Origin of the sequence: Pseudomonas sp. TH10, assembly GCF_016651255.1 — a bacterium.
Classification (GTDB): Bacteria; Pseudomonadota; Gammaproteobacteria; order Pseudomonadales; family Pseudomonadaceae; genus Aquipseudomonas.
Genome location: NZ_JAEKEG010000059.1, coordinates 1 through 41,213, shown reverse-complemented (window position 1 = coordinate 41,213; position 41,213 = coordinate 1). Strand labels below are relative to the sequence as shown.

Annotated in this window: 30 protein-coding genes and 12 pseudogenes; 14 read left to right on the top strand and 28 right to left on the bottom strand. The window is 58.7% G+C overall.

From position 1 onward, the window contains the following. Positions 1 to 14 precede the first annotated feature (14 nt). The gene (locus JFT80_RS09530; RefSeq protein ID WP_201147682.1) at positions 15 to 332 is read right to left on the bottom strand and encodes a hypothetical protein; all 318 of its coding nucleotides are present in this window, start codon (positions 330 to 332) and stop codon (positions 15 to 17) included. 609 nt (positions 333 to 941) lie between these two features. Here JFT80_RS09530 and JFT80_RS09525 point away from each other — a divergent pair. Continuing rightward, positions 942 to 1,222 (top strand): annotated as a pseudogene (locus tag JFT80_RS09525) (DUF3077 domain-containing protein). Positions 1,223 to 1,432: 210 nt separating this feature from the next. On the opposite strand, the pseudogene JFT80_RS09520 reads toward JFT80_RS09525, so the two are convergent. Together JFT80_RS09520 and JFT80_RS09515 are read right to left on the bottom strand one after the other, a co-directional pair. Continuing rightward, positions 1,433 to 1,800, bottom strand: a pseudogene (locus JFT80_RS09520) (PH domain-containing protein). A 53-nt stretch (positions 1,801 to 1,853) separates the two neighbouring features. After that, a pseudogene (locus tag JFT80_RS09515) lies at positions 1,854 to 1,988 on the bottom strand (two pore domain potassium channel family protein); the annotation flags it as partial. Between the two features lie 103 nt (positions 1,989 to 2,091). On the opposite strand from JFT80_RS09515, the gene JFT80_RS09510 reads away from it, so the two are divergent. The 4 genes from JFT80_RS09510 (at position 2,092) to JFT80_RS09495 (ending at position 5,447) form a co-directional block, all read left to right on the top strand. Further along, entirely contained in the window at positions 2,092 to 4,008 is a 1,917-nt protein-coding gene (locus tag JFT80_RS09510) for an alkaline phosphatase D family protein (RefSeq protein WP_201147681.1), read from the top strand. 274 nt (positions 4,009 to 4,282) lie between these two features. After that, positions 4,283 to 4,537: a type II toxin-antitoxin system prevent-host-death family antitoxin gene (locus JFT80_RS09505; RefSeq protein ID WP_082069261.1), complete on the top strand. Its 255-nt coding sequence runs from the start codon at positions 4,283 to 4,285 to the stop codon at positions 4,535 to 4,537. Then, positions 4,534 to 4,788: a Txe/YoeB family addiction module toxin gene (locus tag JFT80_RS09500; protein ID WP_122837611.1), complete on the top strand. Its 255-nt coding sequence runs from the start codon at positions 4,534 to 4,536 to the stop codon at positions 4,786 to 4,788. The genes JFT80_RS09505 and JFT80_RS09500 overlap by 4 nt, the downstream gene beginning before the upstream one ends. A gap of 161 nt (positions 4,789 to 4,949) precedes the next feature. Next, positions 4,950 to 5,447, top strand: coding sequence for an N-acetyltransferase (locus JFT80_RS09495; RefSeq protein ID WP_201147680.1), 498 nt, complete (start codon positions 4,950 to 4,952; stop codon positions 5,445 to 5,447). A gap of 2 nt (positions 5,448 to 5,449) precedes the next feature. Here JFT80_RS09495 and msrA read toward each other — a convergent pair whose 3' ends face one another. Together msrA and msrB are read right to left on the bottom strand one after the other, a co-directional pair. Continuing rightward, entirely contained in the window at positions 5,450 to 6,154 is a 705-nt protein-coding gene (msrA, locus tag JFT80_RS09490) for a peptide-methionine (S)-S-oxide reductase MsrA (protein WP_201147679.1), read from the bottom strand. A 24-nt stretch (positions 6,155 to 6,178) separates the two neighbouring features. After that, positions 6,179 to 6,703 carry a peptide-methionine (R)-S-oxide reductase MsrB gene (msrB, locus tag JFT80_RS09485; protein ID WP_201147678.1) on the bottom strand — a complete coding sequence of 175 codons (525 nt, stop codon included), beginning with the start codon at positions 6,701 to 6,703 and terminating at the stop codon, positions 6,179 to 6,181. Between the two features lie 151 nt (positions 6,704 to 6,854). Between msrB and JFT80_RS09480 the strand changes: the two genes are divergently transcribed. The 5 genes and pseudogenes from JFT80_RS09480 (at position 6,855) to JFT80_RS09460 (ending at position 12,433) form a co-directional block, all read left to right on the top strand. After that, positions 6,855 to 7,565 (top strand): response regulator transcription factor, encoded by a 711-nt coding sequence (locus tag JFT80_RS09480; protein WP_201147677.1) that lies wholly within the window; start codon positions 6,855 to 6,857, stop codon positions 7,563 to 7,565. After that, positions 7,562 to 9,077, top strand: a pseudogene (locus tag JFT80_RS09475) (ATP-binding protein). Before JFT80_RS09480 ends, JFT80_RS09475 begins: the two are co-directional and overlap by 4 nt. A 161-nt stretch (positions 9,078 to 9,238) precedes the next feature. Next, positions 9,239 to 9,738 (top strand): annotated as a pseudogene (locus JFT80_RS09470) (hypothetical protein). Between the two features lie 234 nt (positions 9,739 to 9,972). Beyond that, positions 9,973 to 10,674 (top strand): hypothetical protein, encoded by a 702-nt coding sequence (locus JFT80_RS09465; RefSeq protein WP_201147676.1) that lies wholly within the window; start codon positions 9,973 to 9,975, stop codon positions 10,672 to 10,674. A 339-nt stretch (positions 10,675 to 11,013) separates the two neighbouring features. After that, positions 11,014 to 12,433: pseudogene (locus JFT80_RS09460) on the top strand (PLP-dependent aminotransferase family protein). A gap of 92 nt (positions 12,434 to 12,525) precedes the next feature. On the opposite strand, the pseudogene JFT80_RS09455 reads toward JFT80_RS09460, so the two are convergent. The 10 genes and pseudogenes from JFT80_RS09455 to JFT80_RS09410 all read right to left on the bottom strand — a co-directional run bounded on the left by JFT80_RS09455 (position 12,526) and on the right by JFT80_RS09410 (position 21,753). Then, positions 12,526 to 13,327, bottom strand: a pseudogene (locus tag JFT80_RS09455) (N-acyl homoserine lactonase family protein). Between the two features lie 15 nt (positions 13,328 to 13,342). Next, positions 13,343 to 14,301 (bottom strand): annotated as a pseudogene (locus JFT80_RS09450) (diiron oxygenase). Between the two features lie 67 nt (positions 14,302 to 14,368). After that, positions 14,369 to 15,124 carry a TauD/TfdA family dioxygenase gene (locus JFT80_RS09445; protein WP_201147675.1) on the bottom strand — a complete coding sequence of 252 codons (756 nt, stop codon included), beginning with the start codon at positions 15,122 to 15,124 and terminating at the stop codon, positions 14,369 to 14,371. A gap of 18 nt (positions 15,125 to 15,142) precedes the next feature. Then, positions 15,143 to 16,017, bottom strand: a pseudogene (locus JFT80_RS25430) (aminotransferase class IV). Positions 16,018 to 16,041: 24 nt separating this feature from the next. Further along, positions 16,042 to 17,382: a KamA family radical SAM protein gene (locus JFT80_RS09435; RefSeq protein WP_201147674.1), complete on the bottom strand. Its 1,341-nt coding sequence runs from the start codon at positions 17,380 to 17,382 to the stop codon at positions 16,042 to 16,044. A gap of 29 nt (positions 17,383 to 17,411) precedes the next feature. Beyond that, on the bottom strand, positions 17,412 to 18,056 hold the full coding sequence (gene yfcF, locus JFT80_RS09430; RefSeq protein ID WP_201147673.1) for a glutathione transferase: 645 nt from the start codon (positions 18,054 to 18,056) through the stop codon (positions 17,412 to 17,414). Between the two features lie 202 nt (positions 18,057 to 18,258). Next, positions 18,259 to 18,725: pseudogene (locus tag JFT80_RS09425) on the bottom strand (cupin domain-containing protein). A gap of 82 nt (positions 18,726 to 18,807) precedes the next feature. Then, positions 18,808 to 19,302: a RidA family protein gene (locus JFT80_RS09420; protein ID WP_122837595.1), complete on the bottom strand. Its 495-nt coding sequence runs from the start codon at positions 19,300 to 19,302 to the stop codon at positions 18,808 to 18,810. Between the two features lie 27 nt (positions 19,303 to 19,329). Then, a complete protein-coding gene (locus JFT80_RS09415) occupies positions 19,330 to 20,610 on the bottom strand; it encodes an acetyl-CoA carboxylase biotin carboxylase subunit family protein (RefSeq protein WP_201147672.1) in 1,281 nt (426 codons plus the stop codon). A 42-nt stretch (positions 20,611 to 20,652) separates the two neighbouring features. Beyond that, a complete protein-coding gene (locus tag JFT80_RS09410) occupies positions 20,653 to 21,753 on the bottom strand; it encodes a hypothetical protein (protein ID WP_201147671.1) in 1,101 nt (366 codons plus the stop codon). Between the two features lie 147 nt (positions 21,754 to 21,900). On the opposite strand from JFT80_RS09410, the gene JFT80_RS09405 reads away from it, so the two are divergent. Then, positions 21,901 to 23,319 (top strand): PLP-dependent aminotransferase family protein, encoded by a 1,419-nt coding sequence (locus JFT80_RS09405; protein ID WP_201147670.1) that lies wholly within the window; start codon positions 21,901 to 21,903, stop codon positions 23,317 to 23,319. Positions 23,320 to 23,365: 46 nt separating this feature from the next. Here JFT80_RS09405 and JFT80_RS09400 read toward each other — a convergent pair whose 3' ends face one another. The 13 genes from JFT80_RS09400 to JFT80_RS09340 form a co-directional block, all read right to left on the bottom strand. After that, on the bottom strand, positions 23,366 to 24,163 hold the full coding sequence (locus tag JFT80_RS09400; protein WP_242482864.1) for a hypothetical protein: 798 nt from the start codon (positions 24,161 to 24,163) through the stop codon (positions 23,366 to 23,368). Positions 24,164 to 25,068: 905 nt separating this feature from the next. Then, a complete protein-coding gene (gene cyoE / locus JFT80_RS09395) occupies positions 25,069 to 25,956 on the bottom strand; it encodes a heme o synthase (RefSeq protein ID WP_053123579.1) in 888 nt (295 codons plus the stop codon). A 10-nt stretch (positions 25,957 to 25,966) separates the two neighbouring features. After that, positions 25,967 to 26,302, bottom strand: a complete 336-nt coding sequence (gene cyoD / locus JFT80_RS09390) for a cytochrome o ubiquinol oxidase subunit IV (protein ID WP_201147669.1) — start codon at positions 26,300 to 26,302, stop codon at positions 25,967 to 25,969. Next, positions 26,302 to 26,925, bottom strand: a complete 624-nt coding sequence (gene cyoC / locus JFT80_RS09385; protein WP_201147668.1) for a cytochrome o ubiquinol oxidase subunit III — start codon at positions 26,923 to 26,925, stop codon at positions 26,302 to 26,304. The genes cyoD and cyoC overlap by 1 nt, the downstream gene beginning before the upstream one ends. A gap of 3 nt (positions 26,926 to 26,928) precedes the next feature. After that, positions 26,929 to 28,959 (bottom strand): cytochrome o ubiquinol oxidase subunit I, encoded by a 2,031-nt coding sequence (gene cyoB / locus JFT80_RS09380; protein ID WP_201147667.1) that lies wholly within the window; start codon positions 28,957 to 28,959, stop codon positions 26,929 to 26,931. Positions 28,960 to 28,962: 3 nt separating this feature from the next. Further along, the gene (gene cyoA, locus JFT80_RS09375) at positions 28,963 to 29,904 is read right to left on the bottom strand and encodes a ubiquinol oxidase subunit II (RefSeq protein ID WP_008084799.1); all 942 of its coding nucleotides are present in this window, start codon (positions 29,902 to 29,904) and stop codon (positions 28,963 to 28,965) included. 849 nt (positions 29,905 to 30,753) lie between these two features. Further along, a complete protein-coding gene (locus tag JFT80_RS09370; protein WP_122837589.1) occupies positions 30,754 to 31,263 on the bottom strand; it encodes a disulfide bond formation protein B in 510 nt (169 codons plus the stop codon). A 547-nt stretch (positions 31,264 to 31,810) separates the two neighbouring features. Continuing rightward, positions 31,811 to 32,587, bottom strand: coding sequence for an ABC transporter substrate-binding protein (locus tag JFT80_RS09365; RefSeq protein WP_201147666.1), 777 nt, complete (start codon positions 32,585 to 32,587; stop codon positions 31,811 to 31,813). Positions 32,588 to 32,882: 295 nt separating this feature from the next. Then, on the bottom strand, positions 32,883 to 33,335 hold the full coding sequence (gene moaE / locus JFT80_RS09360; protein WP_201147665.1) for a molybdopterin synthase catalytic subunit MoaE: 453 nt from the start codon (positions 33,333 to 33,335) through the stop codon (positions 32,883 to 32,885). A gap of 3 nt (positions 33,336 to 33,338) precedes the next feature. Beyond that, positions 33,339 to 33,581, bottom strand: coding sequence for a molybdopterin converting factor subunit 1 (gene moaD / locus JFT80_RS09355; protein WP_096819168.1), 243 nt, complete (start codon positions 33,579 to 33,581; stop codon positions 33,339 to 33,341). After that, complete coding sequence (moaC, locus tag JFT80_RS09350; protein WP_201147664.1) at positions 33,578 to 34,051, bottom strand: cyclic pyranopterin monophosphate synthase MoaC; 474 nt, start codon at positions 34,049 to 34,051, stop codon at positions 33,578 to 33,580. The genes moaD and moaC overlap by 4 nt, the downstream gene beginning before the upstream one ends. Before the next feature lie 273 nt (positions 34,052 to 34,324). Then, positions 34,325 to 35,719, bottom strand: coding sequence for a PhoH family protein (locus JFT80_RS09345; protein ID WP_201147663.1), 1,395 nt, complete (start codon positions 35,717 to 35,719; stop codon positions 34,325 to 34,327). A gap of 337 nt (positions 35,720 to 36,056) precedes the next feature. Beyond that, a complete protein-coding gene (locus JFT80_RS09340; RefSeq protein WP_201147662.1) occupies positions 36,057 to 37,181 on the bottom strand; it encodes a polysaccharide deacetylase family protein in 1,125 nt (374 codons plus the stop codon). Positions 37,182 to 37,498: 317 nt separating this feature from the next. On the opposite strand from JFT80_RS09340, the pseudogene yaaA reads away from it, so the two are divergent. The 3 genes and pseudogenes from yaaA to JFT80_RS09325 form a co-directional block, all read left to right on the top strand. Next, positions 37,499 to 38,277, top strand: a pseudogene (yaaA, locus tag JFT80_RS09335) (peroxide stress protein YaaA). Between the two features lie 799 nt (positions 38,278 to 39,076). Continuing rightward, complete coding sequence (locus JFT80_RS09330) at positions 39,077 to 40,393, top strand: nucleotide sugar dehydrogenase (RefSeq protein ID WP_008087506.1); 1,317 nt, start codon at positions 39,077 to 39,079, stop codon at positions 40,391 to 40,393. Positions 40,394 to 40,682: 289 nt separating this feature from the next. Then, positions 40,683 to 41,213: pseudogene (locus tag JFT80_RS09325) on the top strand (glycosyltransferase); the annotation flags it as partial.

Below are 41,213 nucleotides of genomic sequence, written 5' to 3'. Positions count from 1 at the left end.
CCTAAGCCTTCACTCTAAAGTAAACTTTCATTTACTTTCAGCGATCTATCTTTCTGCACGGATTTTTTGTGATATTCATTATTAACAGTATCTCGGAAACTTGCTGCTTTAGCACGTGTTTTATCTAGCTGCAACTCTGTTTTTTCTAAAAACTTCAATGCATCTACCTGCGACAAGCCAAACATGTGGTGGTAGTTAGACTTGATGGCACACTCTAACTTATCTACATTATTTTTTCCTTGTATTAATCCTCCCTCTAGCTTGCTAATTTTTGATTGCCCGACATGCTTACTGCTAAACAACCTAGCAATATTATATATGCTAACGTCCATAAAACCCCCTGATCATTTAACTTATTATCATAGCCTCAAAATAAAAAATCTCTGCCAAATTTCGCTCATACTGAGTACAAAAATGCGCAACGCACTTTTTAAGTACTGCCCGCATTAAAAATGCCGAAACAGATATCGGAAAGCTCTTAAACAATTTTACATCTTTACTGCTACTAAGTTGGCTAGTTTCCAGTGATTGTGCCTCAAACAGGATGTTTTCAAAGGTTGCAGGAAAAGGGCCTGCGCGATACCCTTCCGCCGTCGCTGCCAACTCAGCGACCGGGCTTGGAAACCCGATCAAATCTGGAAGCGCATCAGTGCCTTACTCACGTTTGCAGGAGTTTTTACTCTCGCAGTCGTGATCTATGGCGGCTGTGCGTGGGACGTCTTCGGGCGTGCCGGTTTCCTAGATTCCCGGTTTTCCAACCTGCGCACAGCTGTCACCCATTCGCTTGGAAACGAACGTGGCAGCTTCTTAAATCTAGGAGCACCTGAAATGCGCAGAATCAAACCGTACGAAGTTTGGCTTCCCCCTCTACGCTGTTCCCAGTTGCGTAACGCCCCACCATCCACCCTCGGCCACTGCATCTCCCTCTCCGGAGGTGGCAAATGACCGACAATCCAGAACTCAAAACCATCGGCTTCACCCCGCGATCTACCTCGGTAATCAAGCGATGTTTCACGTCATTGGTGGCGTGCCCATTGCTGATGCGTTATCGATGGCTTCTGATTTTCTTAGCCTTGCCAAGTCGCTGACTGAGGATGCGGCTTATGCGAAGGACAATGGGCGGCATGCTTGGGCTGCGCATTATCTGGTGGCTATGAGTAAGGCGTTGGTTGATGATTCGGTGAAGGTTTTGATGCGGGAGCGGGGGAATTCTGGGGGTTAGTCTGAGGGTGGGCTTGCGATGGTGCTGGGTCATTTGGGTTTGTCGTGGATGATCTGGCGCTATCGCGGGCAAGCCCGCTCCCACAGGGGTGGTGTTTGGGGTCTGGATTTTTGGTTGTCTGCTGGGGGCTAGAGGTGTGCAGTGGGGCTCCCGCTGGTTCGGGGTCGGGCGCGAATGGTGCCAGGCCCCGGCTTTTCGGGGGCACCCGCTTCAGAGCAGGTGCTGGGAAATCAACTTGGAGATTTCCACCATCGAGGTGCGGCCAGTGAATTCGAATTTCACTCTGCCCAGCGACGAAAAGTAGATCTCCAGTTCGGAGTCCAGATCGAAGGTTCCCGACGTTTCCACCGAGTACGCCACGATGTTCTTGTACGGCAATGAGGTGAAGTCTTTCTTGCTGCCCGTCAGCCCCTGGACGTTGACTGCGATGATGCGTTTGTTGGTAAACACCACGCCGTCGCGCATGGATTTGTAGGCGTCGATGACCTGCTCCCCTCCAATAGCAGTGCGGTAACCCGTTCGGCGTATTCGTCGTTTTGCTTGAGCTTGAAGAAGCCTTTGTTGTTGAAGTCGATCATGTGCCATTCCCTATGGTTTAAATGCCTATCTAAGCATGTTGCCGCAGGCTTACCTACTCCTGTCCCGCCCTGGCCTTCACCGCCACTTCAATCGCCCGAACGCTGACCGCCGCAAATATCGCGGTCATCAACACGCCATTGAACCCGGGCAGGATCGCCAGGATCCGCGATACGCCGAGTTTGGGCACGCGGCACCGCAACAAGTGCCCGCGGCGATGCCGCGATGCTTTCGCTGTCCGCCGCCACCTGCGTTATCATCGCCCGCCTCTGCGCACCAAGAGCCTTGACCGGATGTCCGTACCGCTGCCACCAACCGCCGATCTTCACTCCCTGCCACCGGTTCTCGCCGGCCCGCTGTTGCGGCGCCTGGAGCCCACGCGGCTGTTGCTGTGGCTGGTGGGGTCGCGGGAGCTGGAGCTGACCCTGCGTGTGCAGGGTGTCGCCGACATCCGCCTCGATGCCACGCAGTGCACGGTGATTGCGGTGGGCAGCCATGCTTTCGTGCATTTGATCGATGTGCTCCTCGACAGCGCCCTGCCCTGCGACACGCGTATCGACTATGACCTGCTGATTGACGGCATCACTGGGATCGCTGAGTGGGCACCGCATCTGCTGTATGGCGATGCGACGAGCCCGAACTTCGTTCTGCGTTCGCGGATTGATCAACTGCTACATGGCTCCTGCCGCAAGCCACATCACCCCGCAGCGGATGGTTTGCTCTGTGTCGATCGATTGTTGGCAACCGAAACCGATCCGCAACAACGCCCGGCCCTGTTGATGATGAGCGGCGATCAGGTCTACGCCGACGACGTTGCCGGGCCGATGCTGAGGGCGATTCACGCCTTGATCGAGCGTCTGGGCCTGTTCGACGAACACCTCGAAGGTGCCGTTGTCAGTGACAGCGCCAAGCTCTACGAACACCCTGCCAGTTACTACCACCGTGCGGATTTGTTACCGGCGCTGGAAGGCAACGAGACATTGCGTGAGCGATTTTTCGGCGGTGCGCGTAAGCCGATTTTCACCAGCAGTAATGCCGATAACCACCTGGTGACTTTGGCCGAAGTCATGGCGATGTACTTGCTGGTATGGTCGCCGGTTGCCTGGGCGCTGATCAATCCGCAAGCCCCTGCGCTGACGCCCGAACGACGCAAGCGCTATGCCCTCGAACAGACGCGGATCGACGGTTTCAAGGCTGGCCTGGGCAACGTCGCTCGAGCACTGGCGCATCTGCCGAGCCTGATGATTTTCGACGATCACGACATCACCGACGACTGGAACCTGTCCGCGCAATGGGAGGAAACGGCCTACGGCCATCCGTTCTCCAAACGCATCATCGGCAACGCGTTGATCGCTTACATGTTGTGTCAGGGCTGGGGCAATAACCCGGACGCCTTCAAAGGGCTGCTGGAGAAAACTCTGGGGTTGAGCACCAGCGGCGATGACCAATACCTCGACAGCCCGCTGCAAGACGATCTGATTGACGACCTGCTGCGCTTTCAAAATTGGCATTTCGTACTGCCGACGAGTCCTGCGCTGGTGGTCATCGATACCCGCACCCGGCGCTGGCGCAGTGAGATGGCGCTCAAGCAACCTTCCGGCCTGCTCGACTGGGAGGCCTTGAGCGAACTGCAACAGGAGCTGCTCGATCACCCGTCGGCGATCATCGTTTCGCCAGCGCCGATCTTCGGCGTGAAGCTGATTGAAACCGTGCAGAAAGTCTTCAGTTGGTGCGGATATCCACTGCTGGTGGACGCGGAAAACTGGATGGCCCATCGCGGCGCGGCGCAGGTGATCCTGAACATTTTCCGCCACTCGCGCACACCGGGTAATTACGTGGTGCTGTCCGGCGATGTGCATTATTCCTTCGTCTACGAAGTACTTATCCGACACCGCAAGGCCGGACCACGGATCTGGCAGGTCACCAGCAGTGGCATCAAGAACGAGTTTCCGCCGAGGTTGCTGGAGTGGTTCGACCGGCTCAACCGCTGGCTCTACTCGCCGCGCTCGCCGCTGAACTGGCTGACCAAGCGTCGGCTGATGCGCATTGTGCCGCATGTGCCGGAGCATGCTGAAGCGGGTGAACGGCTGTGGAATTCGGCGGGGATCGGGCAGGTGTTCTTTAACGAACAGGGTCAGCCCCAGGCGATTTATCAACACAATTCAAACGGCCTGCCGAAGACGCGGATGGTGGCGCCGCAAGAGGACTGACGGGGGCCCGGGTCGTCTGTACCGCGAGCAGGCTCACGCCTACAAAGGAATATGTAAGAGCGTCCCAGTCAGAAACCGACCTGATCCTGGCGGAATGCAGGATGGCGCATTTATCGGAAAAGGCCTACATCACTAGCAGAAACGTCTCGGCGGCTATCGGGTGATACTCAGCTCATACGCAAATGCACCGTTTGAGTAGCGACCACTCAGAGGTATTATCTTGCCATCCTGTACTCATTTCTGTACGTTCTTAGCTTCAGGCGAGGACTACAACATGCAAACCATCAACTACACGACAGCTCGAGCGCACTTGGCCGAAACAATGGATCGAGTGAACGAAGACCGTGCCCCACTGCTGGTGACTCGTCAAAAAGGCGAGCCGGTGGTGATGATGTCCCTGGCGGAATACAACGCTTTGGAGGAGACGGCATATTTACTGCGCTCTCCAGCCAATGCCGAGCGCCTGATCAAATCGATCGGCAATTTGCGCGCAGGAAAAACCAAAGCCAGGCAACTCATTGAAGAATGAATATCGAGTTCACTCCTGAAGGTTGGGACGACTGTCTGTGGTTCCAACACAATGACAAGGCAGGCCTCAAGCGAATCAACCTGCTGATCAAATCAATTCAGCGCGAGCCTTTCACCGGACTTGGGAAGCCTGAGCCGCTCAAACACAATTTGAGCGGCTTTTGGTCCCGGCGAATCACGGCAGAACATCGCCTCGTATATTCAGTTGAGGACGGAGAGCTTCGGGTTGTGATGTGCCGGTATCACTACTGATTTTGGCTTGGTAGGCAATGCGCCATGCAGCGATGGGGCAAGCAGGATCCAGTCAAGCCCGGCATGCACTAGTCTGCGCGGTGACCTGATCGACAAGGAGAGCGACGATGTTTAGTGTCTGCGTTGAGCATCTCGCTTCATCAACACGCCAAGGACAGCCAATGACATTCCCTACCCTTTACCGCCGAGCCACTTCCCAGGATTTGCTGGCCATTTGCAGATTGGGCCAGCAACTCAACAGCCTGCACCACCAGCACCGGCCGGACATCTACGCACCCTCGACCGGGGATTTCGCCCGCGACAGTGACTTCTGGCGACCAAGCCTGGAGGGCGAAAATCACGCGGTGTTCCTCGCCGAACAGGCTGCGACGGTGATAGGTTTCATCACCGTGCAAGTCACCGAATCGAAGGGCTCGCTGATGCAACCGCAGCGAGTCGGGCGCATCGGTTCGGTCTGTGTTGACCAGGCGGCCAGAGGCCAGGGCGTTGGCCGCGCATTGATGGCGCAGGCCCAAGCCTGGGCGCTCGACCAGGGCGCGGCGGATTTGCGTTTGACCGTGTGGGGCTTCAACGCGCCGGCGCAGCGCCTCTATGAAGAACTGGGGTTTGAAATGCGCGCGTTCGAAATGGGCAAGCGCCTGACCGATGTGCAGGCCTAAGGTTACGACCCGCCCTTGATCAGCACCGGTTTCTCCTGGTATCGATCCGCAAACAGCTGTTTCAACTGCGCCACTTTCGGCAAGTCGTTGATGACGATGTAGGGATAGGTGGGATGTTCCGTCAGGAAGTCCTGATGTTCATCCTCAGCCGGGTAGAAACCGTTGTAACTTTCCAGCTTGGTCACGATCGGTTTGCTGAACGAATGCGCGGCGTCGAGCTGGGCGATGTACGCCTGGGCGACCTTTTGCTGCTCGCCGCTGCGGATAAAAATCGCCGATCGATACTGAGTGCCGCTGTCCGGCCCCTGGCGATTGAGTTCGGTGGGGTTGTGGGCCACCGAGAAGTAGATTTGCAGCAGGGTGCCGTAGCTGACCTGAGTCGGGTCGAACGTGACTTCGACAGCTTCCGCGTGCCCGGTGTCGCCGTCGCTCACTCGCTCGTAGCGAGCGGTATCGGCGCTACCGCCGGCGTATCCCGACTCGGCTTTTTTCACGCCCTTGACGTGCTGGAACACACCCTGCACGCCCCAGAAACAGCCGCCGGCAAATACTGCGGTTTCACTGCGGGCCTGGGTGGTTGGGTCGAGTGCCGGAGGTGGAATGACCACTGCGTCCCCGGTGCCCAGGGAGAAGGCCGAGCATTGACCGATAACGCCAGCAGCGGCCAGGCTCAGCAGTGTGCGACGCCAGGTGAAGGATAATTTCATGGGTCTAGCTCCCGAAACGAAAGATCAAGCCGGCGTGAATTTCATCGCCAGGCCGTTCATGCAGTAACGCTGGCCAGTGGGTTGGGGCCCGTCATCGAAGACATGCCCCAGGTGACCGCCACATCGTCGGCAGTGCACCTCCTCGCGCACCATGCCGAATGAACGGTCCTGGCGAATGCCCACCGCGTTGTCCAGCGGCGCCCAGAAGCTCGGCCAGCCGGTGCGGCTGTCGAATTTGGTGGCCGAGGAAAACAGCGCCAGGTCACAACCGGCACAGGCGAACGTACCGTCCCGGTGTTCATCGTTCAGCGCACTGCTGTAGGCGCGCTCAGTGCCCTCTTCGCGAAGTATTTCGTATTGCTCGTCGCTCAGCAGGGCACGCCATTCACTGTCGCTGTGCGTCACTTCGAAGACCTCTGCGGCATTGGCATCGCCAATGAAATCGCCAATGAATGAGCGGCGACCGGCAAATTTTGGCAATACACCCGCCACCAGGGCTGCAACCCCTAGCCCGCCGCCCGCTAACAGAATCTGCCGCCGTGAAAACATGGCCGTCTCCAAAAATTCCAGATGCCCTTCATGGAACACAGCCTAGGCTTGGTTTGATCGCCAAATCCTCACGGGAAGTTAACGAATTCGTGATAACTCGCCCGGAGGAAAACCCGCACAATGCGCCTATCGCGCCGAAGGACTGAGTTTCATGGAACAGACCAAACGCGTTCTCGTGGTCGAGGACGACCTGCACATCGCCGACCTCATTTGCCTGCATCTGCGGGATGAACAATTCGAGGTGACACACAGCGCCGACGGCGACGAAGGCATGCGCCTGCTGCAGCAAGGTCATTGGGATGCATTGATCCTCGACCTGATGCTGCCGGGGGTCGACGGTCTGGAAATCTGCCGCCGCGCCCGGGCCATGGCCCGCTACACGCCGATCATCATCACCAGCGCCCGCTCCAGCGAATTGCACCGCATTCTTGGCCTTGAACTGGGCGCCGATGATTACCTCGCCAAGCCGTTTTCGATGCTCGAACTGGTGGCCCGGGTCAAAGCCTTGTTGCGCCGCGTCGATGCGATGGCGCGCAATCTGAAGATGGACGCCGGCAGCCTCAGCCTCGATGGCCTGAGCATCGACCCGATCACCCGCGATGTCAGTCTCGACGGGCAGCGCCTCGATCTCACGCCACGGGAGTTCGATCTGCTGTACTTCTTCGCGCGCCAACCGGGCAAAGTATTCTCGCGCATGGACCTGCTCAACGCCGTCTGGGGCTACAGCCATGAGGGCTACGAACACACGGTGAACACCCACATCAATCGCCTGCGGGCAAAGATCGAAAAAGATCCGGCCCAGCCCTCGCGCATCCTCACGGTGTGGGGCCGCGGCTATAAATTCGGTGCAGAACATCCATGAAATTGACCCTGACGCAGCGCCTGTCCATCGTTTTCGCCGTGTTGCTGCTGGTGTGCTGCGGCACCTCGGCATGGCTGCAAGTGCGTTCCAGTCAGATGCATGAGCTGGAGGTGGTGCAGGGGCTGTCGAGGGATCTGGCGCAACACATCGCCCACGACACGGTGCTGATGGACAGCAATGGCCTGATGCCCGGTGCCGTGCGCGAACTGTTCAGTCAGTTGATGCTGGTCAACCCGAGTGTCGAGGTGTATCTGCTCGACACCGAGGGGCGGATCGTCGGCAATGCCGCACCCGAGGGCCGGCTTCGTCGGCAGCAGGTCGATCTGGCGCCGATCCGCCAACTGCTCAACGATCAACCTCTGCCGATCCTTGGCGATGACCCGCGCAGCATTGAAGGGCGTAAGGTGTTCAGCGCCGCGCCGTTGAAGGTCGATGGCAAGCCGGTTGGCTACCTCTATGTGGTACTGCTCGGCGAGGAACATGACCGCTTCGCCGAACAAGGCGCCACCAGCGCGGCGCTGAACACGGCCCTGTGGTCAATCGGGCTGGTGGCGTTGCTATGCCTGATCGCCGGTCTCGCGGCCTTCTCGCTGATCACCCGGCCCTTGAGGCGCCTGACCGCGAACGTCAGCCAGTTCGATATCGATGGCATGCCGCAAACACCCCCGGCACCCGTGGAAAAAGCCGCCAGCCATGACGAAATCGCCGTACTCGACGCCGCCTTCCGCCAGATGCAGGCGCGCCTGAGCGAACAATGGCGCTCGTTGACTCGCCAGGACCAGGAGCGGCGCGAGCTGGTGGCGAACATCTCCCACGACCTGCGCACGCCCCTGGCGTCGTTGCATGGTTATCTGGAAACCTTGTCGCTCAAGGACGCGACGCTTGTCGGTGGCCGACCGCCGCCGTTACCTGGGCATCGCCCTGGATCAGAGCCGCAAGGTTGGCGGGCTGGCACAGTCGCTGCTGGAGCTGGTGCGGCTGGAGCATGGATTTGTGCAGCCCGTGCTGGAGCGGTTTTCCTTGACCGACCTGGTGCAGGACATTTTCCAGAAGTTCGAACTGACCGCCGAAGCGCGCCAGGTGCAACTCAAGGCCAACTTTGCGTCAACGGTGTCCGGGGTCTTTGCCGACCTGGGGCTGATCGAGCGGGTGCTGACCAACCTGTTCGATAACGCCCTGCGCCATACGCCGGTGGGCGGAATCATCAGCATCAGCCTGGTCCCGCAGGGCGGGTTCGTCGAGATCACGGTCAGTGACAGCGGCCCGGGGATTGCTGCGCAGTTACGTGAGGGGTTGTTTCTGCGGCCGTTCAACATTGGCGGCGCGCGGCGGGATGGCGGATTGGGGTTGCGAATTGTGCAGCGGATTCTGCAGTTGCATGGCCGCGAGATTCGTTTGCTGGATGTGCCGGGCCAAGGGGCGACGTTGGTGTTTTCGTTGCCAGTGGATGAGGAAGTTGCCACGCAATTGGCGGTGCGGTCGATGAATCTGAATACGCCGGGAAAGGTCTGAAGGACCGCGGTGCCTGCATCGCGGGCAAGCCTTGCTCCCACAGGGCTCTCAGGCAGGCAAGACACGTTCGGATAGTTCACCGCCCCGCGTGAAAATAGGCCAATGCACAGAACCCGACAGGGCTAATATCCACGCTCGCTTTTCGACACGGACACGTCAAGATGCTCAACGCCCTGCAAAATACCCCGCCGTGGGTCTACGCGCTCTTCGTACTGCTTTGCTATTTCGGGATCAAGGCCCTCTCCCCCACCCGGGAAAGCAAAATCTCGCTGCTGATCACGCCGCCGATCCTGCTCGCCTGGTCCCTGTATTCGCTCAATCTGGCGCTGCATCCGGTGTTATCGCTGGGCTTCTGGCTGGTCGCCGTACTGGTGGGCAGCGCCGCTGGCCTGCTGGTTTTTCCAGCCAGGACGTCAGGCTGGATGCCTCGGGAGCCGGGCTGATCCTGCCCGGTACCAGCAAGACCTTGGTGCTCTATCTGCTGTTGTTTGCGGTCAATTACTACTTCGGCTATGAGGCCGAGGTTCACCCGCAACAATCCAACACGCTGCCATTGCTGTTGCTCAAGGCCTGCGCGTCCGGGATTGCCAGCGGTCTGTTCTGCGGGCGTTCGATCAGGTTCTATCAGGTGTTTCGCGGCCTCAAGGCAACTCATGCGTAGGAGCTGGCGAAGCCTGCGATCTTTTGATCTTTGGCTAGGTGGGGGCCGCCAGGATCAGGATCAGGATCAAAAGATCGCAGCCTGCGGCAGCTCCTACGAGGGTACCGAGGTGGATGTTTTGGCCGCTGGCCTGTTCGTCCGTGACAACACGACGCCGGTCCAATAGATTAGTCGGCCTGAAAAAGCCCACGGGCTTGCTCATCTCCACTCAAGTTAAAAAGTAGTGAAATTTCAATGTCCGATTTCAACACCGCTGAATCCGTAGTCACCGAATCGTCCAAAGCGGAATACGAAAACTCCATCAATCTTTCACAACACCTGCCACAAGCCAAAATCATCAGCGAGATGGTCCTGGACGCGTTCCAGTCGACCCGTGAAAGCGACCAGATCCGCGAACTGCGTGCCGCGATCCGCCAGGCTCACGACAGCTTTGACGATGACAAGGCCTACGAACTGATGGGCGAACTCAAGCAGCTCAAGGACGCCGAGGCCGCTGATATCGCGGCACTGGAAGACCTCAGCAGCAAGTTCCCGATCGGCCGCATCCTGTCCAGCTTCAAGGACGATCCGGCGTTCCAGGAAATCGTTTACGGCCTGGCTCTCAAAGTGCTGAACCAGACTCATCAGGCGATCAGCAACCCGAGTGGCGGCAAGAGCAAAACAGCCAAGAAGAAAGAAGTCGAAATCTTCACCATCAGTAAAGACGGCATCAGCGTAACTCTGCCAATGCGCACGCCGCGCTCGCGCCTGAGCGTTGACCGTGAAGCGCTGGAATTCCTCGGTTTCACCTTCGTCGGTGAAGGTGAAGAAGCGGAACTGGAAAGCGAAGTCTTCGTTGATAACGAGGGCACCGAGCAGGCTGTGAACCGCAAGAACATCATCACCGCCCTGCAGCAACAGACAGCGTTCGATGGCTTCAGCATCGCTGCCCAGTAACACACCTCCCGCAGCGCAGCGCCCTCCCCGTGGCGCGGGAGCTCGCGCCCCTGGATTGCGTAGCGGCCGCGTAATAGTGGCAGCACGGCTTCTTTTTTGAGTGCTGCCCACTCAAGCGCGAGCAAGCTGCAGGCTTTTTCGCCAGCTCGTGTTTCTCCCAAGCCCCGCCCCTGTGCGGGGCTTTTTATTGCCTGCGATTCAGGCAAGTCCGCGACTACTGTTCCAGTATCGAATCAGCACTAACACTTCCCTTAACCCTCGAGCACCATGGGTCCGCCTGCGGGGAGCGTCTACTCACTGTCCAGCCCCGACCTCAGTGGTGCAACTGCTGAGGCCTGCATGAACACACTTCCCCTGTACCGTCAGTTAGCCAATCACTACCTCGACGCGATCCGCAGCGGCACCTTGAAAACCGGCGAACGCTTTCCGTCGATCCGCCTGATGATGGAGAAGCACGCGGTCAGCCTGTCGACTGCGGTGCAGGTGTGCCGGGAGCTGGAGGGCCAGGGGGTGCTGGAGGCGCGTCCGCGCTCGGGCAACTATATTCGCCAGCCGGAACCCCTGCCCCACCCCTGCCACCGCCGCCGCTGGCTGCCGATGCATACGTCGGCATTCACCAACAGGTGTCGTCGGTACTCAAGGCGAGCCAGCGAGCGACGATCAAAGTCAATTTCGCCAACCCTTATTGCGCGCCGCAGCTCTACCCGCTGAAGACCCTGCAGGACCACATGGTCAAGGCGTTGCGTCAGAATCAACAGCTGCTGGGCACCACCGCGCCCACCAGCGGCAACCTCGCACTGCGCAACATCCTCGCTCGCCGCGCCCTGACCAGCAAAACCCACCTGAGCGCCGAGCAGATCGTGATCACCAACGGCGCCACCGAGGCGCTTAACCTGGCCCTGCGCGCCGTCACCCAGCCCGGTGATACGGTTGCCGTCGAGTCGCCAACCTTCCACGGCCTGCTGCAGATTCTCGAAAGCCTTAATCTGCGGGTGCGCGAGGTGCCGGCAACGGCGCACTGCGGGATCAATCTGTTTGCCCTGGAACAATTACTACGAGGTGCTGAACGGATCTGCGCCGTGATCGTGATACCCAATCTGCAAAACCCCCTGGGCAGCATCATGCCCGACTCGCACAAGGCCCGACTGGTGCAACTGTGCGCCGAGCACGCCACGGTGCTGATCGAGGACGACACCTACGGCGACCTGGTGGACACCGAGCAACCGTTGTCCACGCTGAAACACTGGGACCGCAGCGACAACCTGATCTACTGCGCCTCGCTGAACAAGACCCTCGCGCCGGGGATGCGCCTGGGCTGGATCAGTGCCGGGCGCTGGCACGACCGGGTGGAGATGCTCAAGCACAGCCAGTCGAGGGGTGTGAGGCGCTGTCGCAATTGGCGGTGAGTGCGTTCATGAAGACGCCGTCCTACGAACGTTACCTGCGCCGACTGAGGAACACCCTGACCCAGCAGCGCCAGCAGATGCACACCGCGATCCTGCGGCATTTTCCCCAAGACACCCGCGTGACCGAGCCGCAGGGCGGCACCCTGTTATGGGTGGAATTGCCGCCTGGGTATGCCTCGATGCGTTTGTTTCATGAGGGGTTGAAGGTGGGTATTCAGATTTTGCCTGGGGATATCTTTTCCAATGGGCCGGGGTTTGGGCACTGCCTGAGAATCGCGTGTGGCGCGCCGTTCACGCCGAGGATCGAGGAGGCGGTGGCGACCCTGGGACTACTCCTGAAAAACCAGAGGTGAAGCCGGTTTGATGGAGATACCTGGGGTGTATACGTAACCCGTACGAGGGCTGTGTTGCAGGTCGGGTTCAGGTGCAGGCCCCAATGCGTTTTTCAGCTGGGGTTTTCGTGCAGGCAGATGATGTGCGGGTCATCATTCCAATGCGCAAAACGCTCGGCGATCAGGGGGTCGTGGCCAGGGATGACGTGCTCCTCGCCGTCCGCCAGGCGCTCGATCTCGTTGAAGGCTTCCAGCGTTTGCGCCAGGTCATCGATAATCGGAAACGGACTGCGCTGGCGAATGTTCACCCACAAATGCGCAGCGTCCGAAGCCAGCACAATCCAACCGCGCCGGGTATTGACCCGCACCACCTGGCTGCCCGGCGTGTGCCCGCCCACTGGATGCAGGGTCACGCCGGCGGCGACCTCGACGGTGCCAGTGTGCAAACGCATGCGCCCCTCGAACAGCGGCGGCAGCGCCGACATCACGTCGTCGACTTCGTAGGTTTTGTTCACCGTGCGATGGGCCATTTTCGGTCCGGTGCAGAAGCGCAGTTCCGCCTCCTGCAGGTGCACGGTGGCCTTGGGAAACAAACCCAGGTTTCCGGCATGGTCCCAGTGCAGATGAGTCAGGACCAGGTTGTCGACCTGCGCCGGATCAATCCCCAGTTGGCGTAGGGATTCTTCCGGCAAGCGATACATCTGACGGTTGCGCCGATCTGCGGTGGCCGGCTGGAAACAGGTATCCACCACGATCACGCGTTGCTCATGGCGAATCACCCAGAAGTAATAATCCAGCGGCATCGGCGCGTCAGGATCACCACAACAGGCGTCGTACAGAAAATTTCTCCCGTGCCGTGCGCTGGGCATTGGCACCGACACGGATGGCGAACACTTCGTACTCGGGAACGGACATGGCGCAACTCCTGATTCAGGCCACCGATGCGGTCTTGAGCGTCGGCCGGAAGTCGAAATCGATTTGCCCGGTGATACCCAGGTCCTCGGCCAGACGCTGGAGCCCGCTGTAGTCGCGCATGATGGTCGCATTACGGTTGCTCTCACGGGTGTCGGCGATGATCAGCGCCGCGTCCTCAACCCCCAGTTGAGTCAGGATCGCTTCCCACATCGAGTAGTCCTGGGCGACAAACGCACTCAGGGCCACGGACAACGTACGGGCGAAAATTCCCGCTGCGGCGGCTGCATGTTCCCGTACATGACCTTGGCCACCTCGGCCAGGACCTTGCTGTGGGCATACTCGTCACGATTGTGCAGCTCGGCCACGCGACGGTTTTGCGGCTGGATGCTCTGGTCGTCCGCCAATAGATCCAGGTAGGCATTGACGCTGATTTCGGCCACCACTGCAAAAGTGATCGAGGCCAGGTCCCGCTGCCACTGTTCGGGCAATGCTTCGCGCAGGGCCAGCAGCCGCAGATAAGTCACCGACGGCGGCAAGTCCAGCGTCTGGTCCAGCGCGCGGTCGACCCGGGTGCGCTCGATCGCGCGCAGGTGCATCAGGGTGTGGTAGTGCTCGTCGATCAGCGTCTGCTGCATCGCCTCGCGAAAATGCCAGTCATGCTGCCCCAGGTATTGATTGGCGATGACGCTCAATGCGGGGTTTACCACATGTTCTTCGGCCGTGACCGTGCGCAGGTTGTAGCCGATCCAGCCCCAGGTCAGCACGCTGCTCTTGAGCTCCTCGCTCAGGGCCTGGAATTTCGGGTGATGAAAAAACGGCACCATGCACTCCGGGTAATCCGGACGCGCAGGGTCGAAGGCTTCGCCGGCCTGCCACTTGTCCGGCGCACACACCGTGGCTCGTTTGGTCCATGCCTGGTTGAGCCGCACGATCAATTGATGATCGACTTTGGCGATCTCGATGGCTGTTTGCATAACGCATTACCTGTAGGACGCGTACCCACCCAGGGGTACGCAAATAAAATGAACGGCACCGGAAAAATCAGGCCAGCCAGTAGCGGGTCAGGTTGCGCGCCGGGTCAGTGTAACGACTGCGGGCGTGGATCATCCGCCAGTTGTCCCAAATCAGCAGGCAGCCGTTCGGGATCAACACCGGGGTGTTGTGCTCCAGGAAATACGCTTCCCCCAGCACCGCGAACCGCGCCAGCGGCGAGGTGCTGTTGGCCACCAGCGATTGCTGCAGATTTTCTTTGGAGGGATTGACGTCGCCGTAGTGAAACTGGTTGTAGCTGAAACGGAAGATGTCGCCGTCTGGCGTCGGCGTCAGGATGTATTCCTTAACCCGCCGTTGCGCGGCTTCCCCAGGCTTGGCCGTGGCCACGAACTCCACGGGCGTCTCGACGAGCCACTGGTGCAACTGCGGCTCGGTGCGTTCCAGCAATGCCAGGAACCGGTAGCCGTCGACCAGGCCCGTGTGGCCGCCGCCGCAGGTCGCCTGTTGATGACAATGCAACGCCAGGTAACGTGGCGGCGGAGCATAGACCGGTGCCTCGGTGTGCGGGCCGATACCGTTCATGCTCTGGGAGTACGGCAGGTCTTCGTAGCCCGGCTTGCGCGTAATCGCGAACGCTGTCTGGCCGTTGAACTGCGGAATGATCGGACCGAACTGCTGCAGGGTGCCGACCACGTCATCGGCAAATTCGTCGGCGGTCAGTACTGTCCAGCCCCGTGCTGCCAATTCTTCGTGGCGGTGGCCCAGTGAAACATCAGTTTTAAATGCAATCCCTTGATCGGACATGGTGAGATTCCTGGCGGTTTATCCGGCGTTGACGGTGGCGGTGTAGGCGGCAATGAATTCGCGACAGGCGTTGCCCGGGCGATAGCGCTGCTCGTCAATGCTGCGCACGGGGGTGATTTCGGCAGCGGTGCCCGTCAGAAAACACTCCTCGAAGTCGCTGAGCTCAGTAGGAAGAATCGTGCGCTCGACCACCTGGTAATCCAGCGCCCCGGCCAATTCGATTACGGTCTGGCGGGTGATGCCGTTGAGGAAGCAGTCGGGCAGCGGCGTGTGCAGCGTCCGGTCCTTGACGAAGAACACGTTGGCGCTGGTGGCCTCGGCGACATGGCCGCGCCAGTCGAGCATCAGCGCATCGTGAAAGCCGTTGTTTTCTGCATCGTGCTTGCTCAGGGTGGCGATCTGGTAATGCCCCGAAGCCTTGGCTTCGAACGGGCTACTGCTGGGGGCGGCCGGCGCCAGTCGGCGGTCTTCAGGCGAATGCCGCCCATGTGCCCTGCCGGGTCGAAGTAACTCGGCCATTGCCAGCAGGCGATCGCCAGGTGCACGCGATTGAAGCGGGCCGAAGTCGAGATCATTTCGCTGCCACGCCATGCCACCGGCCGCACGTATCCGTCGACCACGTGATTGCGCTGCAGCAGTTCATGGCTGGCCGATTCCAGTTCGGCCAGCTCATAGGGAATCACGAAATCCATCAATTGTGCCGAGCGATACAACCGCTCGCTGTGTTCGCGCAGCTTGAAGATTCTGCCGTTGTACACACGCTCGCCTTCGTACACGGTGCTCGCGTAATGCAAACCATGGGTCAACACATGCAAGCGCGCCTGGGACCATTCGACGAACTCGCCGTCGAGCCAGATAACCCCTTCGCGCTGATCAAACGGGATGCCACTCATGTCCATGTCTCCTGATGAATCGTCCTATGCCGTTTCCAGCAGGACCGGTATCAATTCGGGTGCAGCCAGCGGCTCGTCCTGAAAGAAGAATCGCCGCTCGCCAAAAGCTGGGCGCAGGTCATCGAACCAGCTGGCGTGGGGATCGAATTGCGCATGAAAGGTGCGCAGCACCCATTGCGGATCCCGGGCCTGGAGAAACTGCAACACGAAGACTTTTTCTCCGGCCACGGTTTCAATCCCGTTGATCAGAACCTTGCCGTAGAAGGTGCTCATCGAGGGGCCGCGCACCGTGCGGGCGAGCCCGGACACGCTGCGATAGGCCGCCTGGAAAATCTCGAAGGCCCGGGCCAGCGGCATTGCAAAGTAATGACGAGGGCCGGTGTCGCGCTCGACGAACATGTAATAGGGCACCGCGCCAAGTCGCACGCCTTCGGTCCAGAGCTCGGCCCAATCGGCGGGGTTTTCGTTGATATGGCGGATCACCGGCGCCTGCATGCGCAACACGGCGCCGGTGGAGCGAATGCGTTCGACGGCCTGGCGGGCGATGTCCTGGCGCAGCTCGACCGGGTGGTTGTAGTGCCCCATCACTGACAAGTGCTTGCCTGCCGCGACGATTCGCCGGAACAGTGCCAGCAGCTCGGGGGCATCCTTGTCGCTGACGAACCGCTGCGGCCAGTAAGCCACCGACTTGGTACCGATGCGGATACTGCGCAGGTGCGGCAACTCCAGCAGCGGCTCGATGTAACCGGCCAGCGAGCGAGTGTTCATGATCATCGGGTCACCGCCGGTGATCAGCACGTCAGTGACTTCGGTGTGCACCCGCAGGTAACTCACCAGTTCCTGGGACTCACGGGCGTTGAACTTGAGTTCTTCTTCACCGATGAACTGCGCCCAGCGAAAACAGAAGGTGCAGTACGCGTGACAGGTCTGGCCGGCGCCAGGGAAGAACAGCACGGTTTCCCGGTACTTGTGCTGAATGCCCGGCAGGACTTTACCGTCCAGGCTTGCGCTGTTATGGGTCAGCTGGCCGGCCGGATGGGGGTTCATGCGCAGCCAGATTGCTTCGATTCGGCGCTTGATGGCCGCAGCGTCGTCCTGCTCGATCAGTTGCTTGAGCGACACATACTCCTTCGGCAACAGCATGTCCGGGTGGGGGAAAGTCATGCGGAAAATCGGATCGTCGGGAATGTTGTCCCAGTCGATCAATGTTTCCAGCACGTATTCGTTGGTGCGAAACGGCATCACCCGCGCGACCACGTCCATGGCTTCCTGTAACGCTGGCGTGAGCCTGTGCCAGTACGGCGTCTCGCGGATGGTCCGGGCGTTATAGGGCTTGTATCTGTGCAGCTCCGACATTCCCTGCATGGCAGCGCTCCCGATGAATTCCTGGCGAGTTACTGGGCAGCCGGCGCTGTGCGCTCGATGTCCATCCACGCCCGCACGCTGTCGCGGTCCCACTGCCGGCGAACATAGGCGGCAAGTCGCGCCGGCACATGATCGCCATTGGCAAGCAGGCGGTTGAGCATGATTGCCAGGTCGGTATCAGCGATGCTCCAGTCACCGAACAGGTGATCGGCGCCGCCTTTGAGCAGGCGATCGGCCACGAAGAACAATCGGTCCACGGCCACCAGGGCCTCCTCGGACAGGGGCGTGTCTTTTGTTCCGAAGTAGATGAGATCCGCCGGACGCTCCCGGCGAATGATCAGCAAGTCGCTGCGTAACCAGGCCTGAAGCTGGCGGGCCCGGGCGCGTAGCCGGGTGTCTGCCGGGAACAGTTTTCGGCCCTCGGGCGCTATTTCGTCCAGGTACTCGGCAATGGCCGAAGACTCTGAAAGCGCGAAGTCTTCATGGACCAGGGTAGGTATCTTACAAGTCATCGACAGGTCTCGATAACTCGCCTGATAGTTCTCTCTACTTTCCAAATCAAGGGTTACACATTCAAACGGAAGTTGTTTTTCCTTCAGCGCCACAAATGCCGACATGGCAAAAGCACTGACAAAATCCGCCCCTACGTACAACTTTATCTTTGCACTTTCCATGGACCACTCCCTTGCATCAAGACTATTAATCCGTTGCACTGGAGTCGATGCTAGATAGTTGCTCACGCACTGAACAGATACAGAAACTATCTGTTTACACGGATACAGAAATCGCGCATCGGAGAATACAAAAACAAAAAAGGGAGTCGGCTAATGCGGACTCCCGGAAGGACAGCAAACAGAGTTTGGGGGTTGTCGAGGCTCAGCTCACTGCGTTGGCCATACTGGAAAGCAACGCCAATTGCGGCATGTTGCTCATGTTGAGCATGGCCATCGACTCGGTGGTGCTGGTGTTGACGAAGCCATGTCGGGTCCAGGCGGGCACCAGCAGGACGTCGCCGGTGCTGGCGCGCACCTCGTCATCCTCGCCCATGGTCAGCAGGCCGCTGCCGGCCTGTATGACAAACAGATGCCACCAGCCATGGGCGTGGCCATTCAACACAGCGCCGGGTTTCAACCATTGCATGGACACCGCCACACCCGGTGTCAACTTGCAGCCTTCAAGGCTGCTGTCGTGGGCCAATGCGACGATATCGACTTCGCTGGCCGCAAGACTTTCGCGCATTGCGGCAAGTTTATCGCTCGTCCATACCCGCGCACTCTGGGGCGGCTGATGCAAACTCTGGCGAAACTCGTCATATGAAAAAAAGCACCTTGAACATTATCCATTCGCGCCTTCCAACTTGATGTCGACGTCAATTCACCGAACAGTAGGTGAAGCCATCAACACTGTAAACCCAACACGCCGCGCTTATAACGCAGAAGGCCGCAAGGCTGCGATCATGTCCACTTCCACCGCCGCATTCTTTGGCAACTGATAAACCCCAACTGTGGTTCTTGTATGTTTACCCGCATCCCCCAGCACATGACTGAAGACGTCCGATGCGCCATTGGCCACTTCACTGAGGTCGACAAAGTCCGCGGTGGATTTCACGTACACAGTGACCCGCACCAGCGACTTGATTTTATCCAGCGAACCGATGGCATCCACTATCAACGCCAGCCCGCGCATGGCACTGATGCTGGCGGCTGCCTGGGCATCACTGAGGCTGAGCTCCAGGCCAACCCGTCCGGGGTATTGGATCTTGCCATTCATGCGCGGCACCATGCCGCTGATATACAGCTCATCATGGTGCCGTACCAACGGCGCGTAGTGGCCGCCGGCAGTGTTTTCGCCGTAGATGTCGTAACCCAACTCCTTGGCAAGGGTGAGGAAGCGCTCATCACAAGTTGTTTGTTCAAACATGGGTATTACCTCTCAATCAAATCGTGTTCAGCCCATCGCTCTGGCGGGCGGCGCCAGGCAGGCGACTTCCATGCGCACTTCAACCGCCTCGGCCAGGCGCAACAAGTCACTGGTGAGCTGCTCGTAGTCCTTGTTGAACAGGACGATGTGGCCGATAAATGAAGTGTTGTCCTTGACCAGCGCCGACACCGAGTCGCCGATGCGCCGCTCATACACGGCCGCCACCAACTCGATGCCGAGCATCCGCGCCACGGCGTCGATGTCTGGAAGGTCACGCAACAGGCCACCACCCGGCGCCCTGAGCAGGCGAATGCCGCAGTAACCCCGCGCGACCGGATCCTGTCGCTCGCACTGGCCCTCCACGGCCCACCTTACCCAGCGCTCCCATGGGTCGAAGTCGACAAAGGCAATGCGCGCCAGGTCCCAGATGTGCATGCCGCCAGGGCGCATGTTGGTTTCCACCGCCGAAGTGAGCTGGTCAGGGCGCAGGAAGATTTCGTTGTGGTAGGCACCGTTGTCCAAGGAGACCAGCCCCGACATGTGCCGCCCCGCCGCTGCCAGGCGGGCCTGGGCATCACCTTGCAACGGCGCAGGCACCACCTGCTGGATCTCGGCCCGGAAGGCGCCTTCGGTCGTGGTTTTCTCGGTGATCCAGGTGCTGCCGGCCACATAGTCCCAGCTGTATTCCCGAGCATCGCGAACCAATTCTTCAAGCACGATGCCGCCACTGCGATAAGGCTTGAGTGCCTGCCATGCCTCGTCGCATTCGGACGGGTGATGGATCACCCGGCAGCCGCGACTGGCACCTTCACAGGCGGGCTTGATGAACGCCCTGCCACCCAGTTCGACGACCCGCTGGCGCAGTTCTGCCAGGCTCTCGACACGGGTTGAAAATACTGGCCGGTAATCTTCGGGAGCCTTGCTGGAGGTGGCTTCGAGCTTGCGGAAAATCTGCTTGTCCAGCCCCGCCCGTGCTTCGTTGGGCGTGATACCCGGGAGTCCGTAATGACTGGCCAGGGCCGCGCCGAGCAACACCCCGCGGTCGGAAAACGGCAGCACGCCGATCAGTTTCCAGCGATCGACCGCCAGGCAGCCCACCACCAGTTCCAGGGAATCGGTTACATCCTCGGGCGCCAGTGAAGCGCTGCAGACGTGGTCCGCCACCTGGTCGTCATCAGGGGCAATGCGCTCGACCACCAGGATCAGCCTTGCGTTGTAGAGCGTCTTGCAGAGGTCGCGCAGCTTCTGGATATCGTGAACCCGGTTGCCGTTGTACCCGACCACTACTACGCATGACGTCGTCTTCATGAAACCTCCTGCCTGTGAAGCAAAAAAAGCAACCGCAATGGCTCAGTCGTGCAGCGCCGCGTTGGATGTGCGGTTGAGCCAGTACCACGCCAGAATCCCGCCCGCGCCGATGGCGGCCAGCAACAAGGCGTTGTAGGGCGCCGGCACCACCCGCATGATCAGCACCGTTAGCCCGGCGCCGACGCCCAGAGACACTTCCTTGACGAACATGTTGTTCTGCTTGACCGAGAAGTAATCGAGGTAGCTGAAGGCGCACTCGGCGATGGACAGCAAGGCCACCCAAATCAACGCGCCGATCAGGGTTTCCACATGAAAGGCCGCGGGAGACGAGAGCACCACAAAGCCTGCGACGATGATTCCGATCACCGCGAGTACCTTGAAGCGACCCGTGCGCTCGATGAGTTTCATCACCGGCACCTGGGCGAACACCACGACCGCGCTGTTGAGGATCAGCATCAGGCCGTACCACGCTGGCAACTCACCGGTTTCGAGCAGGATCGCTTGCGGAAGAATCGAGAACACACCAAACAGCTTGATGCCCATGACGATGCCGGCGATCGCCCACGGCAGTTTGTTGCGCCAGCCACTGCCGTCCTGTGTCACCGGACTGGCTGCCGCTGACTGGGTGGTGAAGGTCGCGCCCATGGCGATGGGCACGCACAGCAGGACAAAGCTGGCGGCACCGAGGAAAAACAGGGGCGGGGTCAGCAGTGGCGACAGCAGGATCAGCCCGGCCAGCAGGCTGCCCATGTTCATCGCCACCCGGTTGTAGGCTGCGCCCTCCTTGGTCTGGGCCGCTTCGCTCTTGATCAGGTAACCGGCAATCGCGATGCCATAGGCAAACAGCGCCGCAGCGAACATCACCATGCCCTGGTTGCTGGTGACGGCCAGCAGCACCAACCCCAGGGCGGCGCACAGCAGGGTGACGCTCAGGGAACGACGGCCCAGCACCAGCAACGTCAACGGCAGCAGCAATAATAACGCCCGATAACCCAGGGCAAGGATGCTGTTGGTGGCGGTGTCGAGCCAGACGTTGGCCTTGCCCAGCACGGCAAACAACGACACGGCGGTAATGATCCGGATCGTGAACAGACGGATGTTGATCACCGGTTTGGCGATGGCGGCCGTTGTCTCGATACTCATGCAACACCTCTGGAACCAAATGATTGTGCGAGCAAAAACGCCGACAATCAGGAAAGACTGTAAGGTGATGGTAGAGAGAGCACTTGTCTTGATCAGAGCAAGTTCGTATAGAATCGAACGAACTTTACTGCCGGAGAGACCAGTAAAATGCAGGTTCAACGCGCAGTCATCGCGGCCATCGAATTCCAGCCCGGCGTACCGCTAGTGCAGCAGATCGTCGATCAGCTGTCGGTGGCGATCAACCAGGGCGGCCTGCCCCACGGCTCCCGCCTGCCGCCCATTCGCGAGCTTTCGGACCTGATGAATGTGGGCAAGTCCACGGTGGTCGACGCCCTGGATCGGCTGCGTGCCAAGGGCCTGGTGGTTTCCCGCCAGGGCTCGGGGCATTTCGTACACCGCTCCAGCGCCATGCCCAAACTGGATGCCGGCCCCGACCTGCTGCCTCAGGACACGCTCAGCGTGGTCCGCCGCGCTGTGCTGCAGGACAACGGCGCACTACGTCCCGGCGCAGGTTTTCTGCCTTCCTCATGGCTACCGGCCGATGAGTTGCTCAAAGCCGTGCGCGGGACCCTGCGCGACGCCTCCCTGCGCATGGGTGAATACGGCGTGGCCGCCGGTTATCCGCCGTTGCGCGAAGCCTTGCGGGTCAAGCTGACAGCCATCGGCATCGAGGTGCCGGTGGAGCAGATCGTCACCACCGCCAATACCGTGCAGGCCATCGATATGCTGATGCGCCTGCTGATCAAACCCGGCGACACCGTGCTGCTCGACGACCCGTGCTACTTCACCATGCACACCAACCTGGCCTTGCACGGTGCCAAGGTCGTCACCGTCCACCGGGGTGTCGAGGGCATGGACCTCGAAGCTTTCGAGCGAACAGTCATTGCCCATCGGCCTGTGCTCTACATGACCAACAACAGTCTGCATAACCCCACCGGACACTCGTTCTCGCCGGCGCAGGTCTATCGCTTGCTGGAGTTGAGTCACCGCTACGGCTTCCACATTGTCGAAGACGATTTGTATTGCGACCTGCAACAACGAGGTACCCCGCGCCTGGCGGCAGGCGGGCTGGACAACGTCAGCTATGTGTCCGGCTTCTCCAAGACCCTGACCGCCAACAGTCGCGTCAGCTACGCGGTGCTTTCGCCGCCACTGGCCGCACGCATGATCGGGCTCAAGATGGCCGCCGGCGGCATGACCTCGGAACTGGCCGAGCAGATCGTCTGCAACATGCTCAGCGACGGCAGCTACGCCAAACACACCCGCCGCACCGTGGACCGGCTCTACGACTCGAGCAACCGGGTGACCCGCTGGCTGGAAGAAGCCGGTTGCTCGGTGTCATCGTTGCCCCATGAGGGGTTGTTCATCTGGACCCGATTACCTGATGGGTACCATGCCGAGACCCTGGCCAGGAAAGGCCTGGAAATCGATTTGGTCCTGGCCCCCGGCACCCTGCTCAGCAAAGCCCCGGACGCCGGCCAGCACCTGCGCTTCAACGTCGCCCACAGCGACAGCAGCCAGGTGCGCGAGCGCTTTTTCCGGTTGCTGGATAAACCACAAGAATAGCCGACCACCACCCTCCCCTACGGGGGTTCGGTTTGCCTACTCGGCATCAAACCTTCGAAACATCCATCTTGTACCCCGCCCCGGGTGCGCCTTCGTGCAACGCGCACTGGATATCCGCGTACAAGGCATTCGCCTCAGCCGTCGTGATCGATCGCGAACAATCTCGAAGCACCACCCGGAGCAGTACATTCTCCTGGCCCGGCAACAGCCCGAGACGCTCGACGGCCTGCACAGGCAAGTCAGCGAATCCCCAACGTCCCTTGACCTGCATTTCCTCAATCCATTCGGCGCAGTCACCGGCCGCGAGTAACATTTTTTCGGTCAACACTTCTTCGCTCAACCCCGGTGTGACCGCCAGCGAAATATCACGAGCAATCGACGGCAAACGCGAAACCGCACGCCATGGATTCAAATCGTGCATCTGCGCCTGCACCCGTACATTCTGATCCCGCAGCAAGCGAATATCCGGAATGCCTTTGCGCAGCATCGTCAGCCGATCCAGCCCCATCCCGAGCGCCAACCCACCATGACGCGATGGATCTATCTGCAACCGTTCCAACAACGATTGTGCAATACGACCGCACTCCAGGACCTCGACGGGAGCGCCGTCATTTATCACATTCACTTCGATTCCACCTTCGGTGTAGTGATGCGGGCTGTCGCTGTAGACCCATGGTTTTTCAGGCACGGCGGCCTGAAGAATATCGCCGACCAGGCGCAGCAAATGCTCGTGCGTCGACAGCTGCGGATCACCGAGGACCCAGATATCCATCTGATGCGGCTCCGCGCAATGCCAGCGGTCACGACTGTCTCGGCGAAAGGTGATACCGGGCGCGGCCAGCAATATCGTCTCCCCGGCTGCCGACTACGAGCCGCACGCTGCAGCGCAGAAGGAATCTGACTGGTGGTTTGCGTACGCAACAGAGAGTGCTCATCGACCCAACGGGTATGTTCGCTGCCCAATGTGATTTCAGCGGGGTCATAGCCGAGCAACCCGTAGTTTTCCTCGGCAGACACCACGCGTGGGCCTGTCTGTAGTTGAGCCTGGGGCCAGCCGCTTGCAGCCAGGCGCTGAAGGATTTCATTGAGCAATAGTCGGACGGCATGCTCGGGAGCGCTTTTTTCGGTGAGATCGACCAGTAACAGAGCCTGGTGGACCGCCGCATCGGTCAGGTATTTTTTTGATGCATTCACGCTAACAGCCCTCTAACGACAGTTGACTTCAGGGCTCTTAAAAACCACCCGACAAGGAAATCTAACGACAGAAGTTGAGCGCTCACAACCATGCGAACACTGCTTTGCAGATTTTCAGAACACTCCTTCAGAGACTTCCTACGTACTCATTAACATGCGCCATGAGCGAAAAACACCATAGCCGGTCAACGTCTGCCACCACCGTGCACCTTTTTTTGAGTTCTCGTAACACGCATCAAATACCGGTACAGGTCATCAAACCGTCGTGCTCCACTGCCAGCGGATCGCTAAGAGTGTTTAACGCAGTACCCACAGGCTCATCCTCAAAAATATCAGCGTCGAGCATGAGGTCTCTGTAGGAGCTGCCGCAGGCTGCGATCTTTTGATCTTCAGCAATGTCTGTTCCTGCCAAAGATCAAAATCAAAGATCGCAGCCTACGGCAGCTCCTACAGGGGTTCGGCGTTGTAAACATTGGTGGCAGCGCATGAACTGTCGCCCATAAAAAACCCCGCACATCTCTCGATGTGCGGGGTTTTTCTTCAAGCCTTTGTGCCTTACGGCGCGTACGTCAGCAGCAACTCCGCCGGCACCTTGAAGTCCAGGGACATCATGACGCTCAACGCGGTGATGGTGAAGATCGAGAACACGAACAGCTTACGTGCCCAGACGGTGTCATCCACCGCTTTGTAGCCGGTCCAGGCCATGTACAACCAGTACATGCCCATGGCCGCTGCTACAGCGAGGTAGCTCATGCCGGCGTAGCCGCTGAAGGTCAGCATCAAGGTCGCCACGAGGAACGCCAGGATGTAGAGCAGAATGTGCTTCTTGGCCACTTGAATCCCGCGCTTCACTGGCAGCACCGGAATCGATGCGGCCAGATAATCGTTGAAGCGGAAGATCGCGATGGCGTAGGAATGCGGCATCTGCCACAGGCTGAACATCACCAGCAACGTCAGCGCGGCCATGTCGAAGCTATTGGTTACAGCCACGTAACCGATCACTGGCGGCATGGCGCCGGACAGACTGCCCACCAGCGTGCCGTGAACCGACTTGCGCTTGAGGTACAGGCTGTAGAAGCCGACGTAGATAACAAAGCCGATTACCGCGAACAGGGCAGCCAACGGGTTGGCCACCTTGTACAACAACGCAACGCCGAGAACACCAAGGATGGTCGCGTAAACCAGGGCCAGTTTCAGGGAGATCAAGCCCTGCACCAGCACGCGGTTTTTAGTGCGTTCCATCTTCAGGTCGATGTCGCGGTCGATGCAGTTGTTGAACACGCAACCGGAGGCGACAACCAGGGACGTGCCGATCATGGCTGCCAGAAACACCGCCAGATCGACATGCCCTTTCGAGGCCAGGAAGAACCCGCCTGCCACAGAAAGCACGTTACCGAAAATGATCCCCGGTTTGGTGATTTGGATAAAGTGCTTGAGCGACATCGGGTCTACCTCACTTCGCCATCATGTACGTGTGGATGCTGAACATGATCCACAGCGACAGGCCAACCAGCAGGACAATAACGATCGCGGCGAAAACAAACGCAATGACGTTGTTACGCTGGGCGGCCGAGCGGTCCAGGTGCAGGAAGTACACCAGGTGGACAACCACCTGGATCACGGCGAAAGCCAGAACGATCATCAGCGTGATCGATTTCGGCAACGACGGGTACATCACCAGTGCAAACGGAATAGCGGTCAGGATCACCGAAAGGATGAAGCCGATCGCGTAGGACTTGACGCTGCCGTGGCTGGCGTCGTGGCTGTCATGGGAGTGTGCGTTAGCCATTACAGGGTCCCCATCAGGTAAACAACGGTGAATACGCAGATCCACACCACGTCCAGGAAGTGCCAGAACAGGCTCAGGCAGCTCAGACGGGTCTTGTTGGTCGTCGTCAGGCCGTGCTTGTTGACCTGGTACATCATGATGCCCATCCAGATCAGACCCGCAGATACGTGCAGACCGTGGGTACCGACCAGGGTGAAGAACGCGGACAGGAAGCCCGAACGGCTAGGACCGAAGCCCTCGGAGATCAGCAGGTGGAACTCGTTGATCTCCATGGCGATAAAGCCTGCGCCCAGCAGGAAGGTCATGAACAACCAGCCCAGAACCTGCTGCTTCTTGCCTTTGTACAACGCCAGCATGGCGAAGCCGTAGGTGATCGAACTGAACAACAGCAGAGCGGTTTCGCCCAGCACGTATGGCAGTTCGAAGATGTCGTGGCCCGCAGGGCCACCGGCGACGTTGTTTACCAGTACCGCGTATACCGCGAAGATCGACGCAAACAGAATGCAGTCGGTCATCAGGTAGAGCCAGAAACCGTATACGGTCATCTCGCCCGAATCGTGGTGATGGTCATCGTGCCCATGTTCACCATGGGCGTGTCCAGCATTGGTCACTAAATTCGACATGGTTTAAGCCTGTTCCAACGAGGTTTCAACACGGGTGGCGTTGGCCGGGATTTTCCCTGCCGCGACCAGACGCTTGTGCTGCTCGGCTTCGATACGTTCGATCGTTTCAACCGGAACCATATAGCCTTGGTCATCACGTGCAGCGTGGATCACGAAGTAGACGACAGTGCCTACCAGGCTCGCGATGGCCAGCCACCAGATGTGCCAGATCATGGCGAAACCGAAGACGGTCAACAGCGCGCCCATCACTACGCCAGTGGCAGTGTTGTTCGGCATGTGGATCGGCTCGTACTTGGCCGGTTGCTGGTACGCAGTACCGTTTTCCTTGGCTTCGGTGAACGGGTCGATGCAGTCAGCTTTTGGCAGCACAGCGAAGTTGTAGAACGGCGGTGGCGACGAGGTCGACCATTCCAGGGTGTGTGCATTCCACGGGTCACCGTGATCGCAAACGTTCTCTGGCTTGTTGCGGTCACGCACACTGACGTACAACTGGATCAGCTGGCAGGCGATGCCGACAGCGATCATCACCGCACCGAACATGGCGACGTACAGGTACGGCACCCACTCAGGGTTGGTGGTGGCGTTCAGGCGACGGGTCATGCCCATGAAGCCCAGTACGTAGAGCGGCATGAACGCGACGAAGAAGCCCGAGATCCAGAACCAGAACGCTGCTTTACCCCAGCCTTCGTGCAGCTTGAAGCCGAACGCTTTCGGGAAGTAGAAGGCGAAACCGGCGATGTAACCGAATACCGCACCGCCGATGATCACGTTGTGGAAGTGCGCGATCACGAACAGGCTGTTGTGCAGAACGAAGTCAGCACCCGGGATGGCCAGCAGTACGCCGGTCATGCCGCCGATGGCGAAGGTCACCATGAAGCCCAGAGTCCACAGCACCTGGCTGGTGAAGCGCAGACGGCCCTGGTAGATGGTGAACAGCCAGTTGAATAGCTTCACACCCGTCGGGATGGAAATCAGCATCGTCGCCAGACCGAAGAAGGCGTTGACGCTTGCACCCGAACCCATGGTGAAGAAGTGGTGCAGCCAAACCATGAAGCCCAGTACCGAGATCGCGCCCGAGGCGTAGATCATCGAGTGGTGGCCGAACAGTTTCTTGCCGGTGAAGGCCGAGATGACTTCCGAGAAAATGCCGAATGCCGGCAGGATCAGGATGTATACCTCAGGGTGGCCCCACGCCCAGAACAGGTTGACGTACATCATTGGATTGCCACCAAGTTCATTGGTGAAAATGTGGAAATCCATGTAACGGTCAAGGGTCAGCAGTGCCAGGGTAGCGGTCAGGATCGGGAACGAAGCCACGATCAGAACGTTGGCCCAGGTGCAGGTCCAGGTGAAGATCGGCATGTCCATCAGTTTCATGCCAGGGGTACGCATTTTCAGCACGGTCGCGAGGAAGTTAACCCCCGTTAGCGTCGTACCTAACCCGGACAGCTGTAGCGCCCAGATGTAGTAGTCCATGCCCACGCCAGGACTGTATTGCAAGCCCGACAGCGGTGGATAGGCAACCCAGCCGGTCTTGGCGAATTCGCCGACGCCCAGGGACAGGTTGATCAGTACGACGCCCGATACCAGCAGCCAGAAGCTCAGGGAGTTCAGGAACGGGAAGGCAACGTCACGTGCGCCGATCTGCAGCGGCACTGCAAGGTTCATCAGGCCGGTGAAGAATGGCATCGCCATGAAGATGATCATGATCACACCGTGAGCGGTGAAGATCTGGTCATAGTGTTCAGGCGGCAGGTAGCCAGGCGAACCCTCGGTGGCCATGGCCAACTGGGTACGCATCATGATGGCGTCAGCAAAGCCGCGCAGCAGCATGACCATGGCGACGATGATGTACATCACGCCGATTTTCTTGTGGTCAACCGAGGTCAACCACTCAGTCCACAAGTAGGTCCACTTCTTGAAGTAGGTGATTGCAGCGAACAGCGCCAGACCACCGAGCGCGATCATGGCGATGGTAATCATCACGATCGGTTCGTGGAATGGGACTGCTTCCCAACTTAATTTACCAAACATCGTTTACTCCTCTGCCCCGGCAGCTGAATGCGAACTCGAGTCAATTTCCGTGGCCGCCACTTCTTTCTCTTTCTTCTCGTGCTTCAGTGGCTTGCCCGGCTTCATACCTTCGTACTTGTCGACGATGATCTGGAACTGGTTCGGCGTGACCGAGGAGTAGAGCTCGACTGGGTTGTTCTGGCTTGGCTTGGCAAGGGCTGCGTATTCAGCTTGATCAAGCTGTTTAGGTGACTTCTTGACTTCACTTACCCAGGCGTCGAAATCTTCCTGAGTCGTTGAGATGGCTTTGAACTTCATGCCGGTGAAACCCGCGCCGCTGTAGTTGGCGGAGATACCGTCCATTTCAGCGTTGCGGTCAGCGATCAGGTGCAGTTTGGTCTGCATGCCCGCCATCGCGTAGATCTGGCCGCCCAGACCCGGGATGAAGAACGAGTTCATCACAGCGTCAGAGGTGATCTTGAAGTTGATTGGCGTGTGCGCCGGGAACACGATCTTGTTGACCGTGGCAATGCCTTGTTCCGGGTAGATGAACAGCCACTTCCAGTCGAGCGCGACCACTTCGATGGTCACTGGCTTGACGTCAGACTCGATCGGACGATAAGGGTCCAGTTCGTGAGTCGAGATGTAAGTGATGTAACCCAGGGCAATGATGATCAGGACCGGGATGGTCCACACAGCCACTTCGATTTTGGTCGAGTGCGACCATTTCGGGGTGTAGACGGCGTTCTTGTTCGACGCGCGGTATTTCCAGGCGAACAGGAAGGTCATGACGATAACCGGCACAACGACCAACAGCATCAGCAGGGTCGCGGTGATGATCAGGTTGCGCTGTTCCAGGCCGACCTGGCCCGTTGGATTGAGCAAGGTCATGTTGCAGCCTCCCAGCAACAACGTGCCGAGCAGCGGCACTAGGCCTAGTAATCTGGGGTACCTGTTTTTACTCATCTCACGACCTCTAAAGCAGCTTGCGCAATGCAGTTGGGTTTTGATCGCCAACACTTCACCCTGCCAAGGGTTGGCATTTTCTTTGGATTGAATAAGGGCCGCCCGTCGCGCGTCAGACGCTCGACAAATCCCGGGACAGCGTTAAGTTCTTATTCGAATTCGTGGTCAAAGGCCTTGTTACAGACCAATTCCATTTGGTGCGGAAAGTTGGAAGGCACCGACACCTGGGTGTCTTGTAAGCCTCTCGACTTGCTCGACACCCGACTTCCTGCGCAGCCCTTTAATAAAGTGCTCCTTAATAAAGGCTGAACAGTGCCGGGAATTCAGTGCGGGCGATTGTAGATAGGTAGCGCCCTATACACCATGTCTTATCCCGAAATAATTTTTATCCATTCGAGCAACAATCCATCACCATTTTTGCAAAAGTTCCGCATGTTATCGAAATCGATTCTCAACAAAAACACCAAAAAATGTAGGTGTATCCGCCTCAGTTCAGACAGCTCCGAAGGCTTTTCAGCCTCGGCCTACCCCGCCGTAGCCCCTATATGACAAGGGCTCCGGCAAATCGCCAGGGCCTGTTAAAACTGCCTGTTCGAGGTTTTTCGGTTGTACGGCGCGCACCTGAAACCAGGGCCAATTTCGTCGCGCAGAACTGCGCCAATCAGCCACTTTGAAACGCCCTGCGACACTTGCGCTGTGACAACATGTCGCACACCTGTCGCACCCTCGACTGTCGCACATCACGCTCTTTTTACTTCAGGGCTGAAACAGGCTTTTTACCCACAAAAAATGCCCCGGCCTGCTCAACGAAGGCCGGGGCGTCTCGGTAATCCTGGGAACAGCAGCGGGTTAGCGCAGCGCCCTGCGGTTACGCACCGTCAGCAACGGCACCAGTACCACGATCAGCACGAAAGCCACCAGCGCCCACTGGGCCAGGGACAGCCCGAGGATCGGTGGATACGGGGTGGAACAGAAGCCGTCGACCTGGAACCCCAGCGGGAAGACCTTCGCCAGCGGCAGCCCGTCGACAATCGGCTGCAGTACGTCGATACCGCAGCTGACCGCCGGGTAGAACTGGGTGTAGACGTGATGCCCGGCCACTGCCACACCGGCCAGCGCGCAGATCACTACCAGGGTTTCAAGGATGGTAATACTGCGCCGGGTGCTCATTGCCGCGCCAATGAAGGCAAACACCGCGACCAGCAGCAATGCGTAACGTTGCAGGATGCACAGCGGGCAAGGCGCCTCGCCCAGGACGATTTGCATGTACAGCGCGCCGCCGATCAGCGCCAGGCAGATGATGCCCAGCAATACCAGGTAGCGCCGCTCACGGCCCAACCGCATCGTTTCCTCGCTCATTGCGTTTCCCTTCTGAATTCGATTGACCGGAAGTCTACACGCTGGCCCCTGGCTTGGAGAGCCCCGGGGCGCATGGAATAGATGTCGGGGAATAAACGACAGGGCGGTTAAGAAGGGATTAACGTGGGCTACTGACACAGATGTGCATGTGCTTGCGACCGAATCGCCAGCAGGCTGGCTCCCACATTGAAATGCGCTCAACTGTGAGAGCCTCGGACCGCTGTTCCGCTCTGGGATGCATTCAGAACTGTGAGAGCCAACCTGCTGGCTCCCACATTGAAATGCGCTCAACTGTGAGAGCCTCGGACCGCTGTCCCGCTCTGGGATGCATTCAGAACTGTGAGAGCCAACCTGCTGGCTCCCACATTGAAATGCGCTCAACTGTGAGAGCCTCGGACTGCTGTCCCGCTCTGGGATGCATTCAGAACTGTGAGAGCCAACCTGCTGGCTCCCACAGCGAAATGCGCTCTGTGGGAGCCTCGGACTGCTGTCCCGCTCTGGGACGCATTCAGAACTGTGGGAGCCAGCCTGCTGGCGATGCTTTTGCTCAGTCGCCGTAAATGTCCGACTTGAAGTACTTCTCGGAAATCTTCAGGTATTCGCCATTGGCGCGAATGCCGTCGATGGCGCTGTTGAGCTCGCTGACCAGTTCGGTGTTGCCCTTGCGCACCGCAATCCCCGCGCCCTCGCCCACGTACTTCGGATCCTTCAACTCAGGCCCGACAAACGCATAACCCTGGCCACGTGGCATCGACAGAAAGTCATTCAGCGGAATGGTGTCGGCAAAGATCGCATCGAGACGCCCCGCCGCCAGGTCCATGTAGATTTCTTCGTTGTTGCTGTAGCGCTTGACGTTGATGCCCTTCGGCTCGAACACCTCGGTGGCGTAACGATCGGTGGTGGTCGCGCGCTGCACGCCGACGTTCTTGCCCTTGAGGCTGGCGTACTGGTCATCGACCGTGGCGCCGTCCTTCATTACCAGACGCGACGAGGTGAAGTAGTACTTGTGGGTGAAATCCACTGATTTCTTGCGGTCTTCGTTGATGGTCATCGACGACAGCGCCATGTCGATTTTCTTCACCTTCAGCGACGGAATCAGACCGTCGAACTCACCTTCGACCCACACGCACTTGACCTTCATCTGCGCACACAGGGCATTGCCGATGTCGTAGTCGAAACCGACGATTTCACCTTGGTCGGTTTTCGAGGCGAAGGGTGGGTAAGCGGCTTCGATGCCAATGCGCAGGGTTTGCTCGGCGGCGAACACGCTGGCGCTTGCCAACAGGCTCAGGGCCAGACCGGTGATGAGGGGGAGTTTCTTCATGTTCGTTCTCTCGCGGGTTGTTGTTGGTTTGGCAAGACAGAAGAAAAAGCTGGAACTGGGGACGGCCTTTTTTGTACTTATAATTCCATACTGGACTTTTTTGTACTGATCGTCAATTGGGGGATTGGCCAGTGGTCGGGAGGAGTACCAAGCTGAATTCAATGGTGAAGCTGATGGCCTCTTGGCGGGCAAGCCTGCTCCCACATGGACGGATGTGGCTCACACATTATGGGAACAACACAAGACCTGTGGGAGCGGGCTTGCCCGCGAAGGCGTATCTGAGGACGACGAGGATCTATCGCTTCCAGCGATCCGCAGCGGCATGATCACTGTCGCGCCCTTCAACCCAACGCGGCCCGTCGCTGGTGTTTTCTTTCTTCCAGAACGGTGCACGGGTTTTCAGGTAGTCCATGACAAACGCGCAGGCGTCGAAAGCGGCCTGGCGATGGGCGCTGGCGGCGCCGACGAAGACGATAGGCTCGCCCGGCTCCAGCGCGCCGATGCGGTGCAGCACTTCCAGCTTCAGCAGCGGCCAGCGCTGCTCCGCTTCGATAGCGATTTTGCCGAGGGCTTTTTCGGTCATGCCCGGATAGTGCTCAAGGAACATCCCCGCCACATCCAGCCCATCATTGAAGTCGCGCACGTAGCCGACAAAACTCACCACCGCGCCGACGCCGACGTTGGCAGCGTGCATCGCGTTGACTTCAGCGCCCGGATCGAACGGCGTGGCCTGCACGCGAATTGCCATGGCTCAGCCTCCGGTCACGGTAGGGAAAAACGCCACTTCGTCGCCATCGACCACCGGTTCATCGAGTTGGCAGAGATCTTCGTTGCGTGCACACATCAGGTTCTGCTCGCTCAACACTTCAGCGCCGTCACGCTTTGCCAACAGTGCCCTCACGTCATCGACAGTGGCGAAATCGCCTTCTACCTTTACCGAATCCACGCCCAGCGCTTCACGGTAACGGGCAAAAAATTTCACGGTCAGGTTCATGGCTGCTCCGCTTGAAAGTGCCCGCTCTTGCCGCCGACCTTCTCCAGCAGGCGCACGCTTTCGATGATCATGCCGCGATCGACGGCTTTGCACATGTCGTAGATGGTCAGCGCGGCAACGCTGGCGGCGGTCAGCGCTTCCATTTCGACGCCAGTCTGCCCGGACAGTTTGCAGCGGGCGACGATGCGCACGGCGTCTGCGCCTTCGGCACTGAGTTCGACTTTGACGCCAGTGAGCATCAGCGGGTGGCACAGCGGAATCAGATCGCTGGTTTTCTTCGCTGCCTGAATGCCGGCAATGCGCGCCACGGCGAACACATCGCCCTTGGGATGGCCGCCGCTGACAATCATCTGCAACGTTTCGGGGAGCATGCGCACCAGCGCTTGAGCCGTCGCTTCACGGAACGTCACGGCTTTTTCAGTGACGTCGACCATGTTGGCGCGACCTTGGGAATCGAGATGAGTCAGCACGGGATTACTCCTGATCAGGAGCGTGGATTGTAAACCTGCGGGTCAGATTTCCGCACGCAAGATTGCAAGGCTGCCGCCAAACACCGTAGGAGCTGACGCAGGCTGCGATCTTTTGATCTTTATTTTCAGAAGCAAGATCAAAAGATCGCAGCCTTCGGCAGCTCCTACCAAGATCAAAAGATCGCAGCCTTCGGCAGCTCCTACGGGGCGGCAGGCGCGAAATATGGGCAAAAAACCGGGCGGCTTTTGGGCCGCCCGGTTTTGTGTGGAGAGTTACAGGTGGGTTTCGGCGTATTCAGCCAGGATCGAGCGAGGCACCCCTTGCAGGGTGATGTGCACACCGTTGGGGAAATCCTTGAAGCGTTCAGTCAGGTAGGTCAGCCCGGAGCTGGTCGCGGACAGGTAAGGGGTGTCGATCTGTGCCAGGTTACCCAGGCACACCACTTTGGAACCGGCGCCGGCACGGGTGATGATGGTTTTCATCTGGTGCGGCGTGAGGTTCTGGCATTCGTCGATCAGAATCAGGCTTTGCTGGAAGCTGCGACCGCGAATGTAGTTGAGCGATTTGAACTGCAGCGGCACTTTGCTGAGGATGTAGTCGACGCTGCCATGGGTGTTTTCGTCATCCATGTGCAAGGCTTCGAGGTTGTCGGTGATGGCGCCCAGCCAAGGCTCCATTTTTTCCGCTTCGGTGCCGGGCAGGAAGCCGATTTCCTGGTCCAGACCCTGCACGCTGCGGGTGGCGATGATGCGGCGATAACGTTTGCTGACCATGGTCTGCTCGATCGCAGCGGCCAGCGCCAGAATGGTTTTACCCGAACCTGCAGCACCCGACAGATTGACCAGGTGAATGTCCGGATCCAGCAGCGCGTACAGCGCCAGGCTTTGATAGATGTCGCGTGGTTTGAGCCCCCACGCCTCTTGGTGCAGCAACGGTTCCTGATGCAGGTCGAGAATCAGCAAGCGGTCTTCTTCAATCTCCTTGATCCAGCCAACGAAGCCCTGTTCATCAATGATGAACTCGTTGATGTGCACCGCCGGCAGGTTGTCGATCAGTTGCACCTGGTGCCAGGTGCGGCCATGGTCCTGACGGGTTTCGACCTTGCTCACGCGGTCCCAGAACGAGCCGGTCATGTTGTGGTAGCCGTTGGGCAGCAGGGACACGTCATCGACCAGTTGGTCGGTGCTGTAGTCCTCGGCCGCGATTCCGCAGGCGCGTGCCTTGAGGCGCATGTTGATGTCTTTGGTCACCAGCACCACAGGTTTTTGCGGGTCGCGGGTGTGCAGGTCGATCAGTTGGTTGATGATTTTGTTGTCGTTCAGGTGCTCGGGCAGAATCAGGTTCGACTCAGCCTGCTTGCTCATCAGAATTGACAGCAAGCCCTTCGGTCCGCCCTTCCCGCGCTGGATCGGCACACCCAGTTCGACGTCTTCCGGGGAAGCATCGCCCAAGGTCTTGTCAATCAGCCGGATGGCCTGACGGCACTCGGCGGCCACGCTGTGATGCCCGCTCTTGAGCTTGTCCAGTTCCTCAAGCACGGTCATCGGGATCGCGACGTGGTGTTCTTCGAAATTAAGCAGGGCGTTTGGATCGTGAATCAATACGTTGGTATCGAGTACATAAAGGATTGGCTGGTTGGAAGAAGGGCTACGTCCGTGATCATCCATACTCGGTCACCTTTGTCAGAGCCAGTAGACGCAATACCATGACAGTGCTGCGCCTCGAAGTAGCCACCGAACTCACCTGCGAGGGATCAAGTGAACTGCACACACAATTGGGTCTTGGGAGACGCCACCTGTGTTGCAGGTTTCGGCGGTCTGTCTTCGTAATACTCCAAAACAGGTGACAGGAAAAAGTACTTTGACGCTTTTTTGAAGTTTATTTTTCAGAGTGACGAAAAGCCCTTGGCGTGCAGGCAATGTGCCGTTAAAGTCGGAAGTCCGCCTGCATCGAAATCTCTCAAGATTTCGCCCCTCGCCCAATGTTTACGGGCTTTTGTCCTGTTCAGCGAAAACCGTCCTGACAGTCGTCCCAACCGATCCCGCTGGCCGCCGTTTGCGTGATCAGCCAGGGCAGCGCGGTTTTCACTGCATCCTGTTTCACATTGAAATTGATCACCCCGTGGCGCCACAGCAGCATCAGCGTCAGCACCCGTTGTGCGGCCTGATTGGCCTTGAGCTTGCCCGCGCCGTCCTGGGCGTCGATGTCCCACAGCGCCACCTGCAGGCCCTGCGCCTTGAAGAAGGCCGCCGCGTCCGCGCGACGCTGGCCGTCCGGCGGGCGAAACAGCGGCACGTAGTTTTCCGGCAGCTTGCTTTTGACCAGGTCGGCGCTGCGCCTCACCGAGTCCTGCCAGTCCTGCCAGTGGCTGTGGGAGCGAAATTCCCAACCCTGCACACCGATGCACTGTTGCGAGTAAGTCGCTTGCAGGCTGGACACTGAACGCTCGGCGAGTCGCGCCTGAATGTCCTTGCCCAGCACGAAGAACGTGCCGCTGATGTTCGCCTTGCGCAGGTACTCGGTCACCCAGGCGGAATTGTCCGGGACAGCATTGGCGGCGCTGTCGAAGGTCAGCAGAAACAACCGGTCGTGCATGCTTTCGCCGTTGCGCTCATAGTCGCCAAAACGATCGACTTCGCTGGTGGTTTGCGGGAACAGCGCAGCCTTGCGCAACAGTTCGTCGAGGTACTGAGCGTGGAACAGGCGACTCGGTTCGGCCCATTTGATGTAGTAGCTGTCATCGCTGACCTGAAACTTGGCGGCCTGTTCGCGCAGCGTCGCCATGTCCTCTACCAGAAAGCAGAACGAGGCGTCCTGATCGCAGCTTTGCTGGGCGAAGTTGTAGTTGGTCAGCAGGCGCTGCCACAGGCGCTCGCGCAGCTGATGGACGGCGTCCGAATTGATCGTGCGCAGGCCCAGGCGTTGGGTCAGGCTGGCATCGTCCATGGACTCACTGGCCAGCAGCACCCGCGCGAACATGAGGATCTCGGCGCGCGACGCGACGTCGAACAGGGTCGGGTTGCCGAGCTGTTCGGGCCAGGTGCTACGCTCGAGCGTCGCCACCTCGCCGGGTGCCGCTGTGGCGCCGAGGCTTAAGAGGCAGGCGAGGGCCAGAAATACGATACGCAATGGGATGTCTCCATAACAAAACCCGCGCGGCACTATATATCGGGAAGATCAAAAGATCGCAGCCTTCGGCAGCTCCTACAGGAGCACACCCAATCCCCCGGTGAACCCGATCCATAGGAGCTGCCAAGTGAAACGAGGCTGCGATCTTGCCCCGGATGCCGCACCCCAGTGCCGGTGAACCCGGCCCGTAGGAGCTGCCAAGTGAAACGAGGCTGCGATCTTTTTCCATGACACCACCGATCACCTATCACACCCATAGCTGGAGTCAACGCAGACAACCCCCTAGAATCGCCCCCACGATTAAAGGAGAAGACTTCATGCTGATGGTGATTTCCCCGCCAAGACCCTCGATTACGAAACACCGCCGGCGACCCAGCGCTTCACTCAGCCGCAATACCTCGACCATTCCCAGGAACTGATCCAGCAACTGCGCGACCTGACGCCGGCGCAGATCAGCGAACTGATGCACGTGTCCGACAAGATCGGCGGGCTCAACGCCGCGCGTTTCGGCAGCTGGACGCCCGCGTTTACGCCAGAGAACGCCAAGCAGGCGCTGCTCGCGTTCAAGGGTGACGTCTACACCGGTCTCGACGCGCAGTCCTTCAGCGAAGCCAACTTCGACTATGCGCAAAAACACCTGCGCATGCTCTCCGGCCTCTATGGCTTGCTGCGCCCGCTGGACCTGATGCAACCGTATCGCCTGGAAATGGGCACCAAACTGGCCAATGCCCGTGGCAAAGATCTCTACGCCTTCTGGGGCACGCGCATCAGCGAATGGCTGAACGAGGCACTGGCCGATCAGGGTGACGACGTGCTGCTCAACCTGGCGTCCAACGAATACTTTTCGGCGGTCAAACGCACAGCCTTGAACGCACGGATCATCAACACCGAATTCAAGGATCAGAAGAACGGCCAGTACAAGATCATCAGCTTCTACGCGAAAAAAGCCCGTGGCCTGATGAGCCGCTTCGTCATCCAGGAAAAAATCAACGATCCAGCCCAGCTCAAGCACTTCGATGTGCAGGGTTATCGCTACAGCGCCGAGCAATCGAAACCCGATAATCTGGTGTTTTTGCGCGACCACGCTCCCGAGTGATGCACCGGCTCGGCGCACGATCTCCGTGCGCCGACGTTTGATCGTCTGACAATCCCCTTCGAATCGACGACATTCTGGCGTCAAAAATACAGCGCACCCTCCCCTAACTTTTGTTTCACTCGACACTGATCATTTTTTTCAGTAGTGGCACCTAATTTTTTTCACAGTAGTGGCACAAAACTATCTACTGCGATTAATCGCCTATTTATAAAGGGCGAAAGCAAAAGTGCTATCAAATTGAGACCAGTGCCATCTTTGACAATATTTCAAGAAATTTCAGATTTCGCGATGAGTGGACAGGAACTATGTCCAAATGCATAGCTCATACCACCGGTAACGATTCTCGCCGAGTTTGTACGAGATAACTTACGCAGATAAGGGATTCATGCAGCGAAGTTGTCACATAAACTAGCGCTAACTAATCGCTCATTTGGGCAACACTGAAAGGACTGGAGATAAGCCACACTGCTATCCCCTGCAAGGCCAAGGCCGCGCCCCTATAAACGTGCTCGCCTGAGCACCAAACCGCTTGATCCACGGGCTTTTCGCCTGACATCGAGCGCGCAAGACGATTGCACCAGAGTCTTCCACAAGGAAGATCCGCTGCATAACAGGGCACGTCATAACTATAAGGCCTGGTTGCGCACATCTTGAGTGCACTTATTTAGACACTCGGAACTTCGTATGCCTGCACACGGCATTGTGGCGCCTGTAAGCCGCACTTTCGAGTGCACTAGTGAACGCTGAACACCATTAACTCCGGCCTTCTAAGGCCTGATAAAACACTGAGGTAATTGCGATGCGCATCAGCATATTTGGTTTGGGTTACGTTGGCGCAGTGTGTGCCGGTTGCCTGTCTGCACGGGGCCATGACGTGGTTGGCGTTGACGTTGCCAAAGACAAGATCGACATGATCAACGCTGGCAAATCCCCCATTGTTGAACCGGGCCTGGGCGAACTTCTGCAACAGGGTATCCAGACCGGTCGTCTGCGTGGCACGACCAACTTCGCCGAAGCGATTCGTGACACTGACCTGTCGATGATCTGCGTGGGTACGCCGAGCAAGAAGAACGGCGACCTGGAACTGAACTACATCGAAGCGGTATGCCGCGAGATCGGTTTTGTCCTGCGTGAAAAAACCACCCGTCACACCATCGTTGTGCGCAGCACCGTACTGCCGGGCACTGTTGCCAACGTGGTCATCCCGATTCTCGAAGACTGCTCTGGCAAGAAAGCCGGCGTTGATTTCGGCGTCGCGGTCAACCCTGAGTTCCTGCGTGAATCCACCGCCATCGCCGACTACGACCTGCCACCGATGACCGTCATCGGCGAGTTCGACAAGGCGTCGGGCGACGTTCTGCAATCGCTGTACGAAGAACTCGACGCGCCGATCATCCGCAAGGACATCGCCGTCGCCGAGATGATCAAGTACACCTGCAACGTCTGGCACGCAACCAAAGTGACCTTCGCCAACGAGATCGGCAACATCGCTAAAGCGGTCGGCGTCGATGGCCGTGAAGTGATGGAAGTGGTTTGCCAGGACAAGACCCTCAATCTGTCCCAGTACTACATGCGCCCAGGCTTCGCCTTCGGTGGTTCGTGCCTGCCAAAAGACGTGCGTGCTCTGACCTATCGCGCCGGTTCCCTGGACGTCGAAGCGCCGCTGCTCAACTCGCTGATGCGCAGCAACGAATCGCAAGTGCAGAACGCTTTCGACATCGTTGAAAGCCACGACAAACGCAAAGTCGCCCTGCTCGGCTTGAGCTTCAAGGCCGGCACCGACGACCTGCGCGAAAGCCCGCTGGTGGAACTGGCCGAGATGCTGATCGGCAAGGGTTACGACCTGAGCATCTACGACAGCAACGTCGAGTACGCCCGTGTTCACGGCGCGAACAAAGACTACATCGAGTCGAAAATCCCGCACGTATCGTCCCTGCTCAACGCGGACTTCGATTCGGTAATCGACAACTCCGACGTGATCATCCTCGGCAACCGCGACGAGAAATTCCGCGCGCTGGCCCAGCAAGCACCGCACGGCAAACAGGTCATCGACCTGGTCGGCTTCATGGCCAAGGCCACCGACGCCGGTACGCGCACCGAAGGTATCTGCTGGTAACCGCAAGGCATCTCTTCGGCGCCGCGCAACAACTGTGCGAACCCGCGGTAGGAGCTGACGAGTGAAACGAGGCTGCGATCTTTTCAGGGTCACTTGAGTTCTGAGCGAACCCTGAAAGATCAAGATCAAAGATCGCAGCCTTCGCCAGCGCCTACACAGGTTCACCCGGGTTTCGAGTGAACCCGAAAAGATCGGTGTCACCCGTAACCTTGCAAGTTTTTTGTAAGCCTGCTCTTAACCCCATCGGGCCACCCCACAGGCTCGCCCGAGATAGAGACGGATGCAGATTATGCACAGGCTAAAGCACGGCCTACTTCAGGCCGCCGGTTGGCTGTTCTACCTCAGTTTGTTGATGGGCCTGGCCTTGATGCTGCCCACGTCCACGTTCGACTCCGAGTCGAAGGACTTCATTTTCCTGATTGGCGCCGTGGGTATCTGGCGCTACTCGATGGGTGCCACGCACTTCCTGCGCGGCATGCTGTTTCTGTACGTGGTCTACCCGCACCTGCGCCGCAAAGTGCGCAAGCTGGGCAAGGCGGCGGACCCGTCCCACGTCTTCCTGATGGTCACCAGTTTCCGAATCGACGCGCTGACCACCGCCCAGGTCTACAGCTCGGTGATTCGCGAGGCCATCGACTGCGGCCTGCCGACCACCGTGGTCTGCTCCATCGTGGAAATGTCCGATGAGCTGCTGGTCAAAAGCCTCTGGTTGCGGATGAACCCGCCCGAGCGGGTCAAGCTCGACTTCGTGCGCATTCCCGGTACCGGCAAACGTGATGGCCTGGCCTATGGTTTCCGCGCGATCTCCCGTCACCTGCCG

What these genes read in the sequence shown, in the direction of transcription:
- JFT80_RS09505 (WP_082069261.1), top strand. Translation starts at nt 4,283, where the DNA reads ATGCAAACCATCAACTACACGACAGCTCGAGCGCACTTGGCCGAAACA.
- moaD (WP_096819168.1), bottom strand. Translation starts at nt 33,581, where the DNA reads ATGAACCTGACCGTGAAATTTTTTGCCCGTTACCGTGAAGCGCTGGGC.
- JFT80_RS09365 (WP_201147666.1), bottom strand. Translation starts at nt 32,587, where the DNA reads ATGAAGAAACTCCCCCTCATCACCGGTCTGGCCCTGAGCCTGTTGGCA.
- cyoA (WP_008084799.1), bottom strand. Translation starts at nt 29,904, where the DNA reads ATGAGTAAAAACAGGTACCCCAGATTACTAGGCCTAGTGCCGCTGCTC.
- JFT80_RS09420 (WP_122837595.1), bottom strand. Translation starts at nt 19,302, where the DNA reads ATGTTTGAACAAACAACTTGTGATGAGCGCTTCCTCACCCTTGCCAAG.
- JFT80_RS09415 (WP_201147672.1), bottom strand. Translation starts at nt 20,610, where the DNA reads ATGAAGACGACGTCATGCGTAGTAGTGGTCGGGTACAACGGCAACCGG.
- JFT80_RS09410 (WP_201147671.1), bottom strand. Translation starts at nt 21,753, where the DNA reads ATGAGTATCGAGACAACGGCCGCCATCGCCAAACCGGTGATCAACATC.
- cyoB (WP_201147667.1), bottom strand. Translation starts at nt 28,959, where the DNA reads ATGTTTGGTAAATTAAGTTGGGAAGCAGTCCCATTCCACGAACCGATC.
- yfcF (WP_201147673.1), bottom strand. Translation starts at nt 18,056, where the DNA reads ATGGAAAGTGCAAAGATAAAGTTGTACGTAGGGGCGGATTTTGTCAGT.
- JFT80_RS09330 (WP_008087506.1), top strand. Translation starts at nt 39,077, where the DNA reads ATGCGCATCAGCATATTTGGTTTGGGTTACGTTGGCGCAGTGTGTGCC.
- JFT80_RS09510 (WP_201147681.1), top strand. Translation starts at nt 2,092, where the DNA reads ATGTCCGTACCGCTGCCACCAACCGCCGATCTTCACTCCCTGCCACCG.
- JFT80_RS09480 (WP_201147677.1), top strand. Translation starts at nt 6,855, where the DNA reads ATGGAACAGACCAAACGCGTTCTCGTGGTCGAGGACGACCTGCACATC.
- JFT80_RS09445 (WP_201147675.1), bottom strand. Translation starts at nt 15,124, where the DNA reads ATGTCCGATCAAGGGATTGCATTTAAAACTGATGTTTCACTGGGCCAC.
- JFT80_RS09435 (WP_201147674.1), bottom strand. Translation starts at nt 17,382, where the DNA reads ATGCAGGGAATGTCGGAGCTGCACAGATACAAGCCCTATAACGCCCGG.
- msrA (WP_201147679.1), bottom strand. Translation starts at nt 6,154, where the DNA reads ATGAAATTATCCTTCACCTGGCGTCGCACACTGCTGAGCCTGGCCGCT.
- JFT80_RS09405 (WP_201147670.1), top strand. Translation starts at nt 21,901, where the DNA reads ATGCAGGTTCAACGCGCAGTCATCGCGGCCATCGAATTCCAGCCCGGC.
- msrB (WP_201147678.1), bottom strand. Translation starts at nt 6,703, where the DNA reads ATGTTTTCACGGCGGCAGATTCTGTTAGCGGGCGGCGGGCTAGGGGTT.
- cyoC (WP_201147668.1), bottom strand. Translation starts at nt 26,925, where the DNA reads ATGTCGAATTTAGTGACCAATGCTGGACACGCCCATGGTGAACATGGG.
- JFT80_RS09495 (WP_201147680.1), top strand. Translation starts at nt 4,950, where the DNA reads ATGACATTCCCTACCCTTTACCGCCGAGCCACTTCCCAGGATTTGCTG.
- moaE (WP_201147665.1), bottom strand. Translation starts at nt 33,335, where the DNA reads ATGGCAATTCGCGTGCAGGCCACGCCGTTCGATCCGGGCGCTGAAGTC.
- cyoE (WP_053123579.1), bottom strand. Translation starts at nt 25,956, where the DNA reads ATGTCGCTCAAGCACTTTATCCAAATCACCAAACCGGGGATCATTTTC.
- JFT80_RS09465 (WP_201147676.1), top strand. Translation starts at nt 9,973, where the DNA reads ATGTCCGATTTCAACACCGCTGAATCCGTAGTCACCGAATCGTCCAAA.
- JFT80_RS09370 (WP_122837589.1), bottom strand. Translation starts at nt 31,263, where the DNA reads ATGAGCGAGGAAACGATGCGGTTGGGCCGTGAGCGGCGCTACCTGGTA.
- JFT80_RS09500 (WP_122837611.1), top strand. Translation starts at nt 4,534, where the DNA reads ATGAATATCGAGTTCACTCCTGAAGGTTGGGACGACTGTCTGTGGTTC.
- cyoD (WP_201147669.1), bottom strand. Translation starts at nt 26,302, where the DNA reads ATGGCTAACGCACACTCCCATGACAGCCACGACGCCAGCCACGGCAGC.
- JFT80_RS09345 (WP_201147663.1), bottom strand. Translation starts at nt 35,719, where the DNA reads ATGGATGATCACGGACGTAGCCCTTCTTCCAACCAGCCAATCCTTTAT.
- JFT80_RS09530 (WP_201147682.1), bottom strand. Translation starts at nt 332, where the DNA reads ATGGACGTTAGCATATATAATATTGCTAGGTTGTTTAGCAGTAAGCAT.